This is a genomic window from Streptomyces vietnamensis (assembly GCF_000830005.1).
GTDB classification, from domain to species: domain Bacteria; phylum Actinomycetota; class Actinomycetes; order Streptomycetales; family Streptomycetaceae; genus Streptomyces; species Streptomyces vietnamensis.
The window spans coordinates 7,111,941-7,169,611 of sequence record NZ_CP010407.1 but is presented as its reverse complement, the minus strand read 5'-3'; the positions used below and the strand labels follow the sequence as shown (position 1 = coordinate 7,169,611).

The 57,671-nt window shown below is 71.6% G+C and carries 48 protein-coding genes, 1 tRNA gene and 3 pseudogenes (2 of these 52 cut by a window edge); 26 read left to right on the top strand and 26 right to left on the bottom strand.

The window, feature by feature from the left end; all coding sequences use genetic code 11:
* From SVTN_RS32200 to SVTN_RS32175, 6 genes are all read right to left on the bottom strand, one after another.
* A protein-coding gene (locus SVTN_RS32200) for a non-ribosomal peptide synthetase (protein ID WP_078908586.1) crosses the window boundary here: on the bottom strand, positions 1–9,888 show its 5' portion. It extends 6,213 nt beyond the left edge of the window; 9,888 of the gene's 16,101 nt are visible here — the first part of the coding sequence; its start codon is at positions 9,886–9,888; its stop codon lies beyond the left edge, outside the window.
* A 173-nt stretch (positions 9,889–10,061) separates the two neighbouring features.
* On the bottom strand, positions 10,062–10,343 hold the full coding sequence (locus SVTN_RS32195; protein ID WP_052499409.1) for an acyl carrier protein: 282 nt from the start codon (positions 10,341–10,343) through the stop codon (positions 10,062–10,064).
* A 13-nt stretch (positions 10,344–10,356) separates the two neighbouring features.
* Positions 10,357–12,030 carry an acyl-CoA dehydrogenase family protein gene (locus tag SVTN_RS32190; RefSeq protein WP_041132249.1) on the bottom strand — a complete coding sequence of 558 codons (1,674 nt, stop codon included), beginning with the start codon at positions 12,028–12,030 and terminating at the stop codon, positions 10,357–10,359.
* Entirely contained in the window at positions 12,020–13,777 is a 1,758-nt protein-coding gene (locus SVTN_RS32185; RefSeq protein WP_052499408.1) for an acyl-CoA dehydrogenase family protein, read from the bottom strand. Before SVTN_RS32185 ends, SVTN_RS32190 begins: the two co-directional genes overlap by 11 nt.
* A complete protein-coding gene (locus tag SVTN_RS32180) occupies positions 13,774–13,983 on the bottom strand; it encodes a hypothetical protein (protein ID WP_041132248.1) in 210 nt (69 codons plus the stop codon). Before SVTN_RS32180 ends, SVTN_RS32185 begins: the two co-directional genes overlap by 4 nt.
* A gap of 892 nt (positions 13,984–14,875) precedes the next feature.
* On the bottom strand, positions 14,876–15,829 hold the full coding sequence (locus SVTN_RS32175) for a ParB N-terminal domain-containing protein (RefSeq protein WP_063782351.1): 954 nt from the start codon (positions 15,827–15,829) through the stop codon (positions 14,876–14,878).
* Between the two features lie 1,027 nt (positions 15,830–16,856).
* Here SVTN_RS32175 and SVTN_RS44425 point away from each other — a divergent pair.
* Positions 16,857–17,213, top strand: a complete 357-nt coding sequence (locus SVTN_RS44425) for a hypothetical protein (protein WP_159026520.1) — start codon at positions 16,857–16,859, stop codon at positions 17,211–17,213.
* A gap of 95 nt (positions 17,214–17,308) precedes the next feature.
* On the top strand, positions 17,309–18,112 hold the full coding sequence (locus tag SVTN_RS32170) for an alpha/beta fold hydrolase (RefSeq protein ID WP_041132247.1): 804 nt from the start codon (positions 17,309–17,311) through the stop codon (positions 18,110–18,112).
* Positions 18,113–18,306: 194 nt separating this feature from the next.
* On the opposite strand, the gene SVTN_RS32165 is transcribed toward SVTN_RS32170, so the two are convergent.
* The 4 genes from SVTN_RS32165 to SVTN_RS32150 form a co-directional block, all read right to left on the bottom strand.
* The gene (locus SVTN_RS32165; protein ID WP_159026519.1) at positions 18,307–18,495 is read right to left on the bottom strand and encodes a hypothetical protein; all 189 of its coding nucleotides are present in this window, start codon (positions 18,493–18,495) and stop codon (positions 18,307–18,309) included.
* A gap of 207 nt (positions 18,496–18,702) precedes the next feature.
* Positions 18,703–21,081 carry an aminotransferase class I/II-fold pyridoxal phosphate-dependent enzyme gene (locus SVTN_RS46435; RefSeq protein ID WP_342669692.1) on the bottom strand — a complete coding sequence of 793 codons (2,379 nt, stop codon included), beginning with the start codon at positions 21,079–21,081 and terminating at the stop codon, positions 18,703–18,705.
* A gap of 29 nt (positions 21,082–21,110) precedes the next feature.
* Positions 21,111–22,130 (bottom strand): 4-hydroxyphenylpyruvate dioxygenase, encoded by a 1,020-nt coding sequence (gene hppD, locus SVTN_RS32155; protein ID WP_041132245.1) that lies wholly within the window; start codon positions 22,128–22,130, stop codon positions 21,111–21,113.
* A gap of 71 nt (positions 22,131–22,201) precedes the next feature.
* On the bottom strand, positions 22,202–23,785 hold the full coding sequence (locus SVTN_RS32150) for an MBL fold metallo-hydrolase (protein WP_041132244.1): 1,584 nt from the start codon (positions 23,783–23,785) through the stop codon (positions 22,202–22,204).
* 292 nt (positions 23,786–24,077) lie between these two features.
* On the opposite strand from SVTN_RS32150, the gene SVTN_RS32145 reads away from it, so the two are divergent.
* Both SVTN_RS32145 and SVTN_RS41200 read left to right on the top strand, forming a co-directional pair.
* Positions 24,078–25,286, top strand: a complete 1,209-nt coding sequence (locus SVTN_RS32145; protein WP_063782294.1) for a cytochrome P450 — start codon at positions 24,078–24,080, stop codon at positions 25,284–25,286.
* A gap of 201 nt (positions 25,287–25,487) precedes the next feature.
* Positions 25,488–26,051, top strand: coding sequence for a ketoacyl-ACP synthase III (locus tag SVTN_RS41200; RefSeq protein WP_052499407.1), 564 nt, complete (start codon positions 25,488–25,490; stop codon positions 26,049–26,051).
* A gap of 5 nt (positions 26,052–26,056) precedes the next feature.
* Here SVTN_RS41200 and SVTN_RS32135 read toward each other — a convergent pair whose 3' ends face one another.
* Positions 26,057–26,269, bottom strand: a complete 213-nt coding sequence (locus SVTN_RS32135; protein WP_041132243.1) for an MbtH family protein — start codon at positions 26,267–26,269, stop codon at positions 26,057–26,059.
* Between the two features lie 318 nt (positions 26,270–26,587).
* Between SVTN_RS32135 and SVTN_RS32130 the strand changes: the two genes are divergently transcribed.
* The gene (locus SVTN_RS32130; protein ID WP_041132242.1) at positions 26,588–27,658 is read left to right on the top strand and encodes a MupA/Atu3671 family FMN-dependent luciferase-like monooxygenase; all 1,071 of its coding nucleotides are present in this window, start codon (positions 26,588–26,590) and stop codon (positions 27,656–27,658) included.
* A 559-nt stretch (positions 27,659–28,217) separates the two neighbouring features.
* Here the strand turns inward: SVTN_RS32130 and SVTN_RS44420 are convergent.
* The 3 genes and pseudogenes from SVTN_RS44420 to SVTN_RS32120 form a co-directional block, all read right to left on the bottom strand.
* The gene (locus tag SVTN_RS44420) at positions 28,218–28,394 is read right to left on the bottom strand and encodes a hypothetical protein (protein WP_159026518.1); all 177 of its coding nucleotides are present in this window, start codon (positions 28,392–28,394) and stop codon (positions 28,218–28,220) included.
* Between the two features lie 86 nt (positions 28,395–28,480).
* Positions 28,481–28,609: pseudogene (locus SVTN_RS32125) on the bottom strand (VOC family protein); the annotation flags it as partial.
* A 128-nt stretch (positions 28,610–28,737) separates the two neighbouring features.
* Complete coding sequence (locus SVTN_RS32120) at positions 28,738–29,067, bottom strand: hypothetical protein (RefSeq protein ID WP_041132241.1); 330 nt, start codon at positions 29,065–29,067, stop codon at positions 28,738–28,740.
* Positions 29,068–29,268: 201 nt separating this feature from the next.
* On the opposite strand from SVTN_RS32120, the gene SVTN_RS32115 reads away from it, so the two are divergent.
* From SVTN_RS32115 to SVTN_RS32105, 3 genes are read left to right on the top strand one after another with little or no spacing between them, the layout of a single operon-like run.
* Complete coding sequence (locus SVTN_RS32115; RefSeq protein ID WP_052499406.1) at positions 29,269–30,594, top strand: sensor histidine kinase; 1,326 nt, start codon at positions 29,269–29,271, stop codon at positions 30,592–30,594.
* Positions 30,585–31,229, top strand: a complete 645-nt coding sequence (locus SVTN_RS32110; RefSeq protein ID WP_041132240.1) for a response regulator transcription factor — start codon at positions 30,585–30,587, stop codon at positions 31,227–31,229. The genes SVTN_RS32115 and SVTN_RS32110 overlap by 10 nt, the downstream gene beginning before the upstream one ends.
* A gap of 19 nt (positions 31,230–31,248) precedes the next feature.
* Positions 31,249–31,992, top strand: a complete 744-nt coding sequence (locus SVTN_RS32105) for a DUF4097 family beta strand repeat-containing protein (protein ID WP_041132239.1) — start codon at positions 31,249–31,251, stop codon at positions 31,990–31,992.
* A 69-nt stretch (positions 31,993–32,061) separates the two neighbouring features.
* On the opposite strand, the gene SVTN_RS32100 is transcribed toward SVTN_RS32105, so the two are convergent.
* Positions 32,062–32,400, bottom strand: a complete 339-nt coding sequence (locus tag SVTN_RS32100) for an MDR/zinc-dependent alcohol dehydrogenase-like family protein (RefSeq protein WP_041132238.1) — start codon at positions 32,398–32,400, stop codon at positions 32,062–32,064.
* A 251-nt stretch (positions 32,401–32,651) separates the two neighbouring features.
* On the opposite strand from SVTN_RS32100, the gene SVTN_RS44415 reads away from it, so the two are divergent.
* From SVTN_RS44415 to SVTN_RS32090, 3 genes are all read left to right on the top strand, one after another.
* On the top strand, positions 32,652–32,819 hold the full coding sequence (locus SVTN_RS44415; protein ID WP_159026517.1) for a hypothetical protein: 168 nt from the start codon (positions 32,652–32,654) through the stop codon (positions 32,817–32,819).
* Positions 32,820–32,865: 46 nt separating this feature from the next.
* On the top strand, positions 32,866–33,375 hold the full coding sequence (locus SVTN_RS32095; protein ID WP_245727707.1) for a hypothetical protein: 510 nt from the start codon (positions 32,866–32,868) through the stop codon (positions 33,373–33,375).
* A gap of 231 nt (positions 33,376–33,606) precedes the next feature.
* Positions 33,607–34,200 (top strand): class I SAM-dependent methyltransferase, encoded by a 594-nt coding sequence (locus tag SVTN_RS32090; RefSeq protein ID WP_245727705.1) that lies wholly within the window; start codon positions 33,607–33,609, stop codon positions 34,198–34,200.
* 150 nt (positions 34,201–34,350) lie between these two features.
* Here the strand turns inward: SVTN_RS32090 and SVTN_RS46675 are convergent.
* A pseudogene (locus SVTN_RS46675) lies at positions 34,351–34,761 on the bottom strand (DUF7019 family protein); the annotation flags it as partial.
* 39 nt (positions 34,762–34,800) lie between these two features.
* Positions 34,801–35,879 (bottom strand): annotated as a pseudogene (locus tag SVTN_RS45760) (hypothetical protein); the annotation flags it as partial.
* Between the two features lie 293 nt (positions 35,880–36,172).
* Here SVTN_RS45760 and SVTN_RS32080 point away from each other — a divergent pair.
* Positions 36,173–37,003: a glycoside hydrolase domain-containing protein gene (locus SVTN_RS32080; protein ID WP_041132235.1), complete on the top strand. Its 831-nt coding sequence runs from the start codon at positions 36,173–36,175 to the stop codon at positions 37,001–37,003.
* Positions 37,004–37,311: 308 nt separating this feature from the next.
* On the opposite strand, the gene SVTN_RS45160 is transcribed toward SVTN_RS32080, so the two are convergent.
* On the bottom strand, positions 37,312–37,476 hold the full coding sequence (locus tag SVTN_RS45160) for a hypothetical protein (protein WP_218922691.1): 165 nt from the start codon (positions 37,474–37,476) through the stop codon (positions 37,312–37,314).
* A gap of 83 nt (positions 37,477–37,559) precedes the next feature.
* Between SVTN_RS45160 and SVTN_RS45155 the strand changes: the two genes are divergently transcribed.
* On the top strand, positions 37,560–37,868 hold the full coding sequence (locus tag SVTN_RS45155; RefSeq protein WP_218922690.1) for a tyrosine-type recombinase/integrase: 309 nt from the start codon (positions 37,560–37,562) through the stop codon (positions 37,866–37,868).
* Here the strand turns inward: SVTN_RS45155 and rpsR are convergent.
* From rpsR to rpmG, 4 genes are read right to left on the bottom strand one after another with little or no spacing between them, the layout of a single operon-like run.
* On the bottom strand, positions 37,822–38,058 hold the full coding sequence (rpsR, locus tag SVTN_RS32070; RefSeq protein ID WP_041132233.1) for a 30S ribosomal protein S18: 237 nt from the start codon (positions 38,056–38,058) through the stop codon (positions 37,822–37,824). The genes SVTN_RS45155 and rpsR overlap by 47 nt on opposite strands.
* Before the next feature lie 44 nt (positions 38,059–38,102).
* On the bottom strand, positions 38,103–39,254 hold the full coding sequence (locus SVTN_RS32065; protein ID WP_041132232.1) for a CobW family GTP-binding protein: 1,152 nt from the start codon (positions 39,252–39,254) through the stop codon (positions 38,103–38,105).
* Positions 39,254–39,499, bottom strand: coding sequence for a type B 50S ribosomal protein L31 (locus SVTN_RS32060; RefSeq protein ID WP_041132231.1), 246 nt, complete (start codon positions 39,497–39,499; stop codon positions 39,254–39,256). The genes SVTN_RS32065 and SVTN_RS32060 overlap by 1 nt, the downstream gene beginning before the upstream one ends.
* A gap of 37 nt (positions 39,500–39,536) precedes the next feature.
* Positions 39,537–39,701: a 50S ribosomal protein L33 gene (rpmG, locus tag SVTN_RS32055; protein WP_041132230.1), complete on the bottom strand. Its 165-nt coding sequence runs from the start codon at positions 39,699–39,701 to the stop codon at positions 39,537–39,539.
* An 86-nt stretch (positions 39,702–39,787) separates the two neighbouring features.
* Here rpmG and rpmB point away from each other — a divergent pair, with 86 nt between their 5' ends.
* From rpmB to SVTN_RS32030, 6 genes are all read left to right on the top strand, one after another.
* Complete coding sequence (rpmB, locus tag SVTN_RS32050; RefSeq protein ID WP_041132229.1) at positions 39,788–40,024, top strand: 50S ribosomal protein L28; 237 nt, start codon at positions 39,788–39,790, stop codon at positions 40,022–40,024.
* Complete coding sequence (gene rpsN, locus SVTN_RS32045) at positions 40,024–40,329, top strand: 30S ribosomal protein S14 (protein WP_041132228.1); 306 nt, start codon at positions 40,024–40,026, stop codon at positions 40,327–40,329. The genes rpmB and rpsN overlap by 1 nt, the downstream gene beginning before the upstream one ends.
* A 663-nt stretch (positions 40,330–40,992) precedes the next feature.
* Positions 40,993–41,163, top strand: coding sequence for a 50S ribosomal protein L32 (gene rpmF / locus SVTN_RS32040; RefSeq protein WP_041132227.1), 171 nt, complete (start codon positions 40,993–40,995; stop codon positions 41,161–41,163).
* Between the two features lie 6 nt (positions 41,164–41,169).
* Entirely contained in the window at positions 41,170–42,330 is a 1,161-nt protein-coding gene (locus SVTN_RS32035) for a GTP-binding protein (protein WP_041132226.1), read from the top strand.
* Positions 42,331–42,465: 135 nt separating this feature from the next.
* Entirely contained in the window at positions 42,466–42,858 is a 393-nt protein-coding gene (locus tag SVTN_RS46670; protein WP_425429027.1) for a site-specific integrase, read from the top strand.
* Positions 42,859–43,197: 339 nt separating this feature from the next.
* Entirely contained in the window at positions 43,198–45,438 is a 2,241-nt protein-coding gene (locus SVTN_RS32030) for a sulfatase family protein (protein WP_041132225.1), read from the top strand.
* A gap of 289 nt (positions 45,439–45,727) precedes the next feature.
* Here SVTN_RS32030 and SVTN_RS32025 read toward each other — a convergent pair.
* Positions 45,728–45,801 (bottom strand) — tRNA-Pro (locus SVTN_RS32025).
* Between the two features lie 85 nt (positions 45,802–45,886).
* Positions 45,887–48,541 carry an ATP-binding protein gene (locus tag SVTN_RS32020; RefSeq protein ID WP_041134450.1) on the bottom strand — a complete coding sequence of 885 codons (2,655 nt, stop codon included), beginning with the start codon at positions 48,539–48,541 and terminating at the stop codon, positions 45,887–45,889.
* Between the two features lie 197 nt (positions 48,542–48,738).
* On the opposite strand from SVTN_RS32020, the gene SVTN_RS32015 reads away from it, so the two are divergent.
* Positions 48,739–49,377: a DUF309 domain-containing protein gene (locus tag SVTN_RS32015; protein WP_078908580.1), complete on the top strand. Its 639-nt coding sequence runs from the start codon at positions 48,739–48,741 to the stop codon at positions 49,375–49,377.
* Here the strand turns inward: SVTN_RS32015 and SVTN_RS32010 are convergent.
* Positions 49,363–49,734, bottom strand: a complete 372-nt coding sequence (locus tag SVTN_RS32010) for a DUF488 domain-containing protein (protein WP_041132224.1) — start codon at positions 49,732–49,734, stop codon at positions 49,363–49,365. The genes SVTN_RS32015 and SVTN_RS32010 overlap by 15 nt on opposite strands.
* A gap of 160 nt (positions 49,735–49,894) precedes the next feature.
* Positions 49,895–50,497: a TetR/AcrR family transcriptional regulator gene (locus SVTN_RS32005; RefSeq protein WP_041132223.1), complete on the bottom strand. Its 603-nt coding sequence runs from the start codon at positions 50,495–50,497 to the stop codon at positions 49,895–49,897.
* A gap of 150 nt (positions 50,498–50,647) precedes the next feature.
* Between SVTN_RS32005 and SVTN_RS32000 the strand changes: the two genes are divergently transcribed.
* The 6 genes from SVTN_RS32000 to SVTN_RS31975 all read left to right on the top strand — a co-directional run.
* Positions 50,648–51,574, top strand: coding sequence for a phosphatase PAP2 family protein (locus tag SVTN_RS32000; RefSeq protein ID WP_245727703.1), 927 nt, complete (start codon positions 50,648–50,650; stop codon positions 51,572–51,574).
* Positions 51,571–52,812, top strand: a complete 1,242-nt coding sequence (locus SVTN_RS31995; protein WP_107072774.1) for a DMT family transporter — start codon at positions 51,571–51,573, stop codon at positions 52,810–52,812. Before SVTN_RS32000 ends, SVTN_RS31995 begins: the two co-directional genes overlap by 4 nt.
* Positions 52,813–52,953: 141 nt before the next feature.
* Positions 52,954–53,967 (top strand): SPFH domain-containing protein, encoded by a 1,014-nt coding sequence (locus tag SVTN_RS31990; protein ID WP_041132222.1) that lies wholly within the window; start codon positions 52,954–52,956, stop codon positions 53,965–53,967.
* Positions 53,964–54,863: an NAD(+)/NADH kinase gene (locus SVTN_RS31985; protein WP_041132221.1), complete on the top strand. Its 900-nt coding sequence runs from the start codon at positions 53,964–53,966 to the stop codon at positions 54,861–54,863. The genes SVTN_RS31990 and SVTN_RS31985 overlap by 4 nt, the downstream gene beginning before the upstream one ends.
* A 757-nt stretch (positions 54,864–55,620) precedes the next feature.
* The gene (locus SVTN_RS31980; RefSeq protein ID WP_041132220.1) at positions 55,621–56,472 is read left to right on the top strand and encodes a GNAT family N-acetyltransferase; all 852 of its coding nucleotides are present in this window, start codon (positions 55,621–55,623) and stop codon (positions 56,470–56,472) included.
* A gap of 550 nt (positions 56,473–57,022) precedes the next feature.
* Positions 57,023–57,671: the beginning of a S8 family serine peptidase gene (locus SVTN_RS31975; RefSeq protein ID WP_174518303.1), read on the top strand. It continues 1,118 nt past the right edge of the window; only the first 649 of its 1,767 coding nucleotides appear in the window; it begins with the start codon at positions 57,023–57,025; the stop codon falls past the right edge of the window.

Genomic DNA, 57,671 nt, shown 5'->3' with positions numbered 1-57,671 from the left:
CACGTCGTGCCGGTCGATCACCCGCTGCAGCGCGTTCAGGAACGAGTCGAGCCGCGTGCGGGAGTCGAACCCGAGCACCGTCGGCCCGGCATACACATCCCGCTCGCCCTCACGCCCGGCCTTCATCAGGTGGTGGAAGAGGATGCCCTCCTGGAGCGGGGCCAGCGGGTAGACGTCCGCGACGTTCGCAGCACCACCGGGCACCTTCGCCACGATCAACTCGAGCTCGGCCTCGGTCAGCTCCACCAGCGGCAGCATCTCCGGGGTGATCTCCGTGGCGTCCTCGGGGATGAGGTTCGCCGGCACCACCACCCGCTCCGAACCCGCCTCGACCGCCAAGCCCGCCGGGGTCGACGTCTGGAACAACGCCTTCACCGACACCGAGACCCCACGCGCCCGCAGCATCTCCACCAACGACACCGCCAACAGCGAATGCCCACCCAGCGCGAAGAAATCGTCATCGACGCCGACGCTCTCCACCCCGAGGACCTCGGCGAACGCCTCGCACAGGATCTCCTCCTGCACCGATGCCGGCCCACGACCCGACACCCCGCCCACCGACGCGAAGTCCGGCGCGGGCAGCGCCTTGCGGTCCAACTTCCCGTTGCCCGTCAGCGGCAGGGCGTCCAACACCACCACAGCGGAGGGCACCATGTGCTCCGGCAACCGGGCGGCGACGAAGGTCCGCACCCCGTCCGCGAGCGTGTCGTCCACATCCTCCGGGTCGTCCGCGACCACATAGGCGATCAGACGCTTGTCCCCCGGAGTGTCCTCGCGGGCGATCACGGCCGCCTGGGCGATCAGCGGGTGAGCCGTCAGGGCACTGGCCACCTCACCCGGCTCGATCCGGAAACCACGGATCTTCACCTGCTCGTCCGCACGACCCGCGAACACGATCTCGCCGTCGCCCGACCACTTCGCGCGGTCACCCGTGCGGTACAGCCGGCCACCCGCCGGCCCGTACGGGTCGGCGACGAACCGCTCCGCGGTCAAGCCAGGACGGCGCACATAGCCGCGCGCCAGCTGCGCGCCCGCCACATACAGCTCGCCCTCCACACCCACCGGCACCGGGTCGAGGCGCTCGTCCAGCACGTAGAAGCGGGTGTTGGCCACCGGCGAACCCACCGGCACCACCCCACCCGACGTCAGACGGGTGGTCGCCACGCCGATCGTGGTCTCCGTCGGACCGTAATGGTTGAACACAGCCCGCTCGCCTGCGGCGGCCAGGAGTTCATCGACCCACCCCGGCGAGGCGGCCTCACCACCCAGCACCACGGACCGGCCCGGCAGCACCCGCTCCAGACCGCCCACCGCACCCAGCGCCGCCAGGTGCGAGGGCACCACCTTCAAGAAGTCGATCCCGTGCTCGGCCAGGTAGTCGCCCACCAGGCGCGGATCGGTGACCGCCTCCTCGTCCAGGACGTGCAGCTCACCACCCGACAGCAGGCTCGCGAACAGCACCGTGTTCCCCAGGTCGGTCGCCTGCGCCTGCAGCAACGCATACTTGCCGCCCTCGAAACCGACCCGGGCCGGCACCGAGGAGACGTAGTTCGCCAGGCCCCCGTGCGTAACGGCCACGCCCTTCGGACGACCCGTCGAGCCGGAGGTGTAGATCACATACGCCAGCGACCGCGGATCCACCGCCACGCCAGGCGAGGTGGTCGGCGCCGCCGCCAACTGCATCGCCGTCAACGTGCCGTCCACCGCCACCAGACGCACACCCACCGACGGCAGGTCCTCCAGCACCTCATCGGTGGTCAGCACCAACTGCGCCCGCGAATCCTTCACCGTGAACGCGACCCGCTCCGCCGGCTGGGACACGTCGACCGGCAGATACCCGGCCCCCGCCTTCCACACCGCCAGAATCCCCGCGATCATCTCCACACCACGGGGCAACGCCAACCCCACCACCGACTCCGGACCAACACCCTGGCCGACCAGATAGTGGGCAAGGCGGTTGGCCCGCGCATCCAACTCCGCGTACGACACCGACACGCCATCGGACACCACGGCCACCGCATCCGGCGTCCGCGCCACCTGCGCCTCGAACACCTGCGGAACCATCGACCCGGATCCGGCCGCAGTGGTGTCGTTCCACTCCGACAGCACCCGGCGACGCTCATCCGCGCCCAGCACATCCACCGCGTCGACCCGGGCCCGCGGGTCATCGGCCATCGCCGTCAGCACCCGCACCAGAGAGCCCGCGACCCGACCCGCGACACCTTCATCGAACAGATCCGCCGCCGCCGTCAGCATGCCCCGGATCCCCGCCGGCGCGCCCTGCGCACCGAACGCCTCACCCACGATCACATCAAGGTCGAACTTCGCCATCGCCCGACCCAACAACAGCGGTTCAGCCCCCAGGCCAGGCAGGTCCAGCGCACCGCCATCCGCTACCAGGCCGGTGTTCTGAAGGGTCAGGACGACCTGGAACAGCGGGTGCCGGGCCAGCGAACGCGCCGGCGCCAACTCCTCCACCAGCTTCTCGAACGGCACATCCTGGTTCTCCAGCGCGCTCAACCCCGTCTCGCGCACCCGCCCGAGAACCTCCTCGAACGTCGGGTCCCCCGACAGATCCGTCCGTACGACAACGGTGTTGACGAAGCACCCGACCAGATCGTTCAGCGCCTCATCCGTACGCCCGGCGATCGCCGAACCGATCGGGATGTCGGCCCCCGCGCCCAGTCGGCTGAGCGTCACCGCAACAGCCGCCTGCAGCACCATGAACATGGTCACCCCACGCTCGCGCGCCAACTCCACCAGACGCCCGTGCAGTTCGGCCGGAACATCCAGCTCCACGGTGTGGGCGCGGTGCGAAGCAACCGCCGGACGCGGCCGGTCGAACGGCAGCGGCAGCTCCTCCGGAGCCCCTGCCAACGCCTCACGCCAGTACTCCACCTGCCGCGACAACACACTCGACGGATCCTGCTCGTCGCCCAGCAACTCCCGCTGCCACAAGGCGAAATCCGCATACTGCACCGGCAGCGACTCCCACACCGGAGCCACGCCACCCAACCGCGCCGCATACGCCGCCGACAGATCCCGCACCAGCGGAGCACTCGACCAGCCGTCCATGGCGATGTGGTGCGACAGCAGCACCAGCACATGATCGACCGAACTCACCGTGAACAGCGTCGCCCGCAGCGGAATCTCGGACGAGAAGTCGAACGCATACCGGCCCGCCTCGGCCAGTGCGTCCTCCAGCCCCTCCGACGCCACCTCGACCGCCGAGAGCTCGAACCCGCACTCCTCCACACCGAGAACCCGCTGGTACGGCTCGCCATCGACTGCCGGGAACACCGTCCGCAGCACCTCGTGCCGTCCGATGACATCCCGCAGCGCCTCCGCGAGGGCCTCCCGGTCCACCTCCCCGGACAAGCGCAGAGCCATCGGAGTGTTGTAGGTCGCGCTCGCACCCTCCAACTCGCCGAGGAACCACAAACGGCGCTGCGCGAACGACAGCCGCACCCGCTCCGGACGCTCCGTCGCACGCAGTGCCAACCGGCCCTCGCGGGCCTGCCCGAGCCGTCCCGCCAGACTCGCCGGCGTCGGCGCCTCGAACAGCTCACGGACCGCCAACTCCACACCCAGCACCGAACGGATCCGACTCAGCAGCCGCATCGCCAGCAACGAGTGTCCACCCAGCGTGAAGAAGTCGTCATCGACACCGACCCGGTCGAGCCCCAGGACCTGGGCGAACGCCTGGCACAGCAGCTCCTCCTGCACCGTGGCCGGTGCCCGGCCCGCGCCGGCGGCGTACTCGGGGGCCGGCAGCGCCTTGCGGTCCACCTTGCCGTTCACCGTCAGCGGCAGCTTCTCCAGCACCACCACCGCCGACGGAACCATGTAGGACGGCAACCGCTCACCCGCGAACTCCCGCAGACTGGCGATGAGTTCATCCGCACCGGCGTCGACGTCGGCCGGAACCGCGTACGCCACCAGGCGCTTGTCGCCCGGCACGTCCTCACGGACCAGCACCACGGCCTGCTCCAGGCCCGGGTGTGCGGCCAGGACGGCCTGCACCTCACCCGGCTCGATCCGGAAACCGCGGATCTTCACCTGCTCGTCCGCACGACCCGCGAACACCAGCTCGCCGTCGCCCGACCACTTCGCCCGGTCACCCGTGCGGTACAGCCGGCCACCCGGCACCCCGAACGGCGACGCCACGAACCGCTCGGCCGTCAGCCCCGCACGGCCCAGGTACCCCCGCGCCAACTGCCCACCCGCGACATACATCTCACCCGTCACGCCCACCGGAACCGGCCGCAGGAACTCGTCCAGCACGTACACGCCCAGACCCGGAATACCGCGCCCGATCACGCTGCCCGACCCGCCCTCACCCGAGGACAGCTCGCGGAACGTCACATGCACCGTGGTCTCGGTGATGCCATACATGTTCACCAACCGCGGACCACCGTCACCGTGACGCCCCCACCAGCCGCTCAGCCGGTCCGGATCCAGCGCCTCGCCACCGAACACCACCGCACGCACCGACGCCACCGCCTCGGGCCGCTGCTCCTCCACGGCCGCCAACTGGTAGAACGCCGACGGCGTCTGGCTCAGCACCGTCACCCGCTCGCGCTCGATCAGCGCCAGGAACTCCTGCGGCGACCGCGACACCCCATGCGGGACCACCACCACCCGACCGCCGTGCAGCAGCGCACCCCACAACTCCCACACCGAGAAGTCGAACGCGAACGAGTGGAAGCACGACCACACGTCGTCCGCCCCGAACCCGCCGAACAGCGGCCCGGTCTGCGCGAACAACCCGGTCACGTTGCCATGCGTCACCACCACGCCCTTGGGCCGACCCGTCGACCCGGAGGTGTAGATCACATACGCCGGATGCCCCGGCGACACCACACCCTCCACCGCCGCGTCATCGAGCGCCGCCAACTCCTCCACCACCGACGGCTCGTCCAACGCCGCCACCTCGACACCGAACCCACCCAGCCGACCGGCCAGTTCAGTCGAGGTCAGCACCAGGCGCGCGCCCGCATCACCCAGCGTGTACCCGATCCGCTCATCCGGGTACGCCGGATCGACCGGCAGATACGCGCCCCCTGCCTTCACCACCGCCAGCAGCGACACCACCAGCTCCACGCCGCGCTCCATCAGCACCGCGACCACCGACTCCGGGCCCACACCCCGGCCGATCAGCAGCCGCGCCAGCCGGTTCGCCCGCGCGTCCAGCTCCGCGTACGACAGCTCGACGCCCTCGAAGACCAGCGCCACCGCATCCGGCGTCCGCGCCGCCTGCGCCGCGAACAGCTCCGGCAGCGTCGACGACGCCACCTCGACCGCCGTGTCGTTCCACTCCTCCAGGAGCAGGCGACGCTCATCCGCGCCCATCACATCCACGGCGCTCAACCGCGTCCCCGGCTGCGCCGTCACCGTCTCCAGAACCTGGAGCAGCCGGCCCGCGATCCGCCGCACGGTCTGCGCATCGAACAGGTCCGCCGCCGCCAGGAGCACACCCCGCAAGCCGGCCGGCGCACCGTCGGCGTCGAACGCCTCGCTCAGGTTCAGGTCCAGGTCGAACTTGCCGTGCACCAGGCCGGTCGGCACCCGGTCGGCGCGCAGACCGGGCAGCTCCAGCCGTGCCGACTCCGTGTTCTGCAGGGTGAGCACGACCTGGAACAGCGGGTGGCGTGCCATCGACCGGGCCGGCGAGAGCTCCTCGACCAGCTTCTCGAACGGCACGTCCTGGTGCGCGAACGCCCCCAGGCTGGTCTCCCGGACCCGCTCCAGCACCTCGTCGAAGGTCGGGTCACCGGACAGGTCGGTCCGCACCACCAACGTGTTGACGAAGAACCCGACCAGGTCGTTCAGCGCCTCGTCGGTGCGCCCGGCGACCGGCGACCCGATCGGGATGTCCGCGCCCGCGCCGATCCGGTTCAGGGTGACCGCCAACGCCGCCTGCAGCACCATGAACAGGGTCACCCCCCGCTCACGCGCCACCTCCAGCACCCGCGCATGCAGCTCGGCCGGGGCATCCAGCAGGGCCTCGTGCCCACGGTACGAGGCGACCGCCGGGCGCCGGCGGTCGGTCGGCAGCTCCAGCTCCTCCGGCGCCCCCGCCAACGCCTCGCGCCAGTACGCCACCTGCCCCGAGATCACGCTCTGCGGATCGTTCTCGTCGCCGAGCAACTCCCGCTGCCACAGCGCGTAATCCGCGTACTGCACCGGCAGCGGCTCCCACACCGGCGCCGCACCGCCCAGCCGTGCCGCGTACGCCGCCGACACATCCCGCAGCATCGGTCCCGTCGACCAACCATCACCCGCGATGTGGTGCACCAGCACCACCAGCACATGCTCCTGCGGCGCCACCGCGAACAGCGTCGCCCGCAGCGGGATCTCCGCCGACAGGTCGAACGCGTAACCCGAGGCCTCGGCCACCGCCGCATCCAGCTCCTGCGGGGCCACCTCGACCACCGACAGCTCGAACCCGCACGCCTCCACCGACAGGACACGCTGATACGGCTCACCGTCCACCGCCGGCAGGACCGTGCGCAGCGCCTCGTGCCGCCCGATCACGTCCTTGAACGCGGCCGCCAGTGCCTGCTGGTCCAACTCTCCGCTCAGTCGCAGCGCCACCGCGGCGTTGTAGGCGACGCTCGGACCCTCCAGCTGCCCCAGGAACCACAGGCGGCGCTGTGCGAACGACAGCGGCACCCGATCCGGCCGTTCCGCCGGCACCAGCGCCGCACGTCCTTCGGTGACCGCCGATTCGGCCAGCCAGGCCGCGACCCCGGCCGGCGACGGCATCTCGAAGAACACCTGGATCGGCAACTCGACGTTCAGGACCGTCCGGATCCGGCTGATCAGCCGGATCGCCAGCAGCGAGTGGCCGCCCAGAGCGAAGAAGTCGTCGTCGACGCCGACCCTCTCCATCCCCAGCACCTGCGCGAACACACCGCAGAGGATCTCCTCGTGCACCGTCGCCGGACCCCGGCCGACGGCCTTGGCGGTGGAGGACAGATAGTCCGGAGCAGGCAGGCCGGCGCGGTTCAGCTTGCCGTTGGCCGTCAGCGGCAGCTCGTCCAGCACCACCACCGCGGAGGGCACCAGGTACCCCGGCAGCCGCTCGGCCAGGAACACGAACACGAGCTCACTCAGTCGCGCGGCGTCAGCCGTCTGCGCGGCGGCGGGAACGACGTAGGCGACCAGGCGCTTGTCGCCCGGGAAGTCCTCGCGGACGACGACGGCGGCCTGTGCCACCGACTCGTGCGCGGCCAGCACCGCCTGCACCTCACCCGGCTCCACCCGGAAGCCGCGGATCTTCACCTGCTCGTCCGTACGGCCCAGGTGCACCAGTTCGCCGTCGGTGGTCCACCGCACCAGGTCGCCCGTCGCGTACATCCGCTCGCCGGCCGGGCCGAACGGGCAGGCCACGAACCGCTGCGCGGTCAGACCGGCACGACCCACATACCCGCGCGCCACCTGCGGACCGGCCACGTACAGCTCACCCACCGCACCGACCGGAACGGGGCTCAGCGACCCGTCCAGCACGTAGGCACGGGTGTTGGCCACCGGCACCCCGAGCGGCACCACGCCCGCGTCGACCGGCTTCCGGTCGAGTCGGCCGGCTACCACGCCGATGGTCGTCTCAGTGGGCCCATAGTGGTTGAACACACCACGGTCACCGGCCACTTCGAGCAGTCCGGCGACCAGCTTCGGCGACGCCGCCTCGCCGCCCAGCACCAGCGCCCCGGCCGGCATCAGGGCGGCCAGGCCGGCTGCCGCGCCCAGCGCCGCCAGGTGCGAGGGCACCACCTTCACGAAGTCGATGCGGTTCTCCGCCAGGTACTGGGCCACGGCTGACGGATCGGTCACCGCGCCCTCCTGCAGGACGTGCAGTTCACCGCCGGTCGTCAGGCTCGCGAACACCACGGTGTTACCGAGGTCCGTCACCGTGGGCTGCAGCAGCGCATACCTACCGCCCGGCGTACCGAAGCCGACGTGTCCCGGCACCGAGGCCACGTAGTTCGCGAGCCCGCGGTGCGTCACAGCCACGCCCTTGGGCTTGCCGGTCGAGCCGGAGGTGTAGATCACGTAGGCCAACTGGTCGGCCGTCACGTCGAGTTCCGGCGCAGCGGTGGGTCGTGCGATCAACTCGGTCAGCACCGTCGGGTCGTCCAGGGCGATCGTGCGCACACCCTGGGCTGCCAGCTCCCCGATCAGCGCCGCTTCGCCCAGCACGTGCCCGGCCCCGCTGTCGGCCAGCAGCCGGCCGAGCCGCTCCGCCGGGTACGCCGGGTCCAGCGGCAGGTACGCCGCCCCCGCCTTCCACACCGCCAGGATCGCCTCGATCGCCTGCAGGCCGCGCGGCAGGCACAGACCGACCAGGGACTCCGCACCGACGCCCTGGGCAAGGAGGTGGTGCGCCAAACGATTGGCTCGCTCGTCCAGTTCGGCGTAGCACACCGCCGCGCCGTCGGCCACCACGGCAACCGCCTGCGGCGTCGCGGCCACCTGGGCCGCGAACCGCTGCGGTACCGGCAGGGCCTCGCCGGGTACCACGGTGTCGTTCCAGGTCTCCAGCACCAGCCGTCGCTCAGCCGGGTCGAGCAGGTCGGCGGTGCTGACCGAGGCGGTGGCCGGAGCACTGCTGAGCCAGTCCAGCACGGCCAGGAACCGGCGGCTCACCGACGACGCCGCTTCGGCGTCGTGGTGCTCGCGGTTCATCTCGATGAGGGTCTGCACGCCGCCCTCGGCCGCCTTGCCCGCCTTGCCGAACACGTCGATCTTCAGGCCTTCGGCAGGCCCGCTGGAGAGGGCGGTCCAGGTGATCGCGCAGTCGCCGAACCCGATCTGGCGGTCGGCCACCATGACGTCGACGATCATGTCGTACAGCGGGGTGCCGCCGACCCGCTTCAGGTCCCTGAGCAGGTCCGGGTACTGGTAGCGCTGGTGACGCAGACCGCTGTGGACCGCTCGCTGCGTCTGCCGCGCGAGCTCCTCGACGGACGTGCCCGGGCGGACCCTGAGCCTGATCGGCATGATGTTCGACGTCATGCCGGGGATGCCCACCTCGCGCATGCTCGTGCGGCCGCTGGCCGACACTCCGAGCACGACGTCCTGCGCCCCGGTGGACCGGTGCTGGTAGACGGCCGACGCGGCGATCACCAAACCGGCGAAGCTGACCCGAAGCCGCTTCGCGGCAGCCCGCAGCCGAGCGGTCGCGTCGACTCCGAGATCCTGCTGGTGGGTCACCGGCCGGCCGGCGAGGCGCCGCCCCTGCGGCCCCTCGGACGCCGTCTCCTCCTCATGGTCCGAGAACGTCTCCAGCCAGAACCGCCGGTCCCGGTCACGCTCCTGCGAATCCCGGTAGACCTCGTCGGTCTCGATCAGCTCGGACACCGACCGCAGAGCACTCTCGGCCGGATCCCCACCCGCCCGAAGCACCTCGTACACCTGGGACAGCCGCTCAGCGAACTGCGACAGACCATTGCCGTCGAGAACGATGTGGTGAGCACGCTGGTACCACAGGAAGCGATCCGGCCCGAGCACGAAGAACGCATGCCCCGACAGCGCCCCGCCCACCAGCTCCACCGGCGTGTCCAGATCGGCCTGGATCCACTCCTGCGCCACCGCACGCGGATCAGCCTCCCCCCGGAGATCCGCCACGTGAACCGGAACCTCCCCGGCCTCCCCCAGGAACTGCCGCGGCGTCCCGTCCTCCACGCACAGGCGCAGACGGAAAGCCTCCGCCTCCTGCACCGTGCGGCGCAGCGCGCGCACGAAGAGATCCGCGTCGAGTTCGCCGTGGATCTCCGTGCAGTCACCGATGTTGTACGCCGGATTGTCAGGCGCGAGCTGCTGCGCGTACCAGACCCCCAGCTGGCCGGACATCAGATCCCACGGACCCTGTGCGGAGGCACCCATTCTCGTATCCCTCAATCGATCGACACACTCTGGAAGAACAAAGGCAGGACGCTGAACCACGGCACTGGGACCGCGCGAATCAACCGAACCGGCCCAGGACCCCGTCGGATCCCGCCGCCGGCAGACAAACGTGTACTAAGAGCCCTGCGGGCCTTGAAGGCCCGGAAGGTCCGTCAGGCCGACGGCAGTTCGGCCACCAGGCCGGTCAGGTGAACGGTCAGAGCCGCAACCGTGTCGACGTCCCACACCAGGGTCGGCTCCACGGTCACACCCAACTTGTCCTCGATGTCCCCGCACAACGCGAAGGCGTACACCGACTCCAGCCCGTACTCGGCGAGCGAGACGCCCGGATCGATCTCCCCCACCGGCGTCTCCAGGTAATAGGACACCCGCTCCATCAACCACCGCTCGATGTCCTCACCCGACACCCGCACACCCACTGTCCGATCAGTCATCGAACTCCCTTTCTCATCCCGAAACATGACGTGCGGACAGGTCGAGGAGCCGCCCGTCCTGAAAGCGCTCGACAGCGATGTCGAACAGCGCCTGCTCGGCACTCGCGCGCTCGTCCGGAGTGAGCACCGGGGCGCCACCGAGGCGTCCGGAGAGCCGGTCGAGGATCCCGAGGAGCGCCGCCTCCTGCTGACGGTCATCGCTGCGCCAGACCGCGAGCGCGGCGGCGGCGGCGAGCAGCACCGTGTACCGGTCGGCCACCGCGTAGGCCTCCGGAGAGGCCCCGATCGTGAGGTCCGAGGGGGCCAGTGCGGCGCACTGGTCGCGCAGCGCGAGCACCTCGTCCCTGAAGCGCACTGCGAACCGACCGACCGGGCTGCCGGCCGACTCGCGCTCGGCGGTCTCGGCCAGCACGCCGATCAGCCCGTCACCGGACAGCATGCCGACGGCGAGCTGGTCGAAGTCCAGCGGCGGCAGGTCCGCGCCGAGGTCGAACAGCTGCCGAGCGGCGGCCGGGTCGGCCAGCCAGGACTTCCGCGCCAGCCGGGGCAGTTGCGGCAGGATCAGAACCAGGCAGGCGGAGCGCGAGATGTGGGCGAAGGTGGCCGGAGCGGCGTCCCTGACGAGCTTCTGGAACATCGCGTAGGAGCCCTCGCGGAGGTAGCCCTGGGCGCCCATGACCGCACGCAGATCCTCGAAGGCGTCCAGCACGATCCGTGACGTCAGGTACTTCACCGCCGGTGCGTAGAGCAGCGTGGCCTCCGGGGCCAGGTGCAGCGCCCGGAGTCCGACGCCGCAGAAGGCGTCGACGGCCAGCAGGTCGGCGTAGGTGCGTGCGAGGGCGGCGCGCACATAGGGCAGGTCGGCGGCGACGCCACCGTAGAGGCGCCGCTCGTGCACGCACTCCAGCGCCAGGCGCAGCGCGGTGTCCAACGGCCCGACGAGGATGGCCGGGAGCACCACCCGGCTGAGCTGGTAGGCGCGCAGGGCGTTCTCGATGCCCTGGCCGGGCCGGCCGAGCATCGCGTTGCCGGGGATCGGGCAGTCGGAGAACCGCAGTCCGCCGAGTTGCACTCCGTTCATGCCGGAGCTGGGGAACCGCGGCAGATCCAGCACGCGGTCGGCCGGCAACTCGTCCCGGGTGACGAAGAACTGGCTGTGGCTGCGGCTGCCCGCGACCTCACTGGTCCGTGCGAAGAGCACCATGGCCTCGGCACGGCGCAGATTGGTGACGATCTCCTTGCGCCCGGTCAGCAGCCAGCCGTCGTCGCTCGGAACGGCAGCGCACTCGGCGTGCGCGAAGTCGTTGCCGTGGTCGAGTTCGTGGAAGGCGGCCGCGATCCGGCCGCCCCCCAGCAGGATCTCGGCTGCCTTCGTGCGCTGCTCGTGCGTGCCGGCGGACCAGATGTTGACCGATCCGAGGAGGGAGCTGAAGCCGTAGCCGAGGCCGAGGCAGGGGTCGCGTCGCCACAGTGCCCGCTGCACTTCGGCAAGCCGGTCGGCCCGCACCAGTCGGCCACCGTACGCGGCCGGCACGAACTCGGCGTTCATGCCGTAGGCCTCCAGCAGGCGTTCGCCCTCGGCGAGCATCTCGTGCCGCTCGTCGGCGGCGAGGACGGCGGCGTAGCCGACCGGGTTGTCCGGGTCCCGTGGGTCGCCGAACAGTGCGTCCAACTTCTCAGCGCTCACGTGAGTCCTTCCCCTGCTGAAGCGTTCGGGGCGCCGGCGCCCCGAACGGGGTGATGGGGGCACCGGTGTTCGCGGCGTCGACGACGAGACCGGCCAGCGTGGCGTCGAGCCGGTCGTCGCCGGGCCCGGCAGCCGGCACCGGCACTCGCAGTACCGCAGCGAGCCTGGCCAGCAGGGCGCGCAGCGCCGCCCGCACCCAGAGGCCGTCCTGCCACAGCGGCTCCGCCGCATGCTCGGATTCACCCGTGGTCCACAGGTGCAGGCAGGCCGCACCCGCGTAGCAGAGCTCATAGGCGGCGGCCAGCTCGTAGGCGGCCATGGGGGGACGGGCGGCGGGCGCCACGTCGGCCATCTGGCTGTGCAGGTGGTCGGCCATGGCACCCAGTGCGACGGCCTGGTCGGCGAGCCCGGCGGGGGCGGGCCGGCTGCCGATCGACTCGACGAGTGCGGGCAGCGCCTGCACGACGGAGCATCCCTGCCGGGACAGCATGGTCAGTGCGCCCCGGTCCACGCGGCGGACCGGACTGCCGATCGAGACGGCTTCTGCCAGTCCGGCCGCATCGACGGTGCCGGTGGCGAAGCCACGGACGAGCTTGGGGAACTGCTGCACCAGGGCGGCGCGGTTCACCGGGGTACTGCCGTCGAACACCGCCACGATCTGGTGGTCGCGCCACACCTTCTGGAACGCGCCGTACTCGTACACGTCGGAGAGGAAGGAACGTGCGCCGAGCAGTTCGGCGAGCTCCCCCAGCGTGGCGTCGACCAGTGTGGGCGCGAGTGCCTTGGCGGCCGCCGAGGTCACGCTCATCTCCGCGGTGAGGCTGTGGAGCGAACGGGCGGCGACCAGCGCGGTCGCTTCCGTAGCCGTCAGCAGCGCGGCGCTGCGGGCCAGGACCGAGGCCGGGAAGGGCCGTTCGGCCAGCGGGCGCTTCTGTATGATGCGTGCCCCCACGAACCGGGCCGCGAGTCGCAGCGCGTGCTCACCGGCGCCGAGGGAGAGTGCGGTGCACATCGTCCGGGTGAACTGGAGCGCGAGCAGCACCGTCTCCAGGCCGCTTCCCTCCGGGCCGATCAATGCGTCGGCCGGCAGCAGCGCACCGTCGAACTCGATGCCGGAGATGTCGATTCCGCGGATGCCGTGCGTCAGCACCTTCGGCAGTGTCCGCCAAGTACCCGGCTGCAGCACCGACTTGTCGACGAGGAAGAGGCTCTGGCCACGCCCGGAGCCGTCCCGGCCGGTGCGCGCGAGCAGAGTGAGGTGGCTCGAGCGGGTGGCGTTGTTGATCGGCCACTTCACGCCGTCGACACGGTAGCCGTCGGGCTCCGCCGTGGCGGTGACGGAACCGCTCAGCAGGTCGGCACCGTGCTCCGGCTCGGACAGCGCCCAAGCCACCGGCGAACCTGACATCACCGCGTCAGCGGTGGCCCTGGCCTGCTCCGGGTTGCCGGCGATCCAGATCGGGGCCACGCCCAGGTACGTCTTGGCGTGGGCCGTCAGTGCACTGATGTCACGGCGAGCGACGATGCGCCAGAGCCGGATCATCTCCTCGTGGTCGGACAGCGCGCCGCCCCACTCGGTCGGTACGTAGTAGGCCGACAGGCCCAACCCATCGAGGCGGGCACAGAAGTCCGCGGGGAACTGATCGTCCTCGTCGAGCTCCACGGACCGGCGGGCCGTCTCGTCGAGCGGGCCCAGGGCTTCGTCGAGGGCGGCCGCGATCCCGGCGCCCGTGCGGGTGGCGGTCACCTGAGGGCTCCCGCCGCCAGGCGCCGCACCTTGGGGTCCGGTTCGCGCGGCGGGGTGAGCCGCACCGGCTCCGTGAAGCCGAGGTTCTCGTCGTCTTCCTCGGCAGTGCCACGGGTGACGGTGAGAGCGGCTTTCTCCGGGTGACGCGCGATCCGCGCGTCGAAGGCAGCTCCCAGGCTCTGGTAGCCGCCGAGATCGAAATCCATGCTGTTCCCCTAGGCTGCTGCTCCGTCAGTCACTGTTGTTCCGGGGTGCGGCGCACCGTTCCGACTCCTACCTCAGCCGAGATGCGGCCGCCTCGCGTCGCCGTCCAGGCCGGACTGCTCGCGAAGCGCTCATCAGCGGCATCGGTTGCGTCGGCGTTAGGGATCATGGCGGGGCCCGGCGACCACTATGCCCCAGCCCCCGTCCCTCGGTAAGTGGCAAAGTGCACGCTGACCCTGAACACCCAGATGGTTCAGGGGTGCTGGAATACAAGGGTGTGCGGTCCCCGACGAGTGCGCGCGGGTGTCCAACTGCCGCACGCCATCGGTTGAACATCCGGTCGCCGGCGAGCGGGACCGCATCGCTCGATCCGATGCCAAGCCATCACTCGTCAACAGCCCTGATTTGACGGCCTGTTGCTATGCGAGTTGGGGATTCCGGCGGAGTGGCCGGCCGTTCCTCGATTGCCTGGCCCCCGGGGCCGCGGCGGTGGACGACTGCCCGTCCTCGATGGCCGAGTACCGCACGGAGATCGACGAACTCATCGTGTGAATTGAGGAGTTGGCCACTCGGCGGGCCCAGCCGACCGCTCGCCTTGACACGGCCGCCTACCGCGGTCGACCGGTTGCCGGGCCGCCGGCTGCCGGCGATCGCATTGACGGCCACCAGCGGCGACCGTGTACGGCCTGTCCTGCCAGGAAACCGCCTACCAGCAAGAGCAGGCCCTTGCCTCCGGCAGCTGGGACGAGCGGCACGGCCACCTGTGGCAACAGCCCCACCTCAACGGGTCGCTCGTCCTGATCCGCGCCGCATGACAGCAGCGCCCCACCGGCTGCCCTGCCGGTCCGTGCCGGGCCCGCGTGTGACCGCCACGACGGGCCCGGCACCACTCGGTCAGCCGGTCGCGGCCTGGCCCACCGCGCGAACCCGCTGGTCCAGTTGCTGCGCGAACTCCAGCCAGGTCTCGGCGCACTGCCGGGCAAGGTCCACCACCAGGGCACCACAGTGCGTGGGCACGACCTCGGTGAGCTCGGACCATTCATTGGCCCCCATCGCGTTCTGCTGCAGCAGGCGCAGCAGTTGGCGGCCTTCCTCCTTGTGGCGCAGCGACGGGTCGCGCAGCAGTTTCTCCAGCACCGTGGCCGGGTCGGACCGCATCAGCCGCATATGCTGGGCCATGGTCGCTTGGGTCCGCTGGGCCGGGATCACCACGCCCATGGCGCCGTCGCCCGCCTGCTCGGTGGCCGACGCCTCCCCGGCCGCCAGCCGGCGCCGGACATCGCTGACCGTCGCCGGGGAGATCCCGGCCAGCCTGGCGACCTCGCGCAGCGAGGCCTCCGGGCGCTCGGCCAGCAGCTCCGCGGCCCGACGGCGCCCTTCCAGGCTGTTCAGCGGACGGACCTTGCCGTCCCGACCGACCCTCGCCTGCACCTGCGGTCCATCCGCGGTCTCAGCCACCCGGCGGCGAATCGCCGCCACCGCCTTGGCACCCAGCCCCGCGGTCCGCGCGATCGCCCGGTCGGAAAGGTGCGGGTGCGAGGTCACGATCCGCTCGGCTGCTGCCCGTCGGTCGGCCAGGGAGAGTGGCAGACCATGGGCGACATTCGCCTCGACCGCCTTCAGGAAGGCATCCGCACTGTTGCCGTCGAAGAACTCGACCTCGACGGCCAGTTGGCCCTTGGAAACCGCGGCCAGCAGCCGGTGGGCCCCATCGATCACGCGCATGGTCTGCCGCTCGACCAGGATCGGCGGAAGCGGGCCGTCCAGCTCCGCCAACCTGGCGATGTGCTCCTCGTCCCAGCCGCCGGTGCGCGGCGACTCTCCCAACTGCAACACGGCGGCCGACACCACAACGGTCGGTTTCAGGTCTCGAACAGTCCGCCTCAAGTGATCCCCCTGATTGTCATCGGCTCCGAGCTGGGCCCAGGCGCGTGTCGATACTCCACAGGGGCGTCCCGGCGAGGCGCCTACCAGGTCCCGAAGGCTCGCTCCGCGAATCACCACCAAGGTTCGAAGCCGGCCCTCAAGGACACGTCCCAGCCAAATTCAACTGCTTCGATCATGACTTCCGCCCCATGAACTGTCGAGGGGGCACAACCAGCAAGCCGTGTACGGCTCATCGATTGGCTTGAATCACCCACTGAATGACCATCATTCACTGAATAGCCATCATTCCTTCACACGGCCAGTGGTCACCTCCCGTGCCACCAGTCCGCAACGAACGACAAACTGATGGAGCATCAGAAGTCTTATCCGATCGAGTGTCCACTGCGAATCGCGCCGCCCGTGCCCTGCGGCACCCTTGGCGAGTTCACGTCTGCCCCCGAAATGCCCGCCGCCCTTCGGTGAGGCCCCCTCCCTGCGCATACCTCACAGACAGGAGGTACAGCGCTCGAAACGGCCGAAGGCGCACATCCAACGACATCACGCGTTCAACGCGACCTGCAGAGGGCGGGGTGCCCGCTGATTCCCGCGCGCATCCGACCCAGCGAAGCAGGGTAGGCATTCCGGCCAAGTACTCCGAGGAACAGGGAAGTTCTTTGTTCTCTGATTGTGTGGTGCAACATGAAAGGGTCCGGGGTCATGGCGTCACCGCGCCGAGCACAGTGGCGAGGACTACGCCTTCCTTCACGTGAATGACACGGAAGGTCCCGGGTCGCACCTGCCGGCCGGCGTGCCTCAGGTGCATCACCGCTCTCCGCGCCCACCACCTCGCACCCGTACGCCGCACACCGGCCGCCCGCCGCACCCGGCTGTACCAGCCGGGGCCGCCGCTCGTCACGCTGCTTGGGTGCCCGACCGGTGTCAGGGCCTCGCAGTTCGAGCCGGCCCCATCGGGGCTGCTCTCGGTGTCCACCGCGGGCGCACCGAGCTGATGCCGCTCGCGCACGTCGCTGACCGTCGCTGCCGAGACCACGGCGAGCCGGGCGGCCTCACGCGACGTGGCCTGCGGGCGCTCGGCGATGAGTTCCGCGGCCCCTGCCGACTCGCTCCGCTGTTGAGCGGGCGCACCTTGCCATCCCGGCCGACTCGTGCGTTCAACTGCGGCACCGCCTCAGCTGAACATCGCGGACTGGCCGCGACGGCCTTCGTCCCCGATCCCGCGGTCCACGCGATCGCCCCGTCCGACATGTGCGGGTGGGACTCGCCCATCCTGCTCGCCTGGGACGCCGGACTCCCCACGGCCGGCGACGAATGGTTCCTGAACGGCCCTGCCTACAGCCTGGTTTGATGACCGGCGCGCCGCAGTGCCAAGGTGGGTGCAGCGGAGCCGTATCGGCGGGCCTCCTCCACCTCGATTCCCTCTCACTCAGGAGTCCCGACACCATGCCCCAGGTGAGCACCAACGGCATCCGCCTCTCGTACCAGCGCTCGGGCCAGGGCGAACCCGTCCTGTTCATCATGGGTTCGGGGGCCGCGGGCCGCGTCTGGACGATGCACCAGACTCCGGCCGTCATCCAGGCCGGCTACGAGGCGGTCGTCTTCGACAACCGGGGCATCGGCGGCTCGGACGCACCGGAGGGCAAGTACTCGCTGGCCGACATGGTGGCCGACACCAAGGGGCTGATCGAGGCGCTGGACCTCGGCCCGTGCCGGATCGTCGGGTACTCCATGGGCGCCATGATCGCCCAGGAACTGGCCATCGAGGCACCTCATCTGGTGCGCTCGGCGGTCCTGATGGCGACCAGGGCCCGGTCTGACGCGATGCGCCGGGCGATGCTGGAGAGCGACCAGCTGATGCGGGAGAACCGCGTCCAACTGCCGCCCAAGTACGAGGCGGTCCGCACCGTCCTGGAGATGCTCTCCCCCGCCTCGCTGAACGACGACGACGCCATCCGCTCCTGGCTGGACATCTTCGAACTGACCGGCAGCGGCAGCAACACCGCCGACGGCCAGGCTTGGGTCATCCAGTCCGGCGACCGGCGCAAGGCGCTGCGCGCGATCACGGTGCCGTGCCGGGCGATCAGTTTCGCCGACGACCTGATCTGCCCGCCCCACCTGGTCTCGGAGGTGGCCGACGCCATCCCCGGCTGCGACTTCGTCGAGATCCCCGATGCTGGACACCTGGGGCACCTGGAGCAACCGGAGGCGGTCAACGCCGCGATCACCGAGTTCCTTGACAAGTACTGACGGGCCTCCTGACAGCACGGAGACCTCACATGAGCCTGCTCGCCCACCTGGCCGTCGACCCGGGCGCCCATGCCGACACTGGAGCAGCGAACACCGGTAAGACATCCAGGAGTTGACGGAAACCTACGGTGCCGTGCCGGTACGCGGACTGTCGCTGTCCAACCGGGCCGCGACAATGGCGGCGGTCCGCGCGGTCAGCTGATGTGCTCCAGCTCCTGGCGGATCAGCGGGGCCGGGCTCGCCGTAGACGACCCGACGGGTGCGCGGGCCCAGGCGAACCCGGTCCAGGCCTCCTCCGCCTTGTGGGGCGCCTCGACCGGCTCGGGGCAGATCTCCACCTCGGCATCGAGGTCGGTCAGCCGAAGGCCCCCAGTGGTCTCCACGACCACGGTGTACGGTCCTCACTCGCCGCGCTCCTCGGCGCGTCGCGGGATGTGGCAGGCGGGGAGCAGTTTCAGCAGGGTGAATGATGCCGTACAGCGTGGGGCCGAGCCTGATCGGCTTGGGCAGAAGCAGCGCCTCGGTGATCGACTAGCAGGTGCGGGTGGGCGCCGGCACGGGTAGCTCCCTCGGGTTCCGGCGCGGACGGCTCAGCCGCGGGCCGTCTGGGACTGGGACTTGATGAAGTGCGCCAACCGCTCCGCCCCGTCGGCTATCTCCTGGTGCGTCAGGTAGCTGACGGACAGCCGGACGGTGTGCTCGCCACCGCCGTCCGGATAGAAGTAGGACATCGGGGTCCAGATCACACCGAACTCCTCGGCCGAGCGGATCAGCGCCGCGTTGTCGGCCTGGAACGGTACGGTGAGGCTGAGGAAGAAGCCGCCGGTGGGCTCGTTCCAGCGCACCCCCAGGGCCTCCCGCTCGGCGGCCGGGAACTGCTTGGCGAGCTCCTCCAGGGTGACCCGCATCGCGTCGCCGTAGTAGGCGGCGGTCTCGCTGTTCAGCTCGGAGGTCCGACCGTCGGCGGCGAGCAGCATGCCGGCCACCACCGCCTGGCTGACGGCCGAGGTGTTCACCGTGATCATGCTCTTGATCTTGGTGAGTTCGTCGGCCAGCAGGCCGGTGGTGTCGTCGGCGCCGACCACCGGCTGGTCGGCCACCACGTAGCCGACCCGGGCGCCGGGGAAGAGCGTCTTGGAGAGCGAGCCCAGCTGCACCACCCGCCGGTGCTGGTCGAGGGACTTCAGCGTGGGCAGCTGCTGCCCGGGGCTGACCATCCGGTACGGGCTGTCCTCCAGCAGCAGGATGTCGTGGCGCTGCGCCAGGTCGAGCAGGTCGAGCCGGGTCTGCAGCGGCATCGTGGTGCCGGACGGGTTGGAGTGGTCGGGGATCACGTAGAACGCCCGGGGCCGGCGGCCGCGGGCCCGCTCGGCCAGGATGGCCGCCTCCAGGTCGGCGCAGTCGAAACCCGACTCCCGCTCCGGGACGGCGGTCGGCGTGACGTCCAGCAGCCGCGCCGCGCCGGTGATTCCGACGTAGCAGGGACTGCTGACCAGCAGGACGTCCTCGGGACCGGCGATCAGCGCCCGCACCGCGAGGAACATCGCCTCCTGGCAGCCCACGGTGACCACGATGGACTCGGGGGCGACGTCGGTGTTCTCGTCCTTGCGCAGCGAGTCCGCGATCAGCTCACGGATCTGGCCGCCGGCCGGGCCGTACTGGAAGAGCGTGGAGCGCACCTGCTCGGGAGAGGCTCCCTGCGCCTCCAGGTGGTCCACGTAGCGCCGCAGATGGGTGAAGATCTGCTCGGTGTCGAAGAAGCCCTCGTACGGGCGGCCGGGGGCGAACGAGATCGCCTGCGGGTAACGGGTGGTGACTTCGTTGAGGAAGTTCATGGTGTCCAGCACCGGGTCGCTGACGCTGCCGTGCAGCTCCGCCTTGAGCAGCCCGGCGGGCTGGGAGGTCGGGGCGGGGTGCGGCGGCTGGGCCGGCTCGGCGCCGACCAGGGCAGCGCTCGCCTCGGCGACCGACGGGGTTCCGGTGAGCGCCATGGCTTCGACCAACTCCTCCGTGATGAGCTCCAACAGGTTGGTGGCGCCCTGCTCGCCGCCGACCGCGAGGCCGTGCAGGACCGGCCGGCCCAGCAGGATCGCGTCGGCGCCCAGCGCCAAGGCGGCCAGCACGTCGGCGCCACGGCGGATGCCGCCGTCGACCATCACCGGACAGGCCCCGGCGACGGCCGCCGTGATCTCCGGCAGCACGTCCAACGTGGCCGGGGCGCCGTCCAGTTGGCGGCCGCCGTGGTTGGAGACCACGATGCCGTCGACTCCGGCGCGCAGCGCCGCCCGGGCGTCGGCGGCGCTCAGCACTCCCTTGACCAGCACCGGGAGTGAGCTGACCTCCCGCAGCCAGCCGATCACCGACCAGTCCAGCGCGGGATCGAACTCGGTGAGCGCGTGGGCACTCGGGGAGGCGAAGTCGCCACCGGTGAGGTTGGCCGGCACCATCCCGTCCGGCAGCCGGAAGTCGTTGCGCAGGTCGCGCAGCCGACGGCCGAGCCGCGGCGCGTCGACGGTGAGCACCAGCGCCTCGAAGCCGGCCCGCTCGGCCCGCTCCACCAGCTGCCGGGTGGTCGCCCGGTCCCGGAAGCAGTAGACCTGGAGCCAGAGCGGAGTGCTGGCGGCCTCGGCGATGGACTCGAAGGTCCGGCCCGCGAAGGTGCTCACCACCAGCGGGAGGCCGGCCCGGCCGGTGGCCCGCGCGGTGGCCACCTCGCCTTCCGGGTCGGCCAGGGTGTGGTACGCCATCGGCGCCACCGCGATCGGCGCGGACCAACTACGGCCCAGCACCGTGGTCTTGGTCTCGGGAAGGCCGGCACCGGACAGCACCCGCGGACGCAGCCGCACCCGGTCGAAGGCCGCCAGATTGGCCGCCAGGGTGCGCTCCTGGCCGGAGCCGCCCGCGATGAAGTCCCAACTCGCCCGGTCGAAGCAGCTCTTGGCGGCTTCTTCGTAATCCGACAGGGTCAACAGGGCTGGCTGGACGCGGGGTTCGATTCTCATCCGGCGGTCAGCCGATCGCGCTCCACCGCTTCGTACAGGGCGCGGATGTTGGCGCTGCCGAAGCCGCGCGAGCCGTTGCGCTGGATGAGCTCGAAGAAGAGCGTGTTGCGCGGGTAGGGCGAGCGGGTGAAGAGCTGGAGCAGGTCGCCCCACTCGTCGCGGTCCGCCAGCACCTTGGTCTCGCGCAGCTCCTCGATCTCCACGCGCAGGCCCGGGAGCCGCTCGGCGAGCACGTCGTAGTAGCTGTCCGGGGTGTCGAGGAACACGACGCCCCGGTCGCGGCACTCGTGCACCGCGGGGATGATCTCCCCGGTCAGGAAGGCGAGGTGCTGGACGCCCTCACCGCCGTTGCGCTCCAGGAAGTTGTCGAGCTGACCGGGTTCCTTGCCGGGGTCCGGTGCGACCAGGGTGAAGATGGCGCTGCCCGGACCGCTGCGCACCACGATGGAGTCCATCGCCTGGTCGCCGACCGCGACGTACTCCGAGGAGTAGCGCGAGAAGCCGAAGGCCTCACGGTAGAAGTCGGCGTACTTCTCCAGGGTGCCGCCCTCGAGGCAGACCGCGATGTGGTCCAGCTCGGTGATCCGGCCGGTCGCCGCCGGGGCGGCCCCGGGTGTGGGTACCCAACTGCGGCCGACGGGCAGGCCGTTCACGAGCGGATCGGCCGGCAGCAGGGTGTGCACGACGTCTCCGAAGCCGGACACGACCGGCAGGCCTTGTGCGGAGTCGGTCACCGTGGCGCCGGCTGCGGCGGCCGCCGCAGCCGTCTCCGCCACGTCGTCACAGGTCAGCGCGATGTCGGCGATGCCCTCGCCGTGCTGCTCCAGGAACCTCACGATCCCCCGCCCGGAGGTGACCACCAGGCGAACCCCACCCTGCTGCAACAGTACCGAACTCTGCTCCACCTCGACCGAGTCGGCCACCCGGGTGAACCCCATGGCGGAGACGAAGTAGTCGACGGTCGCAACCTTGTCTCTCGTGTACAGCTCGACGTAGCCGATGTCGTGCACAGCCATGAAGTACCTCCTGCGGGAGCCGGGAGCGGAGTTCGAGGTGTTCGCCTGGGGCCGCGGTCGTTCCGGGCCTGCTACCAGCGCCACTCCTGCTGCTTGAACAGGTGGCCGGCCGGGATGTCGCGCTCCTTGCACCAGCCGAGGAACTCCTCGATCTGCTTGATCTGGTACGTGTCCGGGGTGTAGGTGGTGGCCATGACGTGGCCCAGCCAGTCCTCCTCACCCATCGCGTAGACGTAGGCCTCCTTGGCGCCCAGCTCGACCATGATCGCGGCGGCCTGCTCGGCGTTGGAGCCGGACAGCTTGCGGGAGTTGCTCATCTTCTTGGTGACCGGGATGGTCAGCAGCGCCTGGTAGAGCCAGGTCAGCGGGGCGCCGTCGCACTCCATGCCGAGGAAGGCGAAGTCGGCGGTGCCCAGATGGCCCTTGATGTAGCGGTAGAGCTTGGGGGCGATGCCGGAGGAGTCGGCACCGATGAAGACCTTCTTGCCGGCCAGCTCCGCCCAGTAGGTCGACTTGGCGCGGATGTCCAGGTCGCAGTGCTCGCCGAGGAACGGGGTGGCGGTGATCTTGCCGCCGGGGAACTCGACCTCGTCGAAGTCGTCGACCTCGACCACCTCGAAGCCCTGGTGCTTGAGCATCAGCGCGATCGACGGGTCCGCCAGGTTGCCGCGGGAGTAGCGCGGGCAGACGATCTTGCCGACCCGGCCGCGCAGCTGCAGCAGGGTCTCCATGACGATGTGGTCCTGGTGGCCGTGGGTGATCAGCACCAGGTCGATGTAGTCCGGCAGGTCGTCCAGCGTGTAGCGGTCGCCCGCGTCGCTGTCCGCACTGATGAACGGGTCGGTGACGATGGCGGCTTCGGGCGTCTGCAGCACCAGGCAGGCATGGCCGAAGTAGCGGATCCGGCCGCCGGACTCGATGTGGCGGTCCTCGTTCAGAGCCGGGGTCTCGCTCAGCATGGTGCGCAGCACGGCCGCCTGCTCGTCGTTCAGCTCCAGGGCCTCGCGCAGATGGGCCAGCGTGGTCGGCTTGACCCGGGCCTTGAACAGCTCGGTCAGGCCCGGGTGGCGGAACGGGATGTCCAGCTCGAGCACGTCCTCGGAGGGCAGCCGCGGCGTGCTCAGGATGAACGGGCGCTCGATGCCGGTCTCGAAGGAGAGCTGCACCGACTGGCGCGACTCCTGGTAGTAGGGGCTGGTGTAGAGCACCGGCTCCATGAAGCGCAGCTGCGCCTGGTTGTCGGTGTCGTAGGCCAGCTCGACCAGACCACCCAGCTCGTCCGGCAGCTTCGGGTAGAGCGGGGTCAGGTCGAAGCCGGTGGCGTTCGCCCGCAGGATCTCCTGGCCGGCGGCGATCGCCTCGGCGAACTTCAGCATGTCGGCCCGGTCACGCTTGATGGTGGCGAGCAGCTCGCGCACCTCGTCGGCGCGCTCCTCCGGGATGTTGATGAAGTAACCGCCGCGCAGCTCCGGGTTGTTGCTGGCCGCGACATGCACCTGCGGGGACTGCAGGTACGACTCGAGCAGCGGGACATGCAGGAACGCCAGGTTCATCGCCGCCTGCACCGGCGCCATGGTGTGCGGCTGGGCGACAAACCTGTCCACCAGCGGCTCGATTATGACCTTGGACCGCAGAAACAACTGCTCGTCAGTCATCTGCACCCCTCCTCCCCAGAAAAAACGACACCATCAACGGGGCAGCCGACGATTCGGCGTACCTCAGCCCGGAATAATTCCATCCGACTGGGGAACATAGCCCCCCAGCGCTGAATAGATCAACATGCCTCAATGACTTGGGACAAGGCTCGGCAGCGGTGTTCAAGTGCGTTTTTGCCGCACTTGAACAGACCGCTCGGACGACCTGGAGCGGGCGGCTCGGCAAACCTTGACGCTGTGCGAAACAGCATGCCACCGTGAAATCAACCCTTAGACCCCTGCGAGGCATCGCGTGCAAAGCAAGCCGATCGAGCCGCCACCGCTTATCAACCTGGTCGATCCAGAACTCTATTCACATGGCGACCCTTTTGTGCAGTGGCGGTGGCTGCGCGCCAACGACCCGGTCCACTGGCACGAACCGGCCGAACTGCCCGGCTACTGGTCGCTGACCAGGTACGAGGACGTGCGAACCGCCTACCGCGATCACGAGACCTTCAGCTCCGCACACGGAATCCTGCTGCGGCCCGCCGACCACGGAGTCGACCCCGGGGGCGGCCGCACCCTGGCCCTCACCGATCCGCCGCGCCACCGCCAACTGCGCGGCGTGGTGGACGAGTGGTTCACCGTCCGGTCGGTCCGGGCACTCGAGGAGGAAATGCGGGACATTGCCCGCGCCGTGGTCGGCGACGCCTTGGCCCAGGAGTCCTGCGACTTCGTCACAGAAATCGCCGCGCGCATTCCGCTGTATGTCATCTGCAAGATGATGGGTATCCCGGAGTCGGACTGGCAGTATCTGTACGATCTCACCAGCAAGGCATTCGCCGATGGCGACCCACTGACCCGCCGATTCGCCCACCTCGACATCATGGGGTACTTCGAGAATCTCCAGGAGGAGAAGGCGGCGGATCCGGGCGACGACCTGGTGAGCGCACTCGCCACCGCCGTCATCGACGGTGATCGGCTCAGCCCGGACGACATCATCCTGAACTGCGACAACCTGCTCGTCGGCGGCACCGAGAACACCCGGATCTCAGCGGCCGGCGGTATGCTCGCCTTCCTCCAGCACCCCGAGCAGTGGGACATCCTGAGGGCGGACCCGAGCCTGCTGCCGTCCGCCGTCGAGGAAGTGCTGCGCTGGACCTCGACCGCTACCCACATCATGCGCACCGCGGCCAGGCCGATCGAGATCCACGGCAAACGGATCGAGCCCGGCGACCGCGTGGTGTTCTGGCTCCCGTCGGCCAACCGCGACGAGACCGTGTTCGACGATCCGGACCGCTTCGATGTACTGCGCAAGCCGAACCGGCATCTGGCTCTGGGCTTCGGCGAGCACTTCTGCCTCGGCAGCATGCTGGCCAAGTCCGAACTCCGCCTCCTTTTCGACGAGTTGCTCAACAGCAGGGTCGACATCGAGCTGGCCGGAGAGCCGAAACTGCTGGAATCGATCGTCGTCAACGGCCCCGAGTCCCTGCCGGTCCGCCTGACGCCGCGGGGCGCGTGACCCGATGTCCACGACAGAGTCCCCCTCATCGTCCGGGGACCGCCGCGACCGGCCGGCCTAGGTACTGGCCGGCCTCGGCACCTGCCTGCCCAGCACCGCGATCGACAACGCCGCGCTGGTGACCCATCTGGACACCACCGACGAGTGGATCCGCAGTCGCACCGGCATCGCCGCACGACGCCGGGCGGCCCCGGGGTGTCAATGCGCGACCTGGCCTGCGAGGCCGACGCCACCGCGCTGAGCTCGGCGGGCCTGCGAACGGTCGGCGGCGTGGTGCCGGCCACCACCACACCGGACCGCCCGTACCCGGCCGCAGCGCCCGAGGTCGCCCACCGCCTCGGCCTGGGCCAGGTCCCGGCGTTCGACATCTCCGCCGTGTGCAGCGGGTTCGTCTACGCCACCGCGGTGGCCGACGGCCTGATCGCCGGCGGCGGCGTCGACAGCGTCCTGATCGTGGCGTCCGAAATCCACTCCCGGATCGTCGACCCGACGGACCGCGGCACGGCCGTGGTCTTCGGCGACGGCGCGGGCGCGGTGGTGCTGCGCTGCGTTGAGAGGCGCACGGCGGGTTCGGCGAGAGGTCCGGGAAACGGCCCGGGCGCAATCCCGACACCGCGCCCGGGCCTGCTCGGCGACGAAGCAGGCTTCACCCGCCGACCGCCCAGAGGCCGCACCTGGGGCCGGCGCGGTTGCACGCCGGTCGTGACACCCCGAAGGCCGCTTCCACGAGGGGAGCGGCCTTCGGGGGTGCTGACGGGGGTGTAGGCCGATCAGCTCTGGGCCATCGCGGCGATCAGGCTCTTGGGGCGCATGTCGGTCCAGTTCGCCTCGATGTAGTCAAGGCACTCCTGCCGCGCAGCCTCGCCGAACACCGAGGTCCAGCCGGCCGGCACCTCGATGAAGACCGGCCACAGCGAGTGCTGGCCCTCGTCGTTGACCAGGACCAGGTAGTTCGCGTCAGGGTCCTCGAACGGGTTCGTCATCACGTCGTCCTTCCTGCGGGCATGATGTGGACCGCTCCGGTCCCACCGCGACCCACTATGACCCAGGGTGCCGAGTCGGAGTCAAACAACCGCCGCACGAGCACGCCGTGGCCCCGATTGCCCGTCTAACTGCGGCCCGACGCCGGTTGAACAGGGCACTTCGCACCACCTGCGGTCGGTCTTGATCCACGTCGCGCATGGTGCCAAGGTGGCCGCGGCGGAGCGTGCCAGTCTCGGCCCGCCGGATGGTCAGGCGCGGCGACCCGGCGTCCGCCTTCACTCGACTGCACACCACGTGCACACGATCCGGAGACGCGGATGGACTTCAGCCTCTTCTACTTCGCCAACAACGACACCGAGCAGCAGGACTCCTACCGGCTGCTGCTGGAGGGCGCGCGCTTCGCCGACGACCACGGCTTCACCGCGGTGTGGACCCCGGAGCGCCACTTCCACGCCTTCGGTGGGCTCTACCCCAATCCCGCGGTCACGGGCGCCGCGGTCGCCGCGGTGACCAAGCGGGTGGCCGTGCGGGCCGGCAGCGTGGTGGCACCGCTGCACCACCCGATGCGGATCGCCGAGGAGTGGTCGGTCGTCGACAATCTCTCCAACGGGCGGGCGGGGGTGGCGATCGCCTCGGGGTGGCACGCCGCCGACTTCGCGCTGCGCCCGGAGAACTACGAGACCCGCAAGAGCGCGCTGATGGACACGATCGACACGATTCGCCGGCTGTGGCGGCGTGAGTCGATCGAACTCGTCGACGGCGCGGGCGAGTCGGTGTCGCTGAAGGTGTTCCCGCCGCCGGTTCAGCCCGAGCTTCCGGTATGGCTGACCACCGGCGGCTCCCCGGCGACCTTCGAACTGGCCGGACGACACGGCCTGGGCGTCCTCACCCACCTGCTGGGCCAGGAGGTCGGGACACTGGCACAGCGGATCGCCGAGTACCGGGCGGCATTCCAGGAGCACCAGGGCGACGGGGGACGCGCCCACGTGGCGGTGATGTTGCACACCTTCGTGGGCACTGACCGCGAGGCCGTACGGGAGACCGTGCGCGAGCCGTTCTCCCGCTACCTCGCCAGTTCCTTCGACCTGCTGGTCAAGGCTGCCGAGGCCGCGGGAGCCGACGGCGCCGCGATGATGCGGGAGCTGAAGAAGGTGAGCGAGGAGGACCGCCGTTTCCTGGTGGCCCAGGCCTTCGACCGGTACTTCGAGACCAGCGGCATGTTCGGGACCGTCGAGGAGTGCATGGCTACGCTCAAGCAGCTCGCCGACGCCGGCGTGGACGAGGTCGCGTGCCTGGTGGACTTCGGCGTGGCGACCGACCAGGTCGTGGACGGCTTCCAGCACCTCGCCCGGCTGCACGACACCTGGCGTGCGCACACCGGGCGCTGAGGGCGCCCGCGGGCCGACACAAACGTCTCGGGCGTCTGAGAGGCCCCGGGACACCGTGCTGGAGACCGCCCGCCGTTGCAGACGGGGCGCGCTGACCGGCAGCCCCTCAGCCCGCCGCCACGGCCCGGTCGTAGGTCCGCGTCGCCAGCGGGACGACGGCGACCCGACCAGCAGGACCGAGAGCATGAGCACCGACGACAGGACGGGGTGCCGCAGCGGGAGCGCCGGATCCACGAGGTTGCCGGTCGGGCTCCCCCACAGCTCCCGAAGAACGGTGGCCAGGACGGTCATCGGGTTCCGCCGGGCGATGGACTGCAGCCACCCCGGCAGGTTGGCGACCGGGTAGAAGGTCGCCGGCAGAAACGACGCCGGCATGGTCACGAACATCGCGACCGCATTGCCCCCTGGGGCTCGCGGACCGGCAGCCCGACCAAACAGCCGAGCCAGGTCATCGCTGACCGACACCCGCAGCCCGTCGACGACGGGCGCGGTGATGCCCTGGTCAGCGCGACGTGATCGGCGCGGCCCCGGGCGGTCGTACGGAGCAGTTGCGCGGCACTCACGAGCGGTGGCCCTCCGGGTGATGGGCGTGCGGCGGGCCGTCGAGGTCGAGGGTGCGGCCGATGGCATGCATCACGCCGGTGCCGGTATCGGTGGTAGCGACCGCGCACGCACAGGCGGTGCAGGCGGCGGCCGCGAGGGCACGCAGACACACCGTACTTCCGAGGTGGGGCATGGGCTTGTTCCTCCGCAGGTGGAGTGAGGTGGCGAAAGGGTGGGCGGCACCTGGCGGGCCCGGACCTCCTCGACGGTCGGCTCTCAGGAACCGATCTCGACCTCGCCCTCCCTCCGGTCGATCACCTTGAAGCCCAGGACCGCGCACCAGAAGGCCGCGAGCCGCTCCGGATCGTGGCAGTCGACAACCAACGCGGTGACCGGCCGGGAGCTGATCAGGCACCTGATCGCCTCCGGTGCCGTCCGTCCGGGGCGGTCGTGACCGAGCACTCGGTCGCGGCCGCCCCGCCGTGCGTCGGGGGTACGCACGGAGGGGCTGCCGCAGCCCGGACGCCCGCGGCCCGTTACGAGCGGCGCGGGATCCGGGCGGTCCGTGACAGCGACACGCAGATGACGGAGGTGGCGGCCCACACCAGGGGGACCGCCCACGGGCTCCACCACATGAGCGCCAGCGAGACGGCCGCGGCCGCCAGCTGCGTGACGGTGATCGGCAGCACGACGTCGCGCCGGTACCGCCTCAGCTGCTCGCCGAGAACCTCTTCGACGATCTCGGCGACGATCTCGGCGACCCGGTCGTCGATGGTGTCCCCGTAGTGCACGAGGAACTGCTCGGTGTCGTCGGTCCTGCCGGCCGGGCCGGGGCGGCCGGCGGCGCTCGAGTGTCGATCGGTCATGTCCCCACGATGTCGCACCGGGCGGCACCGGGTCGGCAGCGTGGACCCACCGGCCGGACGGGGGGTAAACCCTACCCCCGCCAGTGGGCTCTCCTCGCTGCCGACGGGTGATCGGGTTGGGTACCGTCCCCTTGTCGAATCGACGCGCGGACGGTGACCCGGTCGCCGCCCGCACTGCCCACGAGAGCGGGTCCGAAGCAGTTGACCGAGAACATCGCCGGCTTTGCCACCGGCAGAGCCCGGACGGGCGCCCGGCCACCCCGCGAGGTGGTGCCGGGCAATCCGCTGCGCGCGCTGGCCTCCCCCGTACTGTGGCGGGCGTCGATCCACCTGGTGCTTGACGGTCTGGTGGCGCTGGCGGGACTGGCCGTGCTGGTCGTGCTGGTCCTCGCCGTCTGCCTGGCGCCGGCCGGCCTGGTGGGCCTGCCGGTGACGGTGGTGGTGGGGTGGGCGCTGTTCCGGCTGGCCGCCGTCGAGCGCGTCCGGTTCGCCGTGACCTGCGGGCTGGAGCTCGACGAGCTGCCGGCGCCGGTCTGTTCGTGGCGGTTGGTCAAGTCGCTGCAGTCGCTCGTCCACAACCCCTGCACCTGGCGGCTGATCGGCTACTTCGTCCTGCTGGTGCCGGTGGCGGTGGTGACCGTGGTCGGGGTGGCGCTGGTCTGGGCAGTGCCGCTGACCCTGGTGCTGCTTCCGGCCTACTACCGGGGCCTGCCCGGCGGAGAGGCCCAGCTCGGGCCGTTCGTGGTGGATTCCCTGCCCCGGGCGCTGCTGGTCGCGGCGGTGGCGCTGCTGGCCGGCGCGGTCCTCTCCCCGCTGATCGTCAAACTCCTGCTGGCGCTGGACACCGCGCTGGCCGTCGCACTGCTCTCCCGGCCCCGCGGCATGGAACTGGAGCAGCGGGTCAATGATCTGACGGAGAGTCGAGCCCGGGTGGTGGACGCCGCCGAGGCGGAGCGCAAGCGGATCGAGCGGGACCTGCACGACGGTGCCCAGCAACGGCTGGTGGCGATGTCGATCACCCTGGGCCGGGCCAGCTCGCGGTTGAAGAAGTCCGGTGACCACGAGACCAACAAGCTGGTCGAGGACGTCCGGCGGGAAACCCTCAGCACCATCGCCGAGTTGCGCAACCTGGCCCGTGGTCTGCACCCGCCGGTGCTGACCGACCGCGGCCTGGAGGCGGCGCTCTCCGCCGTCGCCGCGCTGGCTCCGGTGCCGGTGCGCCTTGACGTCCTGGTGGAGCCGCGCCCCTCGTCCGCCATCGAGGCGGTCGCCTACTTCACGGTGACCGAGGCGCTCACCAATGTGGCCAAACATGCTCGTGCGACCCGCGCTTGGGTGGAGATCCGGCGGGAGGGCGCCCGGTTGGACGTTAAAGTTGGCGATGACGGGCGTGGCGGAGCCGACCTCGCGGCCGGCACGGGCCTGACCGGTCTGGCGGACCGGGTGTCCGGGGTGGACGGGCGGTTCCGGCTCAGCAGTCCGGCGGGTGGACCGACCGTGATCGAGGTGGAATTGCCATGCGGGTAGTGCTGGCCGAGGACTCCGCGCTGCTGCGCCAGGGCATCGAACTGCTGCTCAGCGAACAGGGGATCGAGGTGGTCGCCGCGGTCGGCGACGGGGAGCAACTCCTGCGCGCGGTGGCCGAACACCGGCCGGACGCCTGTGTGACGGACGTCCGGATGCCGCCCACCTTCCTGGACGAGGGCCTGCGCGCCGCACTGGCGGTACGCGCCCGCTGGCCGGAGACCGGCGTCCTGGTGCTCTCCCACTACGTCGAGGAGCGTTACGCCATCGACCTGGTCAACACCAATGACAACGGGGTCGGTTACCTGCTCAAGGACCGGGTGTCGGACGCCGAGGAGTTCGTGGACGCGCTGCGCCGGGTCGCCGCGGGCGAGACGGTCCTCGACCCGGAGGTGGTCAAGCAGTTGTTGATCGGCAGCCGGCAGCGGGATCCGCTGTCCACCCTGACGCCGCGCGAGCGGGAAGTCCTCACGGCCATGGCGGGGGGCCGTTCCAACGCCGGGATCGCGGCCGATCTGGTGATCGGCACGGCGGCTGTGGAGAAGTACATCCGCAGCATCTTCGTGAAATTCGACCTGCAGCAGGAGGTGGGAGACCACCGCCGCGTACTCGCCGTTCTGCGCTACCTGGGAGCTTGAGATCAGTACCACACCGAGGATGCGCCGCGGATTCCTCCTCATAGGTCTGGCCGTCCTCGTCACGGTCGTCGCCGCGGCCGGTTGGGGTGTGGTCGCCTTGCTTCCGGCGCACCACCCGTACAGCGGCAACTGGCAGCAGGACGCGACCGGCGCCGGCCAGGTGACGGTCCAGACCGACGGACTCGACGTGACGCTGAGTCAGGACGGCTCCTCGCAGGTCACGGTGGCCATGAGCGGCAACTACACGGGCCATGTCCCGCAGGTCTCCGTCACCCGGTCCGGGTCGGACGTCACGGTCACCGCCGGCTGCTCCAACGACTGCTCGGAGCACCTGCAGATCACGGTGCCGGCCGGCCTGGCCGCGCAGGTGAACACCGGGGACGCCGGGATCCGGGCGAAGGGCCTGACCGGCCGGCTGGATCTGACCACCGAGCTGGGCGAGGTGGAGGTGGACCGGTCGTCCGGCCCGCTGACCGTGCGGAGCACCTACGGCGCGGTGACCCTCGCCGACAGCAGCGCCCCGAACGCCGAGGTGATCACCACCGACGGCGCGGTCAGCGCCTCCTTCAGGGCGGCACCCGCCTCCCTGAAGGTCACCGCGGGCTACGGCGGGGTCGACCTCAAGGTGCCTCACGACGCCACCTACCGCGTCGACGCGCAGAGCTCCCAATCGTCGCCGAGCGTCTCGCTGCCGAACACCGCTACGGACGCGCCGCACAGCGTGGTGGTGAAGACCACGGGCGGCGACATCACGGTCCACTGAGCACGCCCGTGCCGCGAACGACGGTGGCGTCCCCGGGAGATCCCGGGGACGCCACCGTCGTTCGGACGATCAGCCGGCGACCGGCGAGGGGCCGACGACGATCTCCGCGTGCCGCTCCGGCTCGCCGAGTTCGGCGATCGCCCCGGCCGGTCCGTCCAGGCCGGTGACGCCGGTGACGACGGCACCGGCGTCGATCCGGCCCTCGGCGGTGTCCCGCAGCGTCTGGCGGTACTCACCCGGGCTGCCGCCGAACGACCCGCGGATGTCCAGCTCCCTGCCGGCCACCACCCCGGGGCCGACCGTGTCGGGGCGCAGGCAGACGCCGACCAGCACGATCTTCGCGCCGGCCGGACGACCAGAACTGACCGCCGCGCGGCCGCGGGCCGCTGCCGCCCCGGCCGACACCACCGGCACCACCACCCCGCCCGACAACAACGGCTGGGACTGACAGGAGGGTTATCCCTACCCCGGTTCTGTGGGCTGGCAGCGTGTCCGGCCCGGCCGAACTGCTGTTGGCTGGGGGCAGACAGTCGGTGCGGGACGGCGCAGGTGCCCCGTACCGCAGCGCCACCGCGAACCGCCGGTGAAGGCCACCGGCCTTCCCGAGAACGAGGAGTGGAACGATCAATACCTCAAACCGCACCGCCCGCCGGTGCACCATGACGACCGGCGACGGCGCGGTCGACCTCGCGGAGCCCTCGAGCACCGGCTACCGGATCGGCGCCCACACCAGCAGCTCCGCGCCGCAGATCGACCTGCCGAACTCCGACGGTGCGTCGGCCTCCCTCACCGTGGCCGCCTCCAACGGCGGCATCCACATCCACTGAGCGGGCACCACCGCCCCACGCCGACGACCAACGCTGGAGAAGAACCATGCGCCGCTCCTCCTCGCCCCTGCGGGCCCCGTTAGGCAAGGCCGGCATCTGGGCCCTTGCGGGCGCCCCCGGTGCGGGCTCCGGTGTCCCGCGGATCCTTCCGAAGGCCGCGGCCGCTTCGACGTCCCCCCTGCCGCTTCGCCGGGCGGCCACGGTCCTCACCGTGCTCGGGCTGGCGATGATTCCCTGGCTGGTCTTCCTGCACACCGGGCTGCCGGCCACCGCTCAGGCCTCGCACTGGGCCTGGACGTGGACGGGTCTGGACAGCTTCGAGGCGCTCGGCCTGCTCTCCACCGGACTGCTCCTCAGGCGCGGCGACTGCCGGGCCTGCCTGACCTCCGCCGCGACCTCGGCCCTGCTGCTGGTCGACGCCTGGTTCGACACCATGACGGCTGCCCCGGGTTCGGACTTCAAGCTGGCGGTGCTGATGGCGGTCTTCGCCGAGTTGCCGCTGGCGGTGGCCTGCGCGGTCCTCGCGACCCGGACCTTCCCCCGGCCGGGCCGCTGAGCGGAAGAGCTCGTGACGTGATCGGCGCTTGCGGTCCGGTCCTTTTCGGGAAGCCCCCGCCCTGCCGCAACGGCGGTCCACGGGCGGTTCGTTCGGCCCGCTCGGGTCGACTGCCGACAAAGTCGGCTCTGGCGCAAGCACATTACACACAAACACAACTGATGGACCATCAGAAATGTTTCGATGGCCCAACCGGACATTCGATGAGGAGTTATGAGGTATTCGCGAGCATTGATCGGAGCGGGCGCTGCCGCCGCCGTCGCCACCTGGTGGTTCACCGACTCCGCGCCGTACCCGTACTCTCAGCGCTGGCTGCTCGACCTGCCGCTGCCGTTCCTGACCCTGAAGCGTCTGGACCACGTGCTGCAGGCCCGGGAGGGCGAGAGGATCCTGGAGATAGGCCCCGGAACCGGCCTGCAGTCGCTGCACGTCGCACCGCAGCTGGGCCCGAACGGCCAGCTGGACATCCTGGACATCCAGCAGGAGATGCTCGACCACGTGGGCCGCCGGGCCAAGGAGCAGGGCGTCGACAACATCGTGCCGAACTGCGCCGATGCACATGCGCTTCCTTTTGCCGATGGCTCGTTCGATGCGGCTTACCTGGTGACGGCGCTGGGCGAGATCCCGGATCCGGCGCGCACACTGGCCGAGCTGCGCCGGGTGCTGAAGCCGTTCGGGCGGCTGGTGGTCGGCGAGTTCTTCGACCGGCATCAGATCCGGCCGTCCTCGCTGATCAGTCTGGCGGAGGGAGCCGGGCTGCGGGTCGCCCGGCTGTACGGTCCGCCGTTCGCGTACTACGCGGTGCTGCGTCCGATCGACGCCTGACGCCGCTCGGGCGGTTCCCGCCCGGCCGAACCGTAGACCGGACGGCCGTAGCCGTAGCCGTAGCCGTAGGGCCCGACGGCAGCCTGCGAGCGACGAATCGGTCCGGCCGCCGAAGCAGACCAGCGACCCGCCGCCCTCGGACCGCAGCGGCCCCCACTGCGTGGGCAGGACTCCTTTGAAGAACGCCCCCGGCCCGTCCACCGACCCGACCTGCCCGGTCTCCTCCGGATGCTGCAGCACTCGCTCCAGCCGGGCGGTCCGGTCGGGCACCTGTGCCTCGACCTGCGCCGGATGCTGAACAACTTGACGCTCGCGGACGCCCCAGTGGTAGCCCTGCCGTCGGAGCCGGGGTCGATTCGATCGGCTCCAACGCCCGTCCAGGTCGGTGCAGTTGACCGGGTCGCCCGAGCAGTATTCGTACGCGTCGGCACTGCCGCCGTACACGGGGTCCTGGGAGAGGAAGCGGCCCGTCGACGGGTCGTACAGACGGACGCCCATCAGGATGACGCCGGAGGACGTCTCGGCGGAGCACTGCTTCTCGCCCAGACAGCCGTAACCCACCGACGCCTGGCCGGTACGCGGGTTGCCGTACTCGTCGTTGTCCAGGGCCGTGGTGGCCACCGAGGCGTCCAGCGGCAGTCGGCGCGCCGTCCGCTCGCCCTCACCGGGCTGGGCGAAGCCGCCCGGACCCGCGTGGAACGTGTACGAAACCGGTTCCGACTTGTTGTCGGCCTTGTCCACCGCGCGCACCTGAAGCGTCTGGTTGCCGTCGCGCGGCGGGGTCACCGGGATGGAGACGTCCGTGGCGACACCGCCGGTGGAGACCTTGGTCCAGCTCACACCGTCCAGAGACCGTTCCAGCCAGTTGTGGTCGCCGGCCGGCGGGGTGACGGTGAACGTGCCGCTCTGACCGGCTCCCTTCACCCGGTTGTCCGTGGGGTGGTCGGCCGAGACGATCTTCACGGGACCGGCAGGAGCCTTGGTGTCGACGGCGAACGTCTTCCAGGCCGACCAGCCGGTGTTGTAGCTCGTGCCGGCGTACTGGCGCGTACGGAACTTGTACGTCTTGCCCTCGGTGAGCATGCCGGCGGGCACGGTCACCGACGCGGGCTGGCCGGACGGCACGTAGGGCGACACCAGGACGTTGCCGACCTGGGTGCCGGTGGCGGAGTCGAAGATCTGGAAGGTGCCGTCGACCTTGTCACCGTTGGGTTCGCGATCCACGCCGGCGGGTTGGGCACGGCCCAGCGCGAGGACGTGGACACGGCGCCGGTGGACCACACTTCCCACGGCTGCAGCGGACACGCGGAGCCGGTGTAGTTGCCGGAGGAGAAGCCGGCCTCAGGCTTTGCCTTGACCCCGACGAACTGCTCGAAGCCCGTACGGGTCGCCTCGACCACCACGTCCGCGCCCGACACGGCGTCCGCGTGGGTGGCGCGGGGGCCGTCGAGCTTCGGCGTCGGCAGGCCGCCGCGCCACTGCAGGGTGATGGCCTCGTCGCCCGATCCGAGCGTCACCAGGTCCGTCCCCGGGGACGACTGGGCCGCCTTCAGCGAGGAGGCCCGCGTACGCGTCCCGCCGACGAGCTTCAGCCCACGCGGATGCGCCTTCGAGGTGATGGAACCGTCGGCCGCGGCGACCAGGTCGACGTCCACGTCGCGCCAAACGTGCGACGGGATGACGAACCCGGCGGGCCTGGAGTTGAATCTTTTCGTGATCTTGACTCCGGTTCGTCAGCCGTCTGCACAGGATCGAGCCACTCGTCCTGAAGACGACGACCCGGCCCCGGACCCTTGGGTTCCGTCCACTACAGTGCGGCATGCTCCGTAGGTGCGGAGCATGGCAACACTGCGCCGCTCCATGGGGCGACGGGCACGACGTCAGCGGCTCGGCCTTCCCGCTTCACACACCCGTTTCCCCCGGTCGGCGCGCTGACTGCGGCAGTCCGCCGCGTTCGTGACGAGGGGTGGGTATGGCCGACCATCGGCTTTCGAAGAAGCGTCGCTACATCGCCGCGGCGACTGGAGGTGCCGTCGCCGTCGTGGGCGCCGTGGTCGCGGCGCAGACCTCGATGGCGGCCACAGTGTGGCCCGCGCAAAGAACCTTCACCGGCCGGGCCTTCGACACGTGCGCGGCGCCCTCCTCGGCGGCGATGAAGGCGTGGAAGAGCAACGGCTTCTACGGCGGCGCCGCGGTCTACATCGGCGGCAAGAACCGGGGATGCGCCCAGCCGAACCTCACCGCGTCCTGGGTGAAGTCGGTCAACACCATGGGCTGGAAGCTCATCCCCCTCTACGTCGGCGCCCAGCCGCCGTGCCAGACCAGCGCCAACCCTGAGAAGCTCACGGCCTCGACGGCGGCGTCGCTCGGCGTGACGGACGCCAACGACGCGGTGGCCAGGGCATCGGCGCTCGGCATGAAGCCCGGCAGCCCGATCTTCCTGGACATGGAGCCGTACGACATCACCGACAAGGCGTGCAACGACGCTGTGCTGACGTACGTGCGCTCCTTCACCAAGACGCTGCGCGCCAAGACCTACCGCGGCGGCTTCTACGGCTTCACCAGCTCCAGCGCCAAGGCCGTCGCCACCGCGACCGACCGCACCGACCTGCCGGGCAACCTCTGGTACGCGCTGTGGGACAAGCAGAACACCACCACCGCCGACTGGCCGTGGGGCGCCACCCAGTACACCGACCACAGCCGCGGCCACCAGTACCTGGTCAACAGCAAGGAGACGCGCGGCGGCTACACCATCACCGTCGACCAGGACGCCTGGGACGGCCCCGTCGCCATCATCGGCTGAGCGCCTTCCGGCGGAAGGCTCGTTCGGCGTGCTCGTCTCTCCCCTGCCTGTGCTCTCGCCGGCCCTCACCTGCGGCATCAAGGCGACCGGCGGCTCGGAGACGACGTACTTCTGACGCTTCGAACCGACCCGAGCGAGGTCGCGGCCACCACGCCGGATCCGGCATCTGCGGGGGCGCCGGTGCGGGCGGGGCGAGGAGTTCCGCGAGGCCCTGGCGGGGGCGGCGCGGTGGACGCGGGCCGCGAGCACTCGCGCTGCCCGACCGGCAGGCACTGGTCGGACCTGGCCGACGCCCTCGTCACGGCCTCCTACGGCGAGTAGCGGGGCCGGGGCGATGCGGTGCTCTTCGCGGCGTCCACCGCCGCCCGTATCGGCGAGGTCTCCGGCTGCCGGGTCGGGGACATCGACACCACCGACTGGATCTGGACCGTCCGCCGCCAGACGACCTCCGCCCCCGGCGGCCTCGTGGACAAGGGCACCAAGGGCAAGCGAGCCCATCAGGTGCCCATCATCGAGGAGATGCGTCCTGTCGGCGGGCCCGGACCCTGGTGCCCGCATGTTCGCCGGGCCTCGCGGCGGCCGCATCTCCACCGCCGTTCCGCGCGACGCGCCCCACTGGGAGGAGGCCGTCACCAAGCTCGGGTACGAGCACCTGCGCCGCCACGACCTCCGCCATACCGGTCTGACGTGGTTCACCGACGCCGGCGTCCCGGTGCACGTGCTGCGCAAGATCGCCGGGCACGGGTCGCTCACCACCGCCCACCCCGGCTTCGACAGCGAGAGCCACGACCGCCGTAACGACATCGGGTGCACGATGGTCAGCGACTGGCGTACGGCAGCAGGGCCATCTCCCGGGCGTTCTTGATGGCGGTGGCGAGGGCCCGCTGCTGCTGGGCGGTCACGCGGGTGACGCGGCGGCTGCGAATCTTTCCCCGGTCGGAGATGAACTTCCGCAGCAGGTCGGTGTCCTTGTAGTCGATGTACGTGATGCCGGCCGCGTCGAGTGGGTTGGGGCGGGACTTCACGGGCTTGCGGGGGTCGGGACGTCGGGCCATGTCGCGGCTCCTTCGATTGGGCGTTTCAGTGGGGTCGTACGAGGTCAGGCGGCGTCGAGGAGGGAGTCGAAGGCGGCGGGCAGGTGCTTCCACGCCTCACGTCCCGCCTGGTATTCGGCGTCCGTCAGCAGGCAGGAGTCGAGGAGTTGTTCGAGTCCGTTCCGGTCGAGGCCGGGTGAGGTGAAGACGAGGTGCTGGCAGCAGTCGCCGTGCTCGGGGTGCCAGTCGAGTGCGGCGGCCGCGCGGCGCACGGGCGGGACCATCTCCCAGGCGGCGTCGGGCAGTGACGCCAGCCAGGGGCCGGCGCTCTCCACGCACAGCGCTCCGCCGGCCGCGTCCCAGGCGAGCAGCGTGTCGGGCCGGTCGGCGAGCCAGAACCGGCCGCGGCTGCGGGCCGCCGCGCAGCAAAGGTCCTCAAGCGCCTCGTACAGCCGTTCCGGATGGAAGGGCCGGTGGCGGCGCCAGACGAAGGTGGTGACCCCGGCCTCGTCGGCGTCCTGGGGCAGCAGCGCGCACGCGGGGTGCTGGGCGGCGGCCGCGGCCTCGACGTCGAATCCGGCGAACGCGGCTTCGGCGAGTTCGCCGGAACCGGCGGCCACGTGCCGCGCGGTGGGATGGAGCTGCGCGAGGAGGGCGTGGTCCTCGTCGTCGGCCTCGTCGTTGTCGACGACGGCGAGGACGGGTGCGTACTCCAGCTGGCGGGCCCAGGTGTCGCCGATGGTCCGCCGGTCGGTGGGGGCGGCGGCCAGGCCGGCTTCGGCGAGGTCGTCGCCGTTGCCGAGGCAGGGCAGGACGAGCGCGGGGTCCACGGCGGTGATCACGTTCGTCAGGGCGAGGCGATCCGCGCCGTGGGCGGCGATGACCTCCGCCATGGCCTTCGGTTCCACCGAGTCCCACAGTTCGACGACGGCGAGGCGGGTCAGGCCGCCGTCCGCCAGCCGTTCCAGTTCCGGGACGAGGTCCTCGCGGAGTGCGCAGCACGCGCAGTCGTCGACCAGGGGCGTCTCGCCGGAGGAGACGGTGCCGGTGGCGTCGCGGACGAGGCGGAGCACGGTGCCGTCAGGCGCGCCGGCGAGGTCATGGTGCAGGGCCACGCTGCCGGGGACGGTCCGCAGGAGTCGTTCGACGACCTCCTTGCGGGCGTCGGCGTGGAGCCCGGCGACGATCACGACGGGCATCCGGTGTCCCTGGTCCATCAACGGGCTCCGTAGCGGCGCTGGAACTTCTCGACGCGGCCGGCGGTGTCGAGGACGCGGGCGGTGCCCGTGTAGAAGGGGTGGCTCGCGGAGGAGATCTCCACGTCGACGACCGGGTAGGTGTTGCCGTCCTCCCATTCGACGGTCTTGTCACTCGTCATGGTCGAGCGGGTGAGGAAAGCGGTGCCGGAGGCGGAGTCGCGGAAGACGACGGGCTCGTAGGCGGGGTGGATTCCGGGCTTCATGGCAGGACCTTTCGATGGCCGGGGTGGGTCGGGGTGGTCAGCGCTCTTCGCGGAAGTCGACGTGCCGGCCGACCACGGGGTCGTACTTGCGGAGCACGAGGCGGTCGGGGTCGTTGCGCCGGTTCTTGCGCGTCACATGGGTGAACCCGGTGCCCGCCGTGGAGCGGAGCTTGATGACCGGGCGGATCTCGTTGCGTGCCATGCCGAGAGTACATGGGAACGATTTTCATTTCCAATACCGCTACAGTGTGCACCCACACCCATCCAGCAGGAAAGGCGGCATCACCCATGTCAGCTCACTGCCAACTGACCGGCGCCAAGCCGGGTTTCGGCAACACGATCTCCCACTCCCACCGGCGCACCTCGCGCCGTTTCGACCCGAACATCCAGCGCAAGCGCTACTGGCTGCCCAGCGAGGGCCGGCACGTCCGGCTCACCCTGAGCGCCAAGGCGATCAAGACGGTGGACGTGATCGGCATCGAGGCCGCCGTGGCGCGCATCCGCGCGCGAGGGGGGAAGGCCTGATGGCGAAGCGCAGCAAGATCGCAAAGAACGAGAAGCGCAAGGAGATCGTCGAGCGGTACGCCGCCCGGCGGGCCGAGCTCAAGGAGGTCATCCGCCGCCCGTCCTCCACTCCGGCCGAACGGGACGCCGCCCTCGCAGAGTTGCGGCGCCAGCCCCGCGACGCCAGTGCCACGCGCGTACGCAACCGCGACAGCACGGACGGCCGCCCCCGCGGCTACCTGCGCAAGTTCGGCCTCTCCCGCGTACGAGCACGACAGCAGGCACACGCCGGATTCCTGCCGGGAGTGACCAAGTCGTCCTGGTAGAGGCCGACTTGACGCAACATTCAGCCTCGCCGGCCGGGCACCCGAGCGCGCGAACCGTGGCCATCCATTGAAAATGGATGCCATGAGCGTTTAGGGTCTCCCGCGTCCGCGTGTGGACCTGCGGGGCCGCGAGGGGACCCAAGGACCACACGCGGACACCCGGAAAGCCGAGGCGTCAAGCGAAAACCGGCTCGGCGCGCCGCGCAGGACCTCACCGCCGACGCCTACCCGGCCGTCCAGCACCTGGCGACTGGCGGACACGCTTCCGTCGACGCGGCGGCACACGCCTGCCGGACCCTTCCCCCCGCAGCCGCGGCGCAGCGGGATCGACACCGACAGCCCGGACGATCGCAACGACCGCACCCCACCCCCGCCGCCGTCAACCTCACCCCCTCCCGAGGAACGTCGCCGACGCACGCCGAGCGGAAGGACTACGGGCCGGCGGCGAGATCAGACGGCGGGCCACACCTCGACATCGACCGCATCACCGGCGCACCGGATGCCGCCCTGGTCACCGACGCCGACCTTGCACTGGGCCGCGCGAACCGGGCCAAGCAGTCCGCCCCCTTCTTCAGCCGCAAGAGTCGCAAGAAGCCAGATTGATAATGGCAACCATTTTCATATAGCCTCTGCGCGTCAGGAACCGGACCAAGGAGTCTCACGATGGCCGTCCCCAAGCGGAAGATGTCCCGCAGCAACACCCGCCACCGTCGCGCCCAGTGGAAGGCGACCACGCCCCAGCTGGTGCCGATCACCGTGGACGGCGTCGTCTACCGGGTCCCGCAGCGCCTGGTGAAGGCGTACGAGCGTGGCCTCGTCCAGCCGGAGGGCTGAGCGCTCATGACGCCCACCGACCGGCTTCCCGTGACCGTGTTGTCCGGGTTCCTCGGGGCCGGGAAGACCACCCTGCTCAACCACGTCCTCGGCAACCGCGAAGGACTGCGGGTCGCGGTCATCGTCAACGACATGAGCGAGGTCAACATCGACGCCGCACTCGTGCGCGGCGGTGAGGCGGCCCTGTCCCGCACCGAGGAACGTCTGGTCGAGATGACCAACGGGTGCATCTGCTGCACCTTGCGCGACGACCTGCTGGAGGAGGTCGACCGGCTCGCCCGGGAAGGCCGCTTCGACCACCTGCTCATCGAGTCGAGCGGCATCTCCGAACCGATGCCCGTGGCCGCGACGTTCTCCTTCCCCCGCGACGACGGGGCCACCCTCGGCGACCTCGCCCGCCTCGACACCATGGTGACCGTCGTGGACGCCGCGGGCTTCCTGCCCGAGCTGGACGGCGGCGACGAACTCGTCGCGCGCGGGCTCGACCAGTACGAGGACGACGAGCGCACCGTCAGCGATCTCCTCATGGACCAGGTCGAGTTCGCGGACGTCATCGTCCTCAACAAGCTCGACCTGGTCGGACCGGACGAGGCACGCCGACTGCGCGCGACGCTGTCCCGGCTCAATCCGGAGGCGCGGATCGTCCCGGCCGTCCAGGGAAGGGTTCCTCTCGAACACGTCCTGGGCACCGGCTTGTTCGACGTCGAGCGGGCCCAGCAGGCCCCCGGCTGGGTGAAAGAGCTCAACGGCGACCACGTACCGGAGACCGAGGAGTACGGCATCGCCTCGCTCGTCTTCCGCTCCGACCTGCCCTTCCACCCCGGGCGGCTGTGGACCTTCGTCACCGAGGGGCTCGACAGCGGCACCTTCGGACGAGTCCTGCGCTCCAAGGGATTCTTCTGGCTCGCCAGTCGGCCCGGGGTGACGGGCCTGTGGTCCCAGGCCGGCGCAGTCGCCCGGTTCGAACCGTCCGGCGCCCGCGGTCCGGAGGCCACGCAGGGCCAGGAACTCGTCTTCATCGGCACCGGACTGCGTTCAGACGCCCTGCACGCGGCGCTCGACGCCTGCCTGCTGGTGCCGGGCGAGGACGTCCCCGCCGACGACGACTTCCCCGCCTGGGAGACGTACGGCATCGAAGCCGCCTGCGAGCACGAGCAGGCGGCCTGAAACACCGGCCCCGCACACTCCGGGCCGGACGGTGGTCGCAGCCACGGCACCGTCCGGCCCGGCCCCTTTCTCGCTTACTGCCACCCGGCCGACCCGGAGACGGCCGATCTGTTCGAGGTCCTGATCGGCACCGGCATGCGCAAGGGCGAAGCCCTCGGCCTGCACTGGGACGACGTCCACCTCAACGAGGGCGTGCTCTACGTGCACTGCACGCTCTCCGCCGTCGACAACAACCGCCTGGCCATCACGACACCGAAGACCCGGCCGAGCAGAGGCTGGGGCGCCATCTCACCCCGCGTCGCCACCGCACTCCGCCGCCGGGCACGCTCAGCACCCGACCCCGCAGCGACCCCACCGACCCCTTTGCGGGGCTGGTCTTCTGCCGGCCCGACGGCCGCCCGCTCGGGCCGCACCAAGTACTCGACCGAATCCGCCGACCTGCGTTTCCGCACAGTCGGGACGACAGGGTTTGAACCTGCGACCCCTTGCCCCCAGCCGCACTCAGTTCGGGCGCAAACGGTGCACTGAGAGTCGTGTCGTGCACCACCGGGCACATCGTGTGGTCCTCAGCCGGTCCCCAGATCCCTTGTACTGACGACCGGGCACCTACTCGGACTCGTCCGGTCCTCTGCAGGGTGGAGAGCGGCCCCGACCCTGCCTCCCGCCGAGCCCGCTCCTCGGACTCTCCGAGCTTCACCGGGACCGCGATCGGGATCGTGCGGTCCGGCCGAGGATCCGTCAAGTCGGATGCCGTCACACGTTCTTCATGCTCTGTGCATGGTCCTGGTGCGGCTCCCCCGCGCACGATCAACAGACGCCGGGCCCGACCCAGCCCGGTCGTACCCGCACCCGAGGAGCAGTCCCCCCATGCCCAGTCGCCGTACCTTCCTGGCCGCTTCGACCGCTACGCTCGGTCTGACCGCCGTCACCGCCACCACCGCCGGGTCGGCACAGGCGGTGCCCGCGGTGACGGTCCCGGACACGGCGGACGGCTCCGGCGCCCGGCTGCCGAACATCGTCGTCGTCCTCGCCGACGACCTCGGCTACGGCGAACTCGGCGCCTACGGCCAGAAGCTGATCACCACCCCCCGCCTGGACCGGCTCGCCACCGAGGGGCTCCGCTTCACCGATGCCTACTCCACCGCCGCCGTCTGCGCACCCTCTCGCTGCTCCCTGCTGACCGGACTCCACACCGGCCACTCCACGGTCCGCGCCAACCCCTCCTCCGGCGGCCAGGGCTCGCTCACCGCCACCGACACCACCTTCGCCCAGGTGCTCCGGGCGCGCGGCTACCGAACCGCCGTGATCGGCAAGTGGGGCTTCGGACCGGAGGCCGCCGGCCAGGACAGCCATCCGGCCGCCCGCGGCTTCGAGGAGTTCTACGGCTACATCGACCACAGTCACGCCCACCAGTACTACCCCGAGTACCTCTGGCACAACGCGGTCAAGGAGCCCATCCCCGCCAACGCCGGCGGCGCCAAGGCCGTATACGCTCCTGACCTCCTCGAACAGCACGCCCTGGAGTTCATCGACACCCACGCCGCCGAACCGTTCCTCCTCCTGCTCACCCCGAACGTCCCGCACGCGCCCAGCGACATCCCCGACACCAGCGCCTACGCCGACCGGAGCTGGACGGCCGCGGACAAGGGGCACGCGGCCCAGGTCTCCTACTTCGACTCACTGGTCGGCAAGGTGGTCGACCGGCTCCGCGCCCTCGGCCTGGAGCAGGACACCGTCGTCCTCGTCACCAGCGACAACGGCCCCCACGAGGAGGGCGGGGTCAACCCCGACCTGTTCGACGCCAACGGCCCGCTGCGCGGCTACAAGCGCAACCTCTACGAAGGCGGCGTACGCGTGCCCCTCATCGCCTGGGGCCCCGGCCGGGTCCAGCAGGGCACCAGCAACCGCCCCACCCCGCTGACCGACGTCCTCCCCACCCTCGCCGAGCTCGGCGGCGCCCCCGCCCCCACCGACGTGGACGGGCTCTCCGCCGCTCCCCTGCTCGCCGGCAGCCCCGACTCGGCGCGCCACGGACACCTGTACTGGTTCCGCGACGAGCTGGGGGTCACCAGCCGGGCCAACGCCCAGGACAACAAGCGCGCCACCTGGCTCGCCGAGGCGGTCCGCAGGGAGAACTGGAAGGCCGTGCGCTTCGCCCCCGAACGCGACCACAACCTCCCCGACGACAAGTGGCAGGTGGAGCTGTACGACCTGGAGACCGATCTCGGCGAGACCCGCAACGTCCTCGACAAGAACCCCTCCAAGGCCGCGGAACTGGTGGCGCTGATGCGCTCCTCCTGGAAGGACACCTATCCGCGCACCCCGTTCGGGACCCGCCTGACGCTGCCCCGCCTGGCCGTCCCGGGCCAGGCGTTCACCGTGACCGCCACTCTGGACAACGGTTCCGCACGGCCCTGGACCACCGCGGCGCTCGGCCTGCGCGCCCCCGCCGGATGGACCGTGACCTCCGCCTCCCCGACCACGGCCGAGGAGCTCGCCGTCGGCGCCCGGCTCACCGCCTCCTGGCAGGTCACACCGCCCGTGGACGCCGCCCCCGCGACCACGTGGGAGCTCACCGCGGAGGGCACCGCCCGCACCCCGGCCGGTCCGGTCCACTACCCGGCGACGGGCACCGTCCCGACCCCTCCTCCCGCCCCCAAGCGCGACTCCTACCTCTCCGACCTCACCTGGATCAGCGCCACCAACGGCTGGGGACCGGTGGAACTCGACACCTCCAACGGCAAGAGCGCCGCCGGCGACGGCCCGCTGATCTCCTTCGGCGGTACGACGTACCCCAAGGGCCTGGGCGTCCACGCGCCCAGCGACATCGCCTACCACCTCGGCGGTGCCGCCGTACGCTTCACTTCCCTGGTCGGCATCGACGACTTCTCCGCCAAGCAGAGCACCCTCGGTGCCACCCGCGCCAAGGTCTACGGCGACGACCGCCTGCTCCTCACCACCCCCACCCTCACGGCGGCCACCGGCCCGGTCCAGATCGACCTGGACGTGCGCGGCGTCCGCGTCCTGCGTCTGGTGGTCGAGGACGCCAACAACCGCACGTCCTTCGACCACACCTCCTGGGCCCTGGCCCGGGTCACCGTGTCCTGACCCCGCACCCACATGCCAGAGGCCGTTTCGGATCACTCCGAAACGGCCTCTTTCTCAACGGGACGGCCGCCACGGGCGCGGCGACCTCGTCGGCGAGGAAGGCCCCGAAGGTGAAGGAGAAGCCGAAGCGTTCGGCCTCTGTCGTGCATCCGGTGGACTTGACGAAGGTGGCGAACTGCGCGTTCGTCACCGTCGTGGCCGCACCGCCGTTCCATCTGGTCCCCAAAAACGATCAAGGGGCCGTTTCAGATTGCTCTGAAACGGCCCCTTGATCTGCGACTTTTACAAGTCGGGACGACAGGATTTGAACCTGCGACCCCTTGACCCCCAGTCAAGTGCGCTACCAAGCTGCGCCACGTCCCGATGCTCGTCTCCGCGGGGTTTCTCCCGCGTCGCCGTGCAGGGAAAACATTACCTCACTCCGGAGGGTGGGATGACGCACCCGCTGTCACTTGTCCGAGGTGAGGAGGTCGGCGCCGCAGGTGGCGGCCAGGGCGGTGGCTTCGGCGAGGGTGGTGGCGGAGCCGGTGGCGTGGGCGAGGTCGAGGCGGGCGCGGGCTTCCTCGTAGCGGGACGGCGACGCGGCGAGGTGTTCGACGGCCTGTGCGAGGAGCCGCTGGGACTCGGGCGGGTCGGCGAAGAGGGCGAGGCAGCGGAGGGCTTCGCCGAGGGCGGTGTGCGTGCCGAGGCGTTCGGCGTGGGCGTGGGCCTCGCGGGCGATCCGGGCCGCGCGGTCCGGGTCGGTGGGTGCGAGGGCGCGGGCGAGGTCGAGCGGCCAGGGGGCCCAGACGATGTGGTGGCGGCCGCGGACGGTCAGGGCCTCGGCCGCGCCCTCCAGGGTGGAGACGGCCTCCTCGGTACGGCCTTCGGCGAGCAGGAGCCGGCCGAGGACGCTGGGGCCGTCGGGCAGCACGATCGCGCCCGGCCAGGGCGGGCCGAAGGAGTACCGGTCGGCGACGGCGCGTGCCTCGGCGGTACGGCCCCGGGCGACGAGCGTGTCGACGAGCAGGCAGGCGGTGTCCCAGTGGACGGGCAGGCCGTCGCCGACCCGGTCGGCGAGACGAAGGCCCTCCTCCAGGTGGTGCTGGGCGCGGGGCAGGTTGCCGCGGCGCCGGTGGACCAGGCCCAGGAGGGTGTGGGCGAAGGCGAGGTGGACGCCGCTCCAGCCGGAGATCTCGAAGGCGCGGACCGCCTCGGTGAAGAGGGCCTCGGCCCGGTCGGGACGGTCGGCGAAGGCGTACGCGATGCCGGTGAGGGCCGGGATCTCGAAGCCCCAGACGGGGTCGGTCCAGCTGAGCCCGCGGGCGGGCACGCCGTCGACGAGGGCGAGGTCGCAGAGCCGTACGACCTCGGCGGCGGGCTCTCCGCGCATCATCGCGTCGAAGGCGCGGACGGTGATGAGCGCCCGTTCGGAGTTGTCGGCCCCGGTGAAGCCGGCGGTGAGCTCGGCGAGGCGGCGGGAGCGGTCCGGACCGTCCATCTCGGCCGCCTGGAAGCCCTCGTACATGAAGTGCGCGGCCTGGAGCCGTCGTCGGCCGGTGCCGGGGGGCGTCCGACCGTACTCGACGGCGGCGGCCCGCGCGGCCTCCTGGAGCTCGTTGTTGTGGGCGAGGGCCTGGGTGAGCCGGAAGGTCGCGTCGATGCGCAGGTCGTCGTCGAGACCGGGCAGTTCGAGCGCGGAGCGCAGGTGGCGGACGGTGGCGGCGGGCGCGGTGAGCAGGGAGGCGCAGCCGAGTTCGTACAGGACCCTGGCGTACGTGTCGGGGCCGGGCGGTTCGACGAGGGCCCGCTCCAGGCAGCGGCGGGCCGCGTCGGGGGCTCCGACGGCGAGGTGTTCGACGGCGGCGGCCCGCAGTTGGCTCACGACGTCCTGGTCGTCGTCGGGGTGCACCTCGAGGAGGTGGCGGGAGACGGCGGCCGGTCCGTGGCCCGCCTGGGTGAGTGCCCAGGCCGCCAGTCCGTGCATGGCGGTGCGCATCGCCGTGGGCACGGAGCCGTACACCGCGGTCGCGATGAGCGGATGCGTGAACTCCAGCGGCGGGACGGGCACGATCGCGAGTCCGTTTCGGCCGGTCGTCGGCGGGCTCGTCACGATCCTGGCGGCGCGGAGGCGTTCGGTGTCCTCGGCGACCTCCTTCGCGGACCTGCCGGTGAGGGACACGAGGAGTTCGGGCGTGCTGTCCGTGCCGAGGATGGCCGTCGCCCAGGCGAGGCGGGTCGGGCCGGGGCCGAGCTCCTCCAGGCTGGCGACGAGTCCGCCGCCGCGGGTGCCGGCGCCGAGGTCGCGGAGGAGGGCCGCGGAGCCGGCGACGGGTTCGAGCATCCGGTCGCGGGCCTTGGCGAGCAACTCGACCGTCTCGTACGGGTTGCCGGAGGTCACCGACCACAGCTCGTGGCAGAAGGGGTCGTCCGCGTGCCCGCCGAGCACGTCCCGGGCGAGTGCGGCGGTGGCCCCCGAGGTGAGGGCGTTCAGGCCGAGGGTGAGGACGGCGCGGTCCGCGAGCGCGGCGAGCGTCGCGGGCGCACCGGGGCCCTGCGGCTCCCGTACGAACGGGCGGTGGGCGAGGACGACGAGGACCGGCAGCCGGTGGTCGCGCCGGGTGCGGGTGAAGGCGTCGAGCCAGGCCAGGGATTCGGCGTCGGCCCAGTGGACGTCGTCCACGAGCAGCACCGGGGGCCGGTCCCGCAGCCGGTCCGCGAGACGGTCCAGGAGCCGGGCGAGGCCGAGCAGCACGCCCTGCGGGTCGGCGGGCGCGTCCAGGGGCGGCGGGGCGATGCCGAGGGCCGGGGCGAGGAGGTCGAAGTGGTCGCCGAAGAGGTGCCTCACCTCGTCCTCGGCGAAGCCGTCCAGGGCCGGCTGGAGCAGCTGACGGGTGAGGTGGAAGGGGACGGAGGTGAGGGTCTCGCCGCCGCGGGCGGTGAGGACGGTGCACCGGTCCCGGGCGGTGCGGTGTATCTCGGCGAGGAGCGCGGTCTTGCCTATGCCCGGCTCGCCCCGGTAGACGAGGATGCCGCCGCGCGGGGGACCGCCGGCCGCGGCCCCTGCGACGAGTTCGTCGACGGCGTGGGCGGCCGCGGCGAGCTCCGAGCCGCGTTCGAGCAGCCCGCCCCGCCCGGCGTCGGAGACGCCCGGCGCGAACGGCGTTGCGGGCGGCGACTGTTCGGGATCCGTCGGCACCGGTGACTCACTCCCCACACGAACTGTTGGCATGACGCGTCCGGCACCACCCGCGCGGACCGTAACAGCGTCGGACCGTCGAGCCTAGCGGTCGTGATCGTCCATGGGGCGACAATGGACGGGTGAACCGGACAACGGGTGACCACGGAGACGGGCGGGACGGGGCGGAAGACGGCGCGCGGGGCGGTACGCGGGACGGCGTACGGGACGGCGCGCGGGACCGCGAGGGGAATGGCGTACGGAACCGCGAGGGGGACGGCGTACGGGACGGCGCGCGCGGCAGGGATCGCGACGCGGCGGGGCGCGCCCGCAGCGCCCGGCCGCGCGACGGCCTCGGCCGTCCGCTGCCGTACGGGGCGGAGGGGGTGCCCCGGCAGCCCGAGGGCGTCGTCCGCGGGCCGGACGAGACCGTGCGTGAGGCGCAGCGGCTGCTCGACGCCGGGATGCCCTTCCACGCGCACGAGGTCTTCGAGGACGCCTGGAAGTCCGGCCCGGAGTCGGAGCGGGACCTGTGGCAGGGGCTCGCCCAGCTCGCCGTCGGCCTGACGCACGCGGCCCGCGGCAACTCGGCGGGCGGGGCCAGGCTGCTGCGCCGGGGCGCCGACCGTCTGGCGGGCGGGAGCGGGTCCGTTCCCGGTGCGTACGGGATCGATGTCGGCGGACTCGTGGCGTGGGCGCGGGAGTTGGCCGACCGTACGGAGGGCGGGGACGGGGGCGTGCTCGACGCGGCCGCGGAGGCGCCCCGGCTACGTCCGCTCTAGTTCGCGCCGCAGTACGGACGTGTGGCTCACGGACGGGTCCTTCGCGGCCGTCAGGAGGGTGACGGTCTCCCGGGCGGCGAGGTCCCGGAGCCGGTCGAGGGCCTCGGCGGCCTCCGGGGCGTCGAGTTCGGCCTCGTAGCGGCGGCAGAACTCCTCGTACTCGCCCTCGGGGCCGTGGTACCAGCGGCGGAGTTCGGTGGACGGTGTGAGCGCCTTGGGCCACTCGTCGACGCGGGCGTCCGTCTTCTTGAGGCCGCGCGGCCAGAGCCGGTCGACGAGGACGCGCACCCCGTCGTCGGGTGACGGGTCCTCGTAGACGCGGCGGACGCGGACGGCGGGGGCGTGTGCGGCGGCCATGACTCCAGGGTGCGGGACGGGGCGGGGTCTCTCCTCCCCCGACGCGCGGCGCGGGGCAGTGACTCGGTCTTCGACGCGCAGGCCGGGGCTGGGCCTCGGTCTGCGACGCGCAGGGCGGGGCCGAGGCTCACCCGTCGACGCGCGGCGCCGGGCCGGGGGTTCAGCCTTCGACGCGCAGTGCCGGGAGGAGGACGGCGTCCACGAAGGTGCGCATGGTCGAGGCGTCCGCGAACCGCTCCTCGTAGAGCCGCTCGATGCGGAGCATGCCCATGAAGCAGGGGGCGACGAAACCGATCGCCGGGTTGTCGGCGTCGACCTCGCCGCGCTCGACCGCCCGCGCGACCACGGCGTCGATGGCCGCGACCTCGGGGGCGATGACGGTCTCGCGGAGGGCGGCGCGCAGGTCGGGGTGCTGGATGTAGGCCTGGGCGACGGCCTCCATCAGCTCGGCGTCCCGCTCGCGCCGGGAGGCGGAGATCCGGGCGGCCTCGCGCAGGTCGCCGGCGAGGGTGCCGGTGTCGATGCCGCCGAAGACGATGCAGCGGCGCCGGGCGAGGGCGGCGGTCACGAGCTGGGGCTTGGTGCCCCACTGCCGGTAGAGCGTGGCCTTGCCGCACTTGGTGCGGGCGGCGACGCCCTCCATGGTCACCGAGTCGTAGCCGCCTTCGCGGAGGAGGCAGAGCACGGCGTCGTAGAGCTCCGTCTCACGCTCCGGCGTGATCTTGCTGCGACGGGCTGCGGCGGTCGCGGCCTGTGTGGACATCGATCCCTCCCGGACACCTCTGTCTCTGCACATACGAGAGTAGGGGGTGCACAATCGAGACGCAAACGTATCGAGACGCTTGCGTCTCGATGAAAACAGATCTAGGCTCACTCCGTTTGTTGCCGATTTGACGGATTAGAGGGCCGCGCGATGGCTGTCGGGATACGCGGGACACGAGGGGAGCACGACCGGGACGAGGACGCGGGGAACGCGTCCGAGTCCGAGTCGGAGCCCGAGCCGTCACCCGTACCCACACCCGCACCCTCGCCCCGACCCGGATCCGCGTCCGCGCCTGCGCCTGCGCCGGCGTCCGCGTCTGCGCCTGCGTCCGCCAGGCCGCCGCTCCTGCGGGAGCTCCTGCTCGTCACCACGCTCTTCCTCGTCTACAAGTTCGGCCGGCTCTTCGCCAACGGCCACGAGACCCGCGCCTTCCGGAACGCCGACCGCGTCTGGGACGCCGAGCGCGCGCTCCACCTGCCGGGCGAGGGAACGATTCAGCAGCTGCTCCTGCACGGCGAACCGCTGATCCGGGCGGCGAACACCTACTACGCGGCCGTGCACTTCCCAGCCACCATCGCCTTCCTCGCCTGGCTGTACTGGCGCCGCCCCGCGCACTACCTGTGGTCGCGCCGGGTCCTGGCCCTGACCACCGGCGCCGCGCTCGCGCTGCACCTGCTGATGCCGCTCGCCCCGCCCCGGATGCTCGCCGCCTCCGGACTCGTCGACACGGCCCGCGTCTACGGCCCCTCCGTCTACGGGGCGACGCCGGAGACGGACTCGATGGCGAACCAGTTCGCGGCCATGCCCTCGCTGCACTTCGGCTGGGCCCTGATGGTCGCGATCGGCCTGATCGCCGCCACCCGGTCCCGCTGGCGGGTCCTCTGGCTGCTGCACCCGCTGCTCACCCTGCTCGTCATCGTCGGCACCGCCAACCACTACTGGTTCGACGCGCTCGCCGCCGCCGTCCTCCTCGGCCTCGCGCTGCTCGCCGTCCGCGCGCCCGGCCGGCGGACGGCGCCCCCACCCGTACCCCGCCCGCTCGGTGCGGCACCCCTCCCGGTCGGAGCCCTGCGATGAACCCCGCCGCCGGCACCGCGCTCGCGGTCCTGCTCTCCCTCGTCTCCGCCGCCGGGTACGCGCTCGCCGCCGTCGCCCAGTCCCGGCTCGCCGCCGCCTCCCCCGCCGCTCCCGACGGGCGCGGCGCGCTGCGCGCCCTGCTCGCGCGCGGGCAGTGGTGGTGGTCGGTCGGCCTCAACGCCGCCGGCGCCCTCGCCCACGTGGCCGCCCTGCACTACGGGCCGCTGACGCTGGTGCAGCCGCTCGGCGCGCTGACCCTCGTGGCGGCGCTGCCGCTGGGCGCGTACTACGCACGGCGCCGGGTGACCCGTACCGAATGGCGCGGGGCCCTGTGGACCCTGGGCGGGCTCGTCGGGATCGTCGCCGTGACCGGGCCCACGGCCCCCGGCGAGGCGCTCAGCCTGCGCGAGTCCCTGATCGTCGCCGCGGCGACCGCGTTCCTCATCGCCGCGCTGGCCTCCGGGCGGGTGCACGGGCGCGAGCGGCGCGGGGCCGGCGGGCCGGGCGCGAGCGGGCTCGGGCACGCCACGGCGTCCGGGATCGCCTCGGGCGTCGCCTCCGCGCTCACCCAGACCCTGACGGCGGCGCTCGCGCTCGACCTGCCCGGCGCCGAGCCGACCTGGTGGCAGACCGCGCTGCTCGCGGTGCTGATATCCGGCTTCGCCAGCGGTGGCCTGCTGCTGTCCCAGGCCGCCTACCGGGGCGGGCTCGCGGCCCCGCTGGCCGTCGTCAACCTCTCCAACCCGGCGGCCGCCGCGGTCATCGGCGTGGCCCTGCTCGGCGAGACCTTCCGGGCGGGCGCCTGGGGCTGGCTGATCGCGGCGGGCGCGTCGCTGGTCGCAGCGCGGGGCGTGGTCCTGCTGACGAAGGGCGGCGCGGCAACGGCGGAGCCCGCGCCGGTTCCGGTGGCCACGGCGGCAGGCCCGGCGGAGCCCTCGCCGATTGCCGCGCCTGCGGCGTCGGGCCTGGCGCTCGCGCCGTCGACTCTGTCGGTCCCGTCGACCCTGCCGGCCTCGTCGATCCCATCGCTTCCGTCGGCCCCATCACTCTCGTCGATCCCGTCGGTTCCGTCGGTTCCGTCGGTTCCGTCGGTTCCGTCGGCCAGGGAGGCGCTCCTCGCGGCCGTTCCGGCGCCGCCCCTCGCCCCGGAGGCGCGGCCGGGGTCGGGGTCGGCGTCCCGCGCCACCGGCCTCGGCGCATCCGAGAGCGAGCCGGTGCCGGCACCCGTCGCGGGGTGAGTACGGCGGTCACGCCGACCGGACCCAGGGGGCGACGGCCACACGGCCGTCGCCCCCTCGGCGTACGGGGACCCCCGAATTCGTCATCTTGACGACAACTATCCGAACCCCTATCGTCAACATGACGACAAGGGGGTTTCCATGGCCGACATCACCCGGCGGGCAGGCTGGCGCCATCTGCGCTCCGCACCCACCGCCCACATCCGCCACCAGCGCCGCGGCCGGCTCGTGCACGACGGCGAGGGGCTGAGCTTCTGGTTCCGGCCGCTCACCGCCGCGCTCTCCGAAGTGCCGGTGAACGACCGCGAGCTCGCGATGGCCTTCCACGCCCGCACCGCCGACTTCCAGGACGTGAGCGTGCAGTCCACCGTCACGTACCGGATCGGCGACCCGGGCGCGGCGGCCACCCGGCTCGACTTCTCCATCGACCCCGACACGGGCGCGTGGCGCGGCACACCGCTCGAGCAGCTCGCCACCCTCCTCACCGAGACCGCCCAGCAGCACGCCCTCGACGTCCTCGCCCGCACCACGCTCGCCGCCGCGCTCGTCGACGGCGTGGCGGCGGTACGGGACCGCATCGCGGCCGGACTCGCCGCCGAGCCGCGCCTGCCGGACACCGGCATCGAGGTCGTCGCGGTCCGGGTCGTCGCGATCCGCCCCGAGCCGGAGGTCGAGCGCGCCCTGCGGACCCCCGCGCGGGAGCAGATCCAGCAGGAGGCCGACCGGGCGACGTACGAGCGCCGCGCGGTCGCCGTCGAGCGGGAACGCGCCATCGCCGAGAACGAGCTCGCCAGCAAGATCGAGCTCGCCCGGCAGGAGGAGCGGCTCGTCGAGCAGCGCGGCACCAACGCCCGCCGCGAGGCCGAGGAGAACGCGGCCGCCGACGCGGTACGGGCCGAGGCCGAGGCCCTGCGGAAGGTCCGGCTCGCGCGGGCCGAGGCGGAGGCGGCACGGGAGGTCGGCGAGGCGCGCGCCGGGGCGCAGTCCGCGTGGCTGCGGGCGCACGCGGAGGCCGACCCGGCGGTCCTGCAGGCCCTGGCCGTGACCCGGGCCGCGGAGAACCTGCCGCGCATCGAGCACCTCACGCTCTCCCCTGACGTGCTGACCGGGCTGCTCGCCAAGCTGGGCGGCGGCGAGGGCGGGGCGCGGCCGTGAGCCTCGCGCCGCGCGCGGTGCTCGTGCACCGGACCACGGAGTACGAGGAGCTGCTCGCCCGGCACGGCACGCACGGGCAGGCCGCGTTCTTCCTCGCCGCGCGCGGCCGCTCCGTCGACGCGGTGCGCGAGCGGCACGAGCGGACCCGGCGGGCGCTCGCCGAGGTGGCGGGCGCGGTTCCGCTGACGTGGCGCCAGACGCGGGTCGAACGCGCCGATCTGGACCGGTTCCTGTTCGGCCCCGAGGACGTCGTGGTCGTGGTGGGGCAGGACGGTCTCGTCGCCAACGCGGCGAAGTACCTGACGGGGCAGCCCGTCATCGGCATCGACGCCGACCCCGGACGCAACCCGGGCGTCCTGGTCCGGCACCGGCCGGACCGGGCGCGGCGTCTCCTTCCGTACGCGGCGGGGGCCGGGGCGGCGGTCGACGAGCTGACGATGGTCGAGGCCGTCACCGACGACGCGCAGCGGCTCCTGGCGCTGAACGAGATCTATGTCGGTCCGCCGGGCCACCAGACGGCCCGCTACTCCCTCGCGCTCGACGGCACGGACGTCCCGCCCGAGGCCCAGGCCTCCTCGGGCGTCCTGGTCGGCACCGGGACGGGCGCCACGGGCTGGCTCCGCTCCCTGTGGGAGCAGCGCTCCAGCACGCTCGCCCTGCCCGCGCCCTCGGACGCGCGGCTCGCCTGGTTCGTCCGCGAGGCCTGGCCGTCGCCGACGACCGGCACCGCCCGCGTGGAGGGCCTGCTGGAGGCGGGCCGGGGCCTGCGGCTCACCGTCGAGTCGGACCGGCTGGTCGCCTTCGGTGACGGCGTCGAGTCGGACGCCCTGGAACTGACCTGGGGCCAGACGATCCGCCTGACGGTGGCGGGCTCCCGCTTGCGGCTGGTCCACTGAACACCCGCCACCGCGTTGCGGGCCTACGCCCACCGGGCCGGCGCCCCGCCCGTTGCGGGCCGGCGCCCGCTGCGGCCTGCGCCCCGCCGTTGTGGGCTGCGCCCGTCCGGGTCGGTGCCCCCGCCGCCCCCCCGTTGTGGGCAATCGTTCCGCTGGGGCGGAACGGGTGGGCACAACGGACCCACGCCCTGCCGGCGCCCGAGGCTTCCGCGCCTGAACCCGCACCACGTCGTGCGGCGCCGCTGGGGTGCGGGTCCAGGCGCGGAACGCGGAGGCGCCGCTGGGGGCGCCGTCCCGTGTGCCCACCCGTCCCGCCCCAGCGGGACGATTGCCCACACGGCGGTGCGCACCGCCCGCCCCGGCGCGGGGCCACACGGCGGGGGCACCGGCCTGCCGGGCGCGGGCCCACACGGGCGCGGGGCACGGGCCCACACGAGGCGGGGCGTGGGCCCACACGGGCACGGAGCGACGCCCAGCACGGGCGCGGGCCCACACGCAGGCACCGGGCAGCCGGGGGCGGGCGCAGGCACGCGGGGTGGGGCGCGGGCCCGCACGGGGCTCGGGCCACACGGGGCGGGGCCCCCACGGGGCTCGGGTCGCACGGGGCGGGGGCGTCGCCCCCACGGGCGCGGCTGTCGGCCGTGCGGCCGGAATCGATCGGCGTCGGGCCTGCGGGCGACCGCACGGCGTTATGCTCGGCGCGCTTTGCCCGGGTTCCGACCACTCGGGCTCCCGCCGGTCGTCGAAGGGCACCCCCATGACCTCGCTGTCCGTCTCGTCCGCCACCCCGCAGGAGTGGGCGCTCGTGCGGTCCTGGGCCGCCGAGGAGGGCTGGAACCCCGGTCTCTCCGACATCCCGGCGTTCTTCGCGCAGGACCCCGCCGGCTTCTTCCTCGGCCGGGTCGAAGGGGAGCCCGTTTCCGCCATCTCGGTCGTCAACTACGACGACTCCTACGCCTTCCTCGGCTTCTACCTCGTCCGCCCCGAACTCCGCGGTCTCGGCTACGGCCTGGCCACCTGGCGGGCCGGCCTCGCCCACGCGGGCGGCCGGGCCGTCGGGCTCGACGGGGTGCCGGCGCAGCAGGACAACTACCGGCGCTCCGGCTTCACCACGGCCTACCGCACCGCGCGGTACGTGGGCGAGGTCCCCGCCCCCGCCCGCCCGGTGGCCGGCCTGGTGGCCGCCGAGCGCGTCGACCGGGTCGCCCTCGCCGCGTACGACGGCCTCTGCCACCACGCCGACCGGCCCCTGTTCCTGGACGCCTGGCTCACCACTCCCGGCCATCGAGCGCTGGCCCGGGTCGTCGACGGGCGTCTGACCGGGTATGGCGTGGTTCGTCCCGCCGAGGACGAGGCGCGTGTGGGGCCTCTGTTCGCGGACACCCCGGCCGACGCGGCCGCCCTCCTCGACGGGCTCGCCGCCGAGGCGCGGGAGTTCGGCGCGGCCCGGATCGCGGTCGACATGCCGGAGGCGAACCCGGCGGCGGCCCTGCTGGCCCAGGAGCGCGGTCTGGAGCCGACGTTCGAGACGGCCAGGATGTACACGGGCCCGGTCCGCCCAGTAGCCCGCGAGCGCGTCTTCGGCGTCACCACGCTCGAACTCGGCTGATCCGCCACCCCCGTACGAACCCGGCCGACCCGCCCCCGTACGACCCCGGCCGCCCCACCACCCCCGCCCCCGAACAGACCCGTGACGGCGCGTACGGTGCCCGCCAGGGCGTCCCGTGACGGACTCCCGTCCCTCGCGCGCCAAACACCTTCCCCCCAGGGGTCCTCGGGGCCCCTCAGCCCCTCCCCCTCGCCGGACCCCTGCCACCCCTTGAGGGGGGACAAGGGTTTTCCCCGTATCGGGTTCACCCCCCCGTTCCCTACTGTCCTCCGCACCGGCAGATATCATCCCCCGAGCGCACCCTGACAGGTGCATGCGGAGGGTGCTGTCCGCCGGTGGCGGCCTTGACCCGGGCCGTCGCGCCGGTGGCGGCGCACGGGCCCCCCAAGCCCAGGGAACCTCGGACGCGACCCCACTTCGCCCCGTGCGTCCCCGCGCCGCCGCCACTGCTCCGCAGTTACGTCGTACTCGAAAGGGCCACACCTTGAACGGTTCCAGGCGGAGAGTCATATCCGTGGTCGCGAGCGCCGCGATCCTCGGTGCCGCTGCCATGACTTCCGGGGCGTTCGCCGCAACCCCGGTCGCTGCCACCCCGAAGCCGGCTCCGGCTTCGCAGGCGATGCGGGCGCTTCCCAACGCCCCCGTCGAGAAGGTGATCGTCACCTACAAGAGCCGGACCCCCGAGGCCGGTTCCAACACCGCCGCGAAGAGCGACACGGCCGAGAAGGCCGCGAAGACGGGCGAGAAGCTCTCCTTCGAGCGCCGCCTCGCCGGCGGTGGCGCCCTGGTGAACCTGGGCGGCAAGGCGACCAAGCAGGACGTGACCGAGGTCATGAACGCGTTCCGCGCCGACCCGGCCGTCGCCTCGGTCGAGCCCGACATCCGCGCCTACGCGATGGCGGTCACCCCCGACGACACCGACTACGCCAAGCAGTGGGACCTCTTCGAGCCCACCGGTGGCATGAACGTTCCTGCAGCCTGGGACAAGGCCACCGGCTCCGGCGTCACCGTCGCCGTCATCGACACCGGCTACGCGGCCCACTCGGACCTGGCGGCCAACGTCATCCCCGGTTACGACTTCATCTCCACCGCCGCCGACGCCCGCGACGGCAACGGCCGCGACGCGGACTCGAAGGACGAGGGCGACTGGAACGCCACCGACGGCGAGTGCGGCACCGGCTCCACCGCCTCGAACTCCT

Excerpts from the sequence above, each read along its gene's own strand:
- SVTN_RS32000 (WP_245727703.1), top strand. The coding sequence starts at position 50,648 with ATGGCTGTCGGGATACGCGGGACACGAGGGGAGCACGACCGGGACGAG.
- SVTN_RS32180 (WP_041132248.1), bottom strand. The coding sequence starts at position 13,983 with ATGGATTTCGATCTCGGCGGCTACCAGAGCCTGGGAGCTGCCTTCGAC.
- SVTN_RS32080 (WP_041132235.1), top strand. The coding sequence starts at position 36,173 with ATGGCCGACCATCGGCTTTCGAAGAAGCGTCGCTACATCGCCGCGGCG.
- rpmB (WP_041132229.1), top strand. The coding sequence starts at position 39,788 with ATGTCAGCTCACTGCCAACTGACCGGCGCCAAGCCGGGTTTCGGCAAC.
- SVTN_RS32095 (WP_245727707.1), top strand. The coding sequence starts at position 32,866 with ATGCGCCGCTCCTCCTCGCCCCTGCGGGCCCCGTTAGGCAAGGCCGGC.
- hppD (WP_041132245.1), bottom strand. The coding sequence starts at position 22,130 with ATGGCTGTGCACGACATCGGCTACGTCGAGCTGTACACGAGAGACAAG.
- SVTN_RS32170 (WP_041132247.1), top strand. The coding sequence starts at position 17,309 with ATGCCCCAGGTGAGCACCAACGGCATCCGCCTCTCGTACCAGCGCTCG.
- SVTN_RS32150 (WP_041132244.1), bottom strand. The coding sequence starts at position 23,785 with ATGACTGACGAGCAGTTGTTTCTGCGGTCCAAGGTCATAATCGAGCCG.
- SVTN_RS32120 (WP_041132241.1), bottom strand. The coding sequence starts at position 29,067 with ATGACCGATCGACACTCGAGCGCCGCCGGCCGCCCCGGCCCGGCCGGC.
- SVTN_RS32110 (WP_041132240.1), top strand. The coding sequence starts at position 30,585 with ATGCGGGTAGTGCTGGCCGAGGACTCCGCGCTGCTGCGCCAGGGCATC.
- SVTN_RS32130 (WP_041132242.1), top strand. The coding sequence starts at position 26,588 with ATGGACTTCAGCCTCTTCTACTTCGCCAACAACGACACCGAGCAGCAG.
- SVTN_RS32005 (WP_041132223.1), bottom strand. The coding sequence starts at position 50,497 with ATGTCCACACAGGCCGCGACCGCCGCAGCCCGTCGCAGCAAGATCACG.
- rpsN (WP_041132228.1), top strand. The coding sequence starts at position 40,024 with ATGGCGAAGCGCAGCAAGATCGCAAAGAACGAGAAGCGCAAGGAGATC.
- SVTN_RS32195 (WP_052499409.1), bottom strand. The coding sequence starts at position 10,343 with ATGACTGATCGGACAGTGGGTGTGCGGGTGTCGGGTGAGGACATCGAG.
- SVTN_RS32135 (WP_041132243.1), bottom strand. The coding sequence starts at position 26,269 with ATGACGAACCCGTTCGAGGACCCTGACGCGAACTACCTGGTCCTGGTC.
- SVTN_RS44415 (WP_159026517.1), top strand. The coding sequence starts at position 32,652 with ATGACGACCGGCGACGGCGCGGTCGACCTCGCGGAGCCCTCGAGCACC.
- SVTN_RS31980 (WP_041132220.1), top strand. The coding sequence starts at position 55,621 with ATGACCTCGCTGTCCGTCTCGTCCGCCACCCCGCAGGAGTGGGCGCTC.
- rpmF (WP_041132227.1), top strand. The coding sequence starts at position 40,993 with ATGGCCGTCCCCAAGCGGAAGATGTCCCGCAGCAACACCCGCCACCGT.
- SVTN_RS32030 (WP_041132225.1), top strand. The coding sequence starts at position 43,198 with ATGCCCAGTCGCCGTACCTTCCTGGCCGCTTCGACCGCTACGCTCGGT.
- SVTN_RS32010 (WP_041132224.1), bottom strand. The coding sequence starts at position 49,734 with ATGGCCGCCGCACACGCCCCCGCCGTCCGCGTCCGCCGCGTCTACGAG.
- SVTN_RS41200 (WP_052499407.1), top strand. The coding sequence starts at position 25,488 with ATGCGCGACCTGGCCTGCGAGGCCGACGCCACCGCGCTGAGCTCGGCG.
- SVTN_RS45155 (WP_218922690.1), top strand. The coding sequence starts at position 37,560 with ATGTTCGCCGGGCCTCGCGGCGGCCGCATCTCCACCGCCGTTCCGCGC.
- SVTN_RS44425 (WP_159026520.1), top strand. The coding sequence starts at position 16,857 with ATGCCGCTCGCGCACGTCGCTGACCGTCGCTGCCGAGACCACGGCGAG.
- SVTN_RS32065 (WP_041132232.1), bottom strand. The coding sequence starts at position 39,254 with ATGGACCAGGGACACCGGATGCCCGTCGTGATCGTCGCCGGGCTCCAC.
- SVTN_RS44420 (WP_159026518.1), bottom strand. The coding sequence starts at position 28,394 with ATGCCCCACCTCGGAAGTACGGTGTGTCTGCGTGCCCTCGCGGCCGCC.
- SVTN_RS32060 (WP_041132231.1), bottom strand. The coding sequence starts at position 39,499 with ATGAAGCCCGGAATCCACCCCGCCTACGAGCCCGTCGTCTTCCGCGAC.
- SVTN_RS31990 (WP_041132222.1), top strand. The coding sequence starts at position 52,954 with ATGGCCGACATCACCCGGCGGGCAGGCTGGCGCCATCTGCGCTCCGCA.
- rpsR (WP_041132233.1), bottom strand. The coding sequence starts at position 38,058 with ATGGCCCGACGTCCCGACCCCCGCAAGCCCGTGAAGTCCCGCCCCAAC.
- SVTN_RS32035 (WP_041132226.1), top strand. The coding sequence starts at position 41,170 with ATGACGCCCACCGACCGGCTTCCCGTGACCGTGTTGTCCGGGTTCCTC.
- SVTN_RS32105 (WP_041132239.1), top strand. The coding sequence starts at position 31,249 with ATGCGCCGCGGATTCCTCCTCATAGGTCTGGCCGTCCTCGTCACGGTC.
- SVTN_RS31995 (WP_107072774.1), top strand. The coding sequence starts at position 51,571 with ATGAACCCCGCCGCCGGCACCGCGCTCGCGGTCCTGCTCTCCCTCGTC.
- rpmG (WP_041132230.1), bottom strand. The coding sequence starts at position 39,701 with ATGGCACGCAACGAGATCCGCCCGGTCATCAAGCTCCGCTCCACGGCG.
- SVTN_RS46670 (WP_425429027.1), top strand. The coding sequence starts at position 42,466 with ATGCGCAAGGGCGAAGCCCTCGGCCTGCACTGGGACGACGTCCACCTC.